This is a genomic window from Mesorhizobium sp. M8A.F.Ca.ET.181.01.1.1 (genome assembly GCF_004792025.1).
GTDB lineage: Bacteria > Pseudomonadota > Alphaproteobacteria > Rhizobiales > Rhizobiaceae > Mesorhizobium.
Window position 1 is genome coordinate 1 of the sequence record NZ_SRTV01000013.1, and the last position, 57,671, is coordinate 57,671.

At 62.2% G+C, this 57,671-nt stretch carries 49 protein-coding genes and 1 pseudogene (1 of these 50 running past the window's edge); 38 read left to right on the forward strand and 12 right to left on the reverse strand.

Annotated elements, in window-relative coordinates; genetic code table 11:
• The 4 genes from hemA to EN824_RS30420 all read left to right on the forward strand — a co-directional run.
• Positions 1 to 1,055, forward strand: a 1,055-nt coding sequence (gene hemA, locus EN824_RS30405) for a 5-aminolevulinate synthase (RefSeq protein ID WP_127280178.1), incomplete at its 5' end; no start/stop codon positions are given.
• A gap of 184 nt (positions 1,056 to 1,239) precedes the next feature.
• Positions 1,240 to 1,674 carry a DUF2267 domain-containing protein gene (locus tag EN824_RS30410; protein WP_127280177.1) on the forward strand — a complete coding sequence of 145 codons (435 nt, stop codon included), beginning with the start codon at positions 1,240 to 1,242 and terminating at the stop codon, positions 1,672 to 1,674.
• A gap of 3 nt (positions 1,675 to 1,677) precedes the next feature.
• Complete coding sequence (locus EN824_RS30415; RefSeq protein WP_127280176.1) at positions 1,678 to 2,376, forward strand: phosphoribosyltransferase; 699 nt, start codon at positions 1,678 to 1,680, stop codon at positions 2,374 to 2,376.
• On the forward strand, positions 2,376 to 2,822 hold the full coding sequence (locus EN824_RS30420) for a pyridoxamine 5'-phosphate oxidase family protein (RefSeq protein ID WP_127280175.1): 447 nt from the start codon (positions 2,376 to 2,378) through the stop codon (positions 2,820 to 2,822). The genes EN824_RS30415 and EN824_RS30420 overlap by 1 nt, the downstream gene beginning before the upstream one ends.
• A 74-nt stretch (positions 2,823 to 2,896) precedes the next feature.
• Here the strand turns inward: EN824_RS30420 and EN824_RS30425 are convergent, their stop codons facing one another.
• On the reverse strand, positions 2,897 to 3,733 hold the full coding sequence (locus EN824_RS30425) for a universal stress protein (protein WP_127280174.1): 837 nt from the start codon (positions 3,731 to 3,733) through the stop codon (positions 2,897 to 2,899).
• Positions 3,734 to 3,908: 175 nt separating this feature from the next.
• Between EN824_RS30425 and EN824_RS30430 the strand changes: the two genes are divergently transcribed.
• Together EN824_RS30430 and EN824_RS30435 are read left to right on the forward strand one after the other, a co-directional pair.
• The gene (locus tag EN824_RS30430; RefSeq protein ID WP_127280173.1) at positions 3,909 to 4,307 is read left to right on the forward strand and encodes a cytochrome c; all 399 of its coding nucleotides are present in this window, start codon (positions 3,909 to 3,911) and stop codon (positions 4,305 to 4,307) included.
• Between the two features lie 113 nt (positions 4,308 to 4,420).
• The gene (locus tag EN824_RS30435) at positions 4,421 to 5,914 is read left to right on the forward strand and encodes a bifunctional aminoglycoside phosphotransferase/ATP-binding protein (protein ID WP_245521051.1); all 1,494 of its coding nucleotides are present in this window, start codon (positions 4,421 to 4,423) and stop codon (positions 5,912 to 5,914) included.
• Between the two features lie 19 nt (positions 5,915 to 5,933).
• Here the strand turns inward: EN824_RS30435 and EN824_RS30440 are convergent, their stop codons facing one another.
• Positions 5,934 to 8,615, reverse strand: coding sequence for a bifunctional acetate--CoA ligase family protein/GNAT family N-acetyltransferase (locus EN824_RS30440; protein WP_135933040.1), 2,682 nt, complete (start codon positions 8,613 to 8,615; stop codon positions 5,934 to 5,936).
• Positions 8,616 to 8,780: 165 nt separating this feature from the next.
• On the opposite strand from EN824_RS30440, the gene EN824_RS30445 reads away from it, so the two are divergent.
• The 5 genes from EN824_RS30445 (at position 8,781) to EN824_RS30465 (ending at position 13,474) form a co-directional block, all read left to right on the forward strand.
• Positions 8,781 to 10,634 carry a heavy metal translocating P-type ATPase gene (locus tag EN824_RS30445; protein WP_127277205.1) on the forward strand — a complete coding sequence of 618 codons (1,854 nt, stop codon included), beginning with the start codon at positions 8,781 to 8,783 and terminating at the stop codon, positions 10,632 to 10,634.
• 28 nt (positions 10,635 to 10,662) lie between these two features.
• On the forward strand, positions 10,663 to 11,112 hold the full coding sequence (trxC, locus tag EN824_RS30450) for a thioredoxin TrxC (protein ID WP_135861773.1): 450 nt from the start codon (positions 10,663 to 10,665) through the stop codon (positions 11,110 to 11,112).
• Positions 11,113 to 11,125: 13 nt separating this feature from the next.
• On the forward strand, positions 11,126 to 12,379 hold the full coding sequence (locus EN824_RS30455; protein WP_127277175.1) for an MgtC/SapB family protein: 1,254 nt from the start codon (positions 11,126 to 11,128) through the stop codon (positions 12,377 to 12,379).
• A gap of 85 nt (positions 12,380 to 12,464) precedes the next feature.
• The gene (locus EN824_RS30460; RefSeq protein WP_127277177.1) at positions 12,465 to 12,851 is read left to right on the forward strand and encodes a hypothetical protein; all 387 of its coding nucleotides are present in this window, start codon (positions 12,465 to 12,467) and stop codon (positions 12,849 to 12,851) included.
• A 32-nt stretch (positions 12,852 to 12,883) separates the two neighbouring features.
• The gene (locus tag EN824_RS30465) at positions 12,884 to 13,474 is read left to right on the forward strand and encodes an NAD(P)H-dependent oxidoreductase (protein ID WP_127277180.1); all 591 of its coding nucleotides are present in this window, start codon (positions 12,884 to 12,886) and stop codon (positions 13,472 to 13,474) included.
• A gap of 30 nt (positions 13,475 to 13,504) precedes the next feature.
• Here EN824_RS30465 and EN824_RS30470 read toward each other — a convergent pair whose 3' ends face one another.
• Positions 13,505 to 14,488, reverse strand: coding sequence for a zinc-dependent alcohol dehydrogenase family protein (locus tag EN824_RS30470; protein ID WP_127277182.1), 984 nt, complete (start codon positions 14,486 to 14,488; stop codon positions 13,505 to 13,507).
• Between the two features lie 151 nt (positions 14,489 to 14,639).
• Complete coding sequence (locus tag EN824_RS30475) at positions 14,640 to 15,086, reverse strand: sulfocyanin-like copper-binding protein (protein ID WP_245464306.1); 447 nt, start codon at positions 15,084 to 15,086, stop codon at positions 14,640 to 14,642.
• Between the two features lie 306 nt (positions 15,087 to 15,392).
• Here EN824_RS30475 and EN824_RS30480 point away from each other — a divergent pair, with 306 nt between their 5' ends.
• Positions 15,393 to 15,671, forward strand: coding sequence for a PepSY domain-containing protein (locus EN824_RS30480; protein WP_189343527.1), 279 nt, complete (start codon positions 15,393 to 15,395; stop codon positions 15,669 to 15,671).
• Positions 15,649 to 16,245 carry a cytochrome b/b6 domain-containing protein gene (locus tag EN824_RS30485; RefSeq protein WP_335930847.1) on the forward strand — a complete coding sequence of 199 codons (597 nt, stop codon included), beginning with the start codon at positions 15,649 to 15,651 and terminating at the stop codon, positions 16,243 to 16,245. Before EN824_RS30480 ends, EN824_RS30485 begins: the two co-directional genes overlap by 23 nt.
• Positions 16,246 to 16,368: 123 nt before the next feature.
• Here EN824_RS30485 and EN824_RS30490 read toward each other — a convergent pair whose 3' ends face one another.
• Positions 16,369 to 16,797 (reverse strand): plastocyanin/azurin family copper-binding protein, encoded by a 429-nt coding sequence (locus EN824_RS30490; protein ID WP_245464307.1) that lies wholly within the window; start codon positions 16,795 to 16,797, stop codon positions 16,369 to 16,371.
• Positions 16,798 to 17,128: 331 nt separating this feature from the next.
• On the opposite strand from EN824_RS30490, the gene EN824_RS30495 reads away from it, so the two are divergent.
• Positions 17,129 to 17,776 (forward strand): helix-turn-helix domain-containing protein, encoded by a 648-nt coding sequence (locus EN824_RS30495; RefSeq protein ID WP_127277193.1) that lies wholly within the window; start codon positions 17,129 to 17,131, stop codon positions 17,774 to 17,776.
• 52 nt (positions 17,777 to 17,828) lie between these two features.
• Positions 17,829 to 18,344: a GNAT family N-acetyltransferase gene (locus tag EN824_RS30500; protein ID WP_127277196.1), complete on the forward strand. Its 516-nt coding sequence runs from the start codon at positions 17,829 to 17,831 to the stop codon at positions 18,342 to 18,344.
• A 39-nt stretch (positions 18,345 to 18,383) separates the two neighbouring features.
• Here EN824_RS30500 and EN824_RS30505 read toward each other — a convergent pair whose 3' ends face one another.
• The 3 genes from EN824_RS30505 to EN824_RS36585 form a co-directional block, all read right to left on the reverse strand.
• Positions 18,384 to 19,550 carry an acetate/propionate family kinase gene (locus EN824_RS30505; protein ID WP_127277198.1) on the reverse strand — a complete coding sequence of 389 codons (1,167 nt, stop codon included), beginning with the start codon at positions 19,548 to 19,550 and terminating at the stop codon, positions 18,384 to 18,386.
• 51 nt (positions 19,551 to 19,601) lie between these two features.
• Positions 19,602 to 22,025: a phosphoketolase family protein gene (locus EN824_RS30510; RefSeq protein WP_127277201.1), complete on the reverse strand. Its 2,424-nt coding sequence runs from the start codon at positions 22,023 to 22,025 to the stop codon at positions 19,602 to 19,604.
• A gap of 462 nt (positions 22,026 to 22,487) precedes the next feature.
• Positions 22,488 to 22,613, reverse strand: a complete 126-nt coding sequence (locus EN824_RS36585) for a hypothetical protein (protein WP_272483031.1) — start codon at positions 22,611 to 22,613, stop codon at positions 22,488 to 22,490.
• A 250-nt stretch (positions 22,614 to 22,863) separates the two neighbouring features.
• On the opposite strand from EN824_RS36585, the pseudogene EN824_RS36255 reads away from it, so the two are divergent.
• From EN824_RS36255 to EN824_RS30525, 3 genes and pseudogenes are all read left to right on the forward strand, one after another.
• Positions 22,864 to 23,304: pseudogene (locus tag EN824_RS36255) on the forward strand (oligopeptide/dipeptide ABC transporter ATP-binding protein); the annotation flags it as partial.
• On the forward strand, positions 23,301 to 24,272 hold the full coding sequence (locus EN824_RS30520) for an oligopeptide/dipeptide ABC transporter ATP-binding protein (RefSeq protein ID WP_135933042.1): 972 nt from the start codon (positions 23,301 to 23,303) through the stop codon (positions 24,270 to 24,272). The pseudogene EN824_RS36255 and the gene EN824_RS30520, both read left to right, overlap by 4 nt.
• Positions 24,273 to 24,337: 65 nt before the next feature.
• A complete protein-coding gene (locus tag EN824_RS30525) occupies positions 24,338 to 25,144 on the forward strand; it encodes an aspartate/glutamate racemase family protein (RefSeq protein ID WP_135933043.1) in 807 nt (268 codons plus the stop codon).
• Between the two features lie 1,565 nt (positions 25,145 to 26,709).
• Here EN824_RS30525 and tssH read toward each other — a convergent pair.
• Entirely contained in the window at positions 26,710 to 29,514 is a 2,805-nt protein-coding gene (tssH, locus tag EN824_RS30535) for a type VI secretion system ATPase TssH (protein WP_135917246.1), read from the reverse strand.
• Positions 29,515 to 29,834: 320 nt separating this feature from the next.
• Here tssH and tssA point away from each other — a divergent pair, with 320 nt between their 5' ends.
• Genes tssA through EN824_RS30620 form a run of 17 tightly spaced genes read left to right on the forward strand, consistent with a single transcriptional unit; the run spans position 29,835 to position 49,975 of the window.
• A complete protein-coding gene (tssA, locus tag EN824_RS30540) occupies positions 29,835 to 31,007 on the forward strand; it encodes a type VI secretion system protein TssA (protein WP_135907066.1) in 1,173 nt (390 codons plus the stop codon).
• A gap of 6 nt (positions 31,008 to 31,013) precedes the next feature.
• Positions 31,014 to 31,553 (forward strand): type VI secretion system contractile sheath small subunit, encoded by a 540-nt coding sequence (gene tssB, locus EN824_RS30545; protein WP_027033816.1) that lies wholly within the window; start codon positions 31,014 to 31,016, stop codon positions 31,551 to 31,553.
• A gap of 3 nt (positions 31,554 to 31,556) precedes the next feature.
• Positions 31,557 to 33,062: a type VI secretion system contractile sheath large subunit gene (gene tssC / locus EN824_RS30550; RefSeq protein ID WP_027033815.1), complete on the forward strand. Its 1,506-nt coding sequence runs from the start codon at positions 31,557 to 31,559 to the stop codon at positions 33,060 to 33,062.
• A 46-nt stretch (positions 33,063 to 33,108) separates the two neighbouring features.
• Entirely contained in the window at positions 33,109 to 33,570 is a 462-nt protein-coding gene (locus EN824_RS30555) for an Hcp family type VI secretion system effector (RefSeq protein ID WP_032926026.1), read from the forward strand.
• On the forward strand, positions 33,557 to 34,312 hold the full coding sequence (gene tssE, locus EN824_RS30560; protein ID WP_135881127.1) for a type VI secretion system baseplate subunit TssE: 756 nt from the start codon (positions 33,557 to 33,559) through the stop codon (positions 34,310 to 34,312). The genes EN824_RS30555 and tssE overlap by 14 nt, the downstream gene beginning before the upstream one ends.
• A 1-nt stretch (position 34,313) precedes the next feature.
• A complete protein-coding gene (gene tssF, locus EN824_RS30565) occupies positions 34,314 to 36,188 on the forward strand; it encodes a type VI secretion system baseplate subunit TssF (protein WP_135917247.1) in 1,875 nt (624 codons plus the stop codon).
• A complete protein-coding gene (gene tssG / locus EN824_RS30570) occupies positions 36,152 to 37,219 on the forward strand; it encodes a type VI secretion system baseplate subunit TssG (protein ID WP_135880683.1) in 1,068 nt (355 codons plus the stop codon). The genes tssF and tssG overlap by 37 nt, the downstream gene beginning before the upstream one ends.
• Positions 37,216 to 38,682, forward strand: a complete 1,467-nt coding sequence (tagH, locus tag EN824_RS30575; protein WP_135933044.1) for a type VI secretion system-associated FHA domain protein TagH — start codon at positions 37,216 to 37,218, stop codon at positions 38,680 to 38,682. The genes tssG and tagH (EN824_RS30575) overlap by 4 nt, the downstream gene beginning before the upstream one ends.
• Before the next feature lie 3 nt (positions 38,683 to 38,685).
• A complete protein-coding gene (gene tssJ / locus EN824_RS30580) occupies positions 38,686 to 39,138 on the forward strand; it encodes a type VI secretion system lipoprotein TssJ (RefSeq protein WP_027059521.1) in 453 nt (150 codons plus the stop codon).
• Positions 39,139 to 39,177: 39 nt separating this feature from the next.
• Positions 39,178 to 40,512 (forward strand): type VI secretion system baseplate subunit TssK, encoded by a 1,335-nt coding sequence (tssK, locus tag EN824_RS30585; protein WP_135880685.1) that lies wholly within the window; start codon positions 39,178 to 39,180, stop codon positions 40,510 to 40,512.
• Positions 40,513 to 40,516: 4 nt separating this feature from the next.
• Entirely contained in the window at positions 40,517 to 41,839 is a 1,323-nt protein-coding gene (gene icmH / locus EN824_RS30590; RefSeq protein WP_135880686.1) for a type IVB secretion system protein IcmH/DotU, read from the forward strand.
• 1 nt (position 41,840) lies between these two features.
• On the forward strand, positions 41,841 to 45,377 hold the full coding sequence (tssM, locus tag EN824_RS30595) for a type VI secretion system membrane subunit TssM (protein ID WP_135880687.1): 3,537 nt from the start codon (positions 41,841 to 41,843) through the stop codon (positions 45,375 to 45,377).
• Positions 45,374 to 45,901, forward strand: coding sequence for a type VI secretion system-associated protein TagF (tagF, locus tag EN824_RS30600; RefSeq protein WP_135907063.1), 528 nt, complete (start codon positions 45,374 to 45,376; stop codon positions 45,899 to 45,901). The genes tssM (EN824_RS30595) and tagF overlap by 4 nt, the downstream gene beginning before the upstream one ends.
• Entirely contained in the window at positions 45,901 to 47,004 is a 1,104-nt protein-coding gene (locus tag EN824_RS30605; protein WP_135917249.1) for a DUF2169 domain-containing protein, read from the forward strand. Before tagF ends, EN824_RS30605 begins: the two co-directional genes overlap by 1 nt.
• On the forward strand, positions 47,001 to 48,026 hold the full coding sequence (locus EN824_RS30610; RefSeq protein WP_135880690.1) for a beta-ketoacyl synthase N-terminal-like domain-containing protein: 1,026 nt from the start codon (positions 47,001 to 47,003) through the stop codon (positions 48,024 to 48,026). Before EN824_RS30605 ends, EN824_RS30610 begins: the two co-directional genes overlap by 4 nt.
• Positions 48,027 to 49,001, forward strand: a complete 975-nt coding sequence (locus EN824_RS30615; RefSeq protein WP_135880691.1) for a DUF4150 domain-containing protein — start codon at positions 48,027 to 48,029, stop codon at positions 48,999 to 49,001.
• 23 nt (positions 49,002 to 49,024) lie between these two features.
• Positions 49,025 to 49,975, forward strand: coding sequence for a hypothetical protein (locus EN824_RS30620; RefSeq protein WP_135917250.1), 951 nt, complete (start codon positions 49,025 to 49,027; stop codon positions 49,973 to 49,975).
• 34 nt (positions 49,976 to 50,009) lie between these two features.
• Here EN824_RS30620 and EN824_RS30625 read toward each other — a convergent pair whose 3' ends face one another.
• Genes EN824_RS30625 through tssI form a run of 3 tightly spaced genes read right to left on the reverse strand, consistent with a single transcriptional unit; the run spans position 50,010 to position 53,112 of the window.
• Positions 50,010 to 50,351, reverse strand: coding sequence for a hypothetical protein (locus tag EN824_RS30625; RefSeq protein ID WP_135880693.1), 342 nt, complete (start codon positions 50,349 to 50,351; stop codon positions 50,010 to 50,012).
• A complete protein-coding gene (locus tag EN824_RS30630; RefSeq protein ID WP_135907062.1) occupies positions 50,351 to 50,776 on the reverse strand; it encodes a DUF6484 domain-containing protein in 426 nt (141 codons plus the stop codon). Before EN824_RS30630 ends, EN824_RS30625 begins: the two co-directional genes overlap by 1 nt.
• 11 nt (positions 50,777 to 50,787) lie before the next feature.
• Positions 50,788 to 53,112 (reverse strand): type VI secretion system tip protein TssI/VgrG, encoded by a 2,325-nt coding sequence (gene tssI / locus EN824_RS30635; RefSeq protein ID WP_135917251.1) that lies wholly within the window; start codon positions 53,110 to 53,112, stop codon positions 50,788 to 50,790.
• Positions 53,113 to 53,361: 249 nt separating this feature from the next.
• On the opposite strand from tssI, the gene tagH (EN824_RS30640) reads away from it, so the two are divergent.
• The 3 genes from tagH (EN824_RS30640) to tssM (EN824_RS30650) all read left to right on the forward strand — a co-directional run.
• Positions 53,362 to 54,414: a type VI secretion system-associated FHA domain protein TagH gene (tagH, locus tag EN824_RS30640; RefSeq protein WP_135917252.1), complete on the forward strand. Its 1,053-nt coding sequence runs from the start codon at positions 53,362 to 53,364 to the stop codon at positions 54,412 to 54,414.
• A 299-nt stretch (positions 54,415 to 54,713) separates the two neighbouring features.
• Positions 54,714 to 56,201, forward strand: a complete 1,488-nt coding sequence (gene tssL, locus EN824_RS30645) for a type VI secretion system protein TssL, long form (RefSeq protein WP_135880697.1) — start codon at positions 54,714 to 54,716, stop codon at positions 56,199 to 56,201.
• A gap of 22 nt (positions 56,202 to 56,223) precedes the next feature.
• Positions 56,224 to 57,671, forward strand: partial view of a type VI secretion system membrane subunit TssM gene (gene tssM / locus EN824_RS30650; RefSeq protein WP_135917253.1) — the 5' portion only. The gene runs 2,101 nt beyond the window's last position; 1,448 of the gene's 3,549 nt are visible here — the first part of the coding sequence; its start codon is at positions 56,224 to 56,226; its stop codon lies beyond the right edge, outside the window.

A 57,671-nucleotide genomic window follows, 5' to 3' on the forward strand; every position in this document is an offset into this window, starting at 1 on the left:
TGGGCTCTGGCGCCGGCGGCACCCGCAACATTTCCGGCACGTCCAACCCGTTGGTCGAACTCGAGCATGAGCTGGCCGACCTGCACGGCAAGGAAGCCGCCCTGGTCTTCACCTCCGGTTTCGTCTCGAACGAAGCCTCGATCTCGACCATCGCACGGCTTTTGCCCAATTGCCTGATCATCTCGGACGAGTTGAACCATGCCTCGATGATCGAAGGCGTGCGGCGCTCGGGCGCCGAGAAGAAGATATTCCGGCACAATGACGTCGCGCATCTGGAAAGCCTTTTGCAGACGGCCGGGCGCGAACGCGCCAAGCTGATCGTCTTCGAAAGCGTCTATTCGATGGATGGCGACATCGCGCCGATCAAGGAGATCGTCGAGCTCGCCGAGCGCTACAACGCCATGACCTATATCGACGAGGTCCATGCGGTGGGCATGTACGGGCCGCGCGGCGGCGGCATCACCGAGCGCGAGGGCCTCGCCGACCGCATCGACATCATCGAGGGCACGCTGGCCAAGGCGTTCGGCACGCTGGGCGGCTACATCACCGGCACCAGTGCCGTCATCGACGCGGTGCGCTCCTATGCGCCGGGCTTCATCTTCACCACCGCGCTGCCGCCGGCCATCGCCGCCGCGGCCACCACGTCGATCCGTCACCTGAAGCGCTCGCAGGCCGAACGCGACGCCCAGCAGCAGCAGGCGAGCCGAACCAAGCAGATCCTGTCCGCCGCCGGCCTGCCGGTGATGGAATCGCCGACCCACATCGTGCCGGTTCTGGTCGGCGACCCGGAGCTGTGCAAGATGGCCAGCGACCGGCTGCTTGGCGTGCACGGCCTCTATATCCAGCCGATCAACTACCCGACCGTGCCGCGCGGCACCGAGCGGCTGCGCATCACGCCGACGCCATTCCATTCGGATGCGCTGATCGCCGAACTGCAGGACGCGCTGGTCGAAACCTGGGACGCGCTCGGCATCCCCTACGGTTCGGCGGGACGGCCGGCCGTCGCGAAAAGCGACCGGATCATTCCGCTGCTGGTGCAAAAATCCGGCGGCTGAAACCCGCCGCTTGCGCAAACGGTGTTCGTCCCCTTTGCCAGCGGGTGCGCGGCCTCCTCGAACTGGTCGAGGCGGCTGTAGAAAACAATCGGGGCGACGCACTTTTGAACGATTTGATCCTGCTCAATGCTCAAAGCCTTTCGATGCCTGAGAATGGAGTTCAAATCTTCGAGGAGCATCCGCCATGGGTCATATTTCCCACACGTCCTTTGCTGACTTCACGCACGCTGGCCAGCAGGCGCAACAATGGGTCAAGGAGCTCGCCAAGGACCTCTGCTGGAGCGAACCGAGCGCGTGCCGTCTCCTGAGATCCGTTCTACACACGGTGCGGGATTGGCTTTCGCCAGCAGAAATGGCCGATCTCTCGGCGCAACTGCCTGTTTTGGTCCGCGGCATCTATTTCGAAGGCTGGAACCCCGCGGTGCCTGCGCATGAGCGCACCAAGCGCGACTTTATTATCAGCGTTAGAAACAGTTTCGGCTACGATGAGGAGATCGATTTCGATGTCGCGATCAGTGCCGTTTTCAAGCTTCTCGACCGTCACATTTCGCATGGCGAGATCGTACAGGTCAGAAACTCGATGAAGAAGTCGCTGCGAAAACTGTGGCCGGTGGATTGACCGATGTTCCGCGACCGGGAAGACGCTGGAGTCAAGCTTGGCCTGGAACTGAGCAGGCTTCAATTGCATCACCCGATCGTACTGGCATTACCGCGCGGCGGCGTGCCCGTCGCAGTGGAAGTGGCCAAAGCCCTCCACGCTCCTCTTGATCTGCTTATCATCCGCAAGGTGGGCGCCCCGGGCAATCCCGAGCTGGCTGTTGCCGCAATCGTCGATGGCGACCCTGGGGAGGTCGTGCTGAACCGTGAGATTGTCGAGACCTATGCACTCGACGAATGCGAGCTACGTGTCTTGATTGCAAATGAGCGACCAGAACTCGAGCGCCGGCGCGCTGCCTATCGCTGGAAGACCAGACCGATCTCGATTGCGGGAAAGACCGCGATCATCGTCGATGACGGGGCCGCGACCGGTACGACCATGAAAATCGCGATCCGCGCCCTCAAGCGCCGGTCACCGAGGGAAATCGTCGTGGCAATTCCTGTTTCACCGCAAGAGACGGTCGTTGAACTGGAACAGGAAGCGGACCGTGTGGTTTGCCTTAGTCAGCCAGGACAGTTCCGGGCCTTGGGCCACCACTATCTGCGGTTCCCGCGGCTCTCTGACAACGACGTTGTCTTCGCTATGGACGAGGCTGCCCAACTGTACAAAACTGGCCAGCGGCACGTTTCCGGCCTAGCCGTAAAGAACAGGAGATCGCACTAATGCAGATCAGCACGCTTTCGGCTTTGGAATGTACCAAATTGCTGACGGCCAATCGTGTTGGCCATCTGGCATGCGCTAAGGATGGGCAGCCCTATGTCGTGCCCTTCCACTACGCCCATTCGGACGCTCATCTTTACGCGTTTTCCATGCCGGGCAAAAAGATCGAATGGATGCGGTCCAATCCGCTGGTGTCCGTCCAGGTGGACGAACATGGCCAGGGCCGAGGATGGAGAAGTGTCATTGTCGATGGCCGATATGAAGAGCTGCCCGACCGGATCGGCCACAAGCTTCAAAGGGACCATGCCTGGTCGGTGTTGAGCAAGCACACCGACTGGTGGGAGCCCGGCGCACTCAAGCCGATCACTCCTCCCGCGGCCGACAATGCACCGCATGTCTTCTTCCGGATTCTGATCGAGCAGGTGTCCGGTCGAGAGGCGAGCGAGTAAGTCCGCAACCCTTCGCTACAGGAACGAGAGCGGGCCGGCGCAAGCTGCGCCGGCCCGCTCTTCCCTGTGAATTGCTATCGCGCCATGAAGACCGGCAACGATTGACCTTCAAGCATCGACTTGGTGACCCCACCGAAAATCCGTTCGCGCAACCGGGAATGACCGTAGGCGCCCATGACCATCAGCTCAGCCGCAACGTCGCCGGCATGCTGGCGAAGCACATCGGCAACCGAATGGTTCGCGCTCGGCAGCCGGTCGACCGTAACCTTCACGCCATGCCGGGCAAGATAGGCCGCGGCATCTGCACCCGGCTCCTCGCCATGATGGAACTCATCTTCAATAGGATCGACGATGACAAGGCGCACATCTTCGGCGCCCTTCAGCATATCGAGGGACTCGCGGACGGCGCGCGATGACTCAAGGCGGGCGTCCCATGCAACGAGGACGCGTTTCGGCTTCAGCGTCGGCCGCGTGCCCTCGGGAACGAGCAGAATAGGCTTTCCCGACGAGAACAGCGTGCCCTCGATGACTTTATCCTTCAGCGTATGGCTTGCCAGCAAATCTGGCCCGAGAATGGTCAGATCGGCGTAGCGGGCACGCCTTCCGATGACGTCGTCCGCCCACCCCGTGTCGGGATAGTCGTCGCTCAGATCGGCCGATACGGCGCTCTGGGAGAGAAAGCCGGCGACATCCGAAATTCTCTTCTCGAGCCTTTTCAGCTCGGCCTGGCGTTCCTCCAGCCAGGCAGGCGAAACGACAGCGGCATACTCGCCGCCTGAGGGCGGCGCGGCAAGCTCGAGAACGAGCACGGAGAGATGGGCGCCGACCTGTTCGCACAGCGAGGCGGCTAGCTTGAGATCACCTTCACCCTGGTTCGGCCCGGTAACCGTAAGCAAGGTCCTGAAAGTCACGGCGGCAACTCCTGATTTCGATTGAAGGATCAGTCGTGGTTTCAGTCATTAGCGAGGCTGCCCGATGCGTTCATTGCGCTGAATCAAATACCGTGACCGCGGCGGCATTTGATCCGCATCAACGCACTAGCAAACCAGGGCTGTAGGTTTCAGTCGATCAGTCGGGGAAACGCAGATGAAATTCCTGATCGCGGCGATTTTGGCGGGATTGGCCCTCAACGCAGCTGGCGCCCAGGAACTCGGCAACGGCAAGGCGGAATACATGAACTCATGCGCCGTCTGCCATGGCCTTGAAGGCAAGGGGGACGGCCCGTTGGGCGACGAGTTGTTGAAGCGGCCAAGCGACCTGACGCGCCTCTCCAGGCGCAATGGCGGCGAATTCCCTTATTGGCGCGTCTTTGCCGTCATCGACGGCCGCGGCATGGTGCCGGCGCATGGCAATCGCGACATGCCGGTCTGGGGTCGGCAATTCCTTCCGGGTGACGTGAAGAAATATGGCCCGAATGCCGGGGAAATCGTCACCAGGGAACGGATCCATGATCTGGCCGGTTATGTCGAGACGTTGCAGCAATGAAAACAGAGGGCGCAAACAGTCTCCGCACGACACAGGCATCGATGAGGCCGGACATGGTCGTTGACGAGCAGCAATCCGCTACGGCGTTCCTGCTTGATCCCGCCTCCTATGGCATGGCCGGACAGGTCGAAGCGATCGAGACTCATATCTCGCGAATTTTCTTGATCGATGGACGTGCCTTTAAGATGAAACGGGCGGTCAAGCTGCCCTATGTCGATTTCTCGACGCCAGCACTAAGGCTGGCCGCTTGCGAAAAAGAGGTGGAACTCAACGCCAGGACCGCACCCGGCCTCTATCTGGGCGTGCGGCGCATTACCCGCGAAGTCGACGGCAAACTCGTTTTCGATGGCGCTGGCCAAATGGTCGATGCGGTGATCGAGATGGTCCGGTTTGATCAGTCGAGGCTCCTTGATCGGATGGCGACCGCGGGAGAACTGACGCCAGCGCTGATGACGGCGGTCGCACGCATGATCGTGGGACATCACCGTGCGGCGCCGAAGATCCACAACGGAACCGGCTCATTCAATTTGATGGGCGTGCTCGACATCAACGAGGCCGGCTTTGGCACCAGTCACATTTTTACAAAACGAGAGATCGAGACGTTTGCCCGGGCTTTCCGCACCGCACTCGCGCGCCATTCCGGATTGCTGGATCGCCGGGAGGCCGCGGGCAAGATCCGCCAGTGTCATGGCGATCTGCACCTGCGCAACATCTGCCTTTTCGATGGCGAGCCTCGCCTCTTCGATTGCATCGAATTCAATGACCAGATCGCCAGCATCGATGTTCTGTACGACCTTGCCTTCTTGCTGATGGACCTTTGGCATCGCCGTTTCCCAGAGCTCGCCAATCTCGTGATGAACCGCTACCTCGACGAGGCCGATGACGAGGATGGCTTTGTCCTGCTGCCTTTCTTCATGGCGGTGCGGGCGGCTGTGCGCGCGCATGTCACCGCCACCCAGGTCGAGGAAGGCAGCGCCGATTCCGGCAAATTGACTGCCGAGGCCCGATCCTATTTCGAACTGGCCCGAACATTTCTGCAGCAAACGCCGCCCAGGCTCGTTGCCATCGGCGGTCTCAGTGGTTCAGGCAAGACGACCATTGCCGAGGCGCTCGCCGCCCATATCGGTGCGCCGCCCGGTGCGCGCATAGTCGAAAGCGACCGCATCCGCAAAGCGATGCACGGCGTGCCCGCCGAGGCCAGGCTGCCGGACAAGGCCTATCGTCCTGATGTGTCCGATCGCGTCTACAACGAAATGGCATGGCGCGCCGGCTTGATTCTCTCCGAGGGTGGCTCGGTTGTAGCTGATGCGGTTTTCGACAGACCGGCCGATCGTGAGCGGATCGAGAAGGCGGCGCGAGACCGGGGTATTCCATTCTTCGGTTTCTGGCTGGAGGCGGATCCACTCGTCCTTTGGCGACGGGTCAGCGAACGCAAGGGCGGTCCCTCGGATGCAACGGTCGATATCCTTTCGCGTCAATTGCAGCGAAAAGCCGGCCAGGCCAGCTGGCGCAGGACCGATTCCGATCGAAAGCCCGTCGACATTGCCGCGGAACTGAGGAGATGTTGGCAGCGCGATGCTTCCGAAACCCTGTGCACGGCCTCCTGACTGTTGCGGATGATTGACCTCAACCGAGTTCGAGCTTGGCCTCGATAAGCCCTGGCTCGTTCGGAAGATGCATCAAGGAGAAGCCGAATTCACGGCACATTGCCAGCATCTTGCTGTTTTCACCGAGCACGATACCTTCGATGCGGCGGATCCCATCGGCCTTTGCATAATCGACGATCTGGCTGAGCAACTCCCAACCTAGGCCATGACCCTGCAAGTCCGTCCGCACCAGCAATGCGTATTCGGCGCTGACGTGGTCGGGATCGCAGGACAACCGGCTGATGCCCGCCAGCGCGCCAGTGCTCTTGTCCAATGCTACGAAAGCCATATTGCGGTCGTAGTCGAGCTGGGTGAGCCGCTTCAACACCTGATCGGAGAAGCTTTTTCGCGGCGAAAGGAAACGCAGGCGCAAATCGTCAGACGAAATTTTGGCCAGGAATTCGGGATAGAGCGCGATGTCGGTCGGCTTGATCGGCCGGACGTGATAATGCGCGCCACCTGCCGACGTTTCCTTCTCCCAACCTGACGGGTAGGGCCGGATGCACAGTGCAGGATTCGGCCCAGGTTCCTCCACCCGCTTCGGTTCGATCTCGATGCGTGCATCGAGCGCGATCACGCCGGCGGTGTCCGCGAGCAACGGATTGATGTCCATTGATAGGAGGCACGGAAAGTCGACAACCATCTGCGATAGGCCGTTGAGCGCCGCAACGATCGCCTGCTGATCCGCAGGTTTGCGATCGCGGAATCCGTCGAGCAGCCGACCGATCCGCGTTTGCCCGATCAGGTCACCGGCAAGAACTTCGTCGAGCGGAGGCAACGCGATCGCGGTATCGTCCATCACCTCAACGGCGACGCCACCCGCCCCGAACAGGAGAACCGGACCGAAAATCGAATCATGGCTGACACCAAGGATCAGTTCCTGAGCCTGTTTTCGCACCACCATCGGCTGTACGGCATAACCCTCGATATCGGCCTGAGGATCGTGCTTATGCAACCGGGCCTCGATTGCGCGTGCTGCCTCCTCGGCTGCCGCCGCGGCTGCAATGCCGAGCACCACCCCGCCAATGTCCGACTTGTGCGAGATCGCCTTTGACAGCAGCTTGACGACGACCTGCTCGGATGTCTTGAGAAGCCGGCCGGCCGCCTGCCCCACTTTGGCAGGGGATCTGGCGATGATCGTTTCGGGCACCGGGATGCCGTAGGCGGAAATCGCCGCCTTGGCCTCGGGCTCGGTCAGCATGCGCCGGCCTTCCCTGGCGACCTGCCTGAATAGGGCAAGCACCGCTTCTCGACCGCTCGTGGCGGCCTCGCCGTGGCTCGACGGCGTACGTAGCAGGGCCCGCTGGGCTCGCGACCAGTCGGCGAGGTAGGATACGGCCGTCGCGGCATCGGCGGGTGTCTCGAGGCTGGCAATCCCCGCGTCCTGAAGGATACGTCGCCCTTCGCGCGCCGTGTGTTCGCCAAGCCAGCAGGTCAGGACCGGTTTGCCGCCGATCTTACCGTCCTGCGCGAGCGTTGCCACCGCGCTTGCCGCGGCGAGCGGCGAGCCGAGCCCGGTCGGGCAGTTCATGACCAGGACAACGTCGGTCCCGGCATCGGCCGCGATGGCCTCGACCGCGACCCGGTAGCGCTCAGGCGGAGCGTCGCCGATGATGTCGACCGGATTGGCATGCGACCATGTGGCCGGCAGGACGGCATCCAGGCGGGCAATCGTTCCCGGCGCGAGTTCGGCCAACTCCCCGTTGCAGTCGATAAGTTGGTCGACGGCAAGCACGCCGGCGCCACCGCCATTGGTGACGATGCCGACGCGGGCTCGCTCCAGCGGAGCAAAGCGGGCGGTCGTTTCAACCGCGTCGAACAACTCGGCCAGGCCTTCGACGCGCAGGATGCCCGCGCGCCGCAATGCGGCATCGACGACACGATCCGCGCCCGACAGCGCGCCGGTATGGGTCGCGGCCGCTTTGGCCGCCTGCTCGTGCCGGCCCGACTTGATGACGATCACCGGCTTGAGGCGCGCGGCGGCGCGCGCCGCCGACATGAACTTGCGCGGATTGGGAATGGTTTCGAGATACATCACGATGGCGTGGGTGTGCATGTCGCCCGCCAGCATGTCGAGGCAGTCCCCCACATCGACATCGGCCATGTCGCCAAGGGAGACGATCTGCGAGAAGCCGACATTGTTGTCGGCCGCCCAGTCGATCAGCGATGTGGCAATGGCGCCGGATTGCGACAGCAGTGCGATGTTGCCGGACTTCGCGGCCATATGCGCAAATCCGGCATTTAGCTTCATCGGCGGGATCATCAGCCCGACGGTGTTCGGCCCGATGATGCGGAAGAGCGTGGGCTTGGCAGCGTCCAGCATCGCCTGACGCAGGCCATTCTCGCGCGTAAGCCCGGCAGTGATCACGACCGCCGTCCGCGTGCCCTTTTCAGCAAGGTCGCGCACGATGCCGGGAACTGTCTCAGGCGGCGTAACGATGACACCAAGGTCTGGGACGTCAGGCAGATCCGCCGCTTCAGCATAGCATTGCCGATCGGCGATCTGCGAATATTTCGGGTTGACCGGCCAGATGTCGCCCTCGAAGCCACCGCTGACGATGTTGTCGAAAACGACATGGCCGACGGAGCCTTCGCGCACCGACGCACCGAAGACAGCAACGGACTTCGGGGCGAACGCATGTTCGAGATTTCGGATCGTCACCCCTTGTGTCTCCTGTTAGCGGCGATAATCGCCGGTCGATCTTGCCCGTTCGTTGCGTTGGATCAAAGCGTTCTGTGGTTCTCGCGACTAGCTGTTGCCCGAGTTCGACGCGCTCGTCAGCGCTGACGAAAATTGGCGAGCATCGATCAGATCGGAAGGCATCGCATGAACGAGTCCATCCTGCGACGCGCATTGCTGGTGATTGCCATCCTGGGTCTCGCCGTTGGGATCGGAGCGTGGCGAACCGGGCTCGGGCCCCTTGAGGCCGACACGATCTGGACGGTGGCGACGTTGCCCGTGGTAGCGGCTCTCGCCATCTCCATCCTGCGCGATTTCTGGATCGGCCGCTTCGGTGTCGATGCTATTGCGCTGGTGTCGATGTCCGCCGCGCTGTTTCTTGGCCAACCCTTGGCGGCAGTGGTGGTCGCGATTATGTATGCCGGCGGCACGGTGCTTGAGGATTTCGCTCGCGGCCGCGCGGAACGGAACCTCAAGGCATTGACCGACCGATCGCCGCGTGTCGCCCACCGAACGTCAACGCTGGGGACAGAAACCATCTCCGTCGAGGACGTTGATGTCGGCGACGAGATTCTGGTCCGGGCCGGCGAACTGCTCCCCGTCGATGGCATCCTGCTTGATGCTTCGGCCTCTCTCGACGAGTCCGCAGTGAGCGGAGAACCCCTGCCGGAACGGCGCAGCGCGGGGGATGTGCTGCGCAGCGGCACCGTCAATGCGGGCGAGACCTTCAGCATGCGGGCTTCTGCCCTCGCGGAACAGAGCACTTATGCCGCGATCGTACGCATGGTCGCTGCAGCGCAGACCGCGAAATCTCCATTCATTCGCATGGCCGACCGCTTTGCCCTGTTCCTTCTGCCAGCCACACTGCTGGTTTCCGGCGCCGCCTGGTATGTTTCCGGCGACCCAATCAGAGCGCTTGCGGTGCTGGTCGTCGCAACGCCCTGCCCGCTCATCCTTGCTGCCCCCGTTGCATTCATCGGCGGCGTCTCGCGTGCCGCGCGTGCCGGCATCCTTATGAAAGGCAGCACGGCGCTGGAGGCTCTAGCGCAAGTCCGAACCGCGATCTTCGACAAGACGGGGACCTTGACCATCGGTGGCGCCGAGCTCATCGAAATCGAAGCCGCACCCGGCAGTGACGCGAACCATCTGCTGCAGCTGTTGGCATCCCTGGAACAGGCCTCACACCATGTGCTCGCCGACTCGATCATCCGGGAGGCGCGCGGCAGACAGCTGATGCTTTCGCATCCGCGTGATGTCCGCGAGCATCGCGGCGCAGGCCTGAAGGGCCGGGTCGAGAACATTGCGATCGCCTCCGGATCGCGGGCTCTTGTGCTCGCCGACAGTCCCCTGCCCAACTGGGCGAAAGGGGGCGAAGAAAAATACCGGGACGAGGCGGTGCTCAGGGTCTTTGTAGCACTCGGCGGGCAGCTTGCCGGTGTTTTCACGTTCGGCGACGCCCTGCGTGTTGATGCGCATGACGCACTCGGCAAGCTGCGCTCCGCTGGCATTGATCGCATGATCATGCTCACAGGCGACGACGGCGTGGCGGCCAAGCGCATCTCCGCCCGGCTCGACCTCGACGCCCTGGTCGCCGATGCGACCCCTGCCGAAAAAGTCGCGACGGTCACAGCCGAGAAAGCCTTGGCGCCGACGATGATGGTCGGCGACGGCATCAACGATGCACCCGCTCTTGCCGCCGCGACGGTCGGCGTCGCCATGGGCGCGCGTGGGGCGACGGCCTCTTCCGAGGCGGCGGACGTCATCGTGCTGACCGACAGGCTGCTGCCTGTCGCCGATGCCGTCCGGATTGCACGGCGAACGCGATCGATCGCCTTGCAAAGCATCATTGCCGGACTGGCGCTGTCGGGGCTGGCAATGATCGCAGCGGCCATGGGGCAGATCACGCCGGTTGCCGGAGCGCTACTTCAGGAAGGGATTGACGTGGCGGTTATCCTGAACGCTTTGCGGACCCTTGGCGATGGACATCTGTGGCGCGCATAGTGGTCGAGAACAAGTTCGGTGAATGGCCATGGCACAGCAAAATCTGGTGGTTTGCAGCAAATGCGGCGGAGTCAATCGCCTGCCGCCGTCACGAAATGCCAGTGAGGCAAAATGTGGAAAGTGCGGGACCAGACTGTTTTCAGGTCACCCCCCGGACGTCGACGCCAAGACGTTCGATCACCAGATTACGCGAAGCAGTATTCCCGTTGTCGTCGACATCTGGGCACCTTGGTGCGGCCCCTGCAAGATGATGGCGCCGGCCTATGAAGCGGCGGCAATCGAACTGGAGCCACATGTTCGCCTGATCAAACTCAATTCCGAAAATGAGCAATCTGTCGCGGCAAGGCTCGGCATTCGCGGCATCCCGACCATGATTCTGTTCCATGGCGGACGCGAACTCGCGCGCACATCTGGCGCAATGACGGCAGGCCAGATCGTCAGGTGGGTTCGCGACCGCCTGCCGACGGTGACCGCCTGAAGTCGTCGCGCCAATGGATCCGCTCATCGCCCGGCTTGGACTGGCCCTCGCAATAGGTCTCCTTGTAGGCTTGGAGCGTGGTTGGCAAGAGCGGGATGCGCCCGACCGCAGTCGCACAGCTGGCATCCGGACATTCGGCATATCCGGGCTGCTTGGTGGCGTGCTCGCGGCGCTGGCCAGTGCACTAGGCTCCGTATCGGTGCTCGTCGGAGGCTTCATCGCCTTTGCGGCAATCTTTGCCTGGTACAAGGCGCGTGAGGCTGCCCATGACGAGGATTTCAGCGTCACGAGCGTGATCGCAGGCCTGGGCGTTTTCGCCCTTGGCGCGCTTTCCGTAGCCGGCGATTATCGGGCTGCTGCTGCGGGCGGGGCGGCACTGGCGGCAATCCTGGCCAGCCGAGAAGTCCTGCACGGTCTTTTGAAGCGACTGACCTGGGTCGAACTGCGTTCGGCGCTGATCCTGGCAGTGATGACGGCGATCGTCTTACCCCTGTTGCCAAACCGGACGATGGACCCGTGGGGCGGTTTCAATCCTTGGGAAGTTTGGTTCCTGACGGTGCTGATGGCCTCGATATCGTTCGCCGGCTACGTGGCTGTTCGCATTCTGGGAAATACGCGTGGGCTGCTGGTCAGTTCGCTCGTCGGTGCGATCGTCTCTTCCACAGCGGTGACCTTGGCGCTTGCCCGCAATGCCGCGTCGGGCGGCAATCCACTGCCGCTCGCCGGGGCGGCATCCCTGGCTGCAATGGTTTCGGTGCTCCGCGTCTGCGCCGTGATTCTGATCATAGAGCCAGGCGTGTTCGCTTCGGTCGCTATAGCGGCGATGGCAGCCGCGCTCGCCTTCGCTGTCTGCGGCGCATTGCTGATGACTCGCGACAGCGGGAATGAGGAACGCAGCGCTATTGCGCGCAATCCATTCGAGCTGGGTCCGCTGTTGCTGTTCGCGCTGCTCTTCGCGCTTGTCGCGACCGCAAGCGCTGGATTGGCAGCTCAATTCGGCAGCCGCGGCTTGCTGGTTACCTCAGCGCTGGCAGGCACGTTCGATGTCGACGTCTCGGTGCTCAGTGCCTTGCGGCTGGTCAAGTATTCGGTCCCCGTCGAGACTGTCGGTCAGGCTGTGCTGGCGGCACTGGCGGCAAATGCGATCGGCCGCCTGTCACTGGCGGTATTTGCCGGTCCGATCAGGTTCTGGGTGCCGCTGGCCGGCGCAACCCTGACCGCTGCGACCGCCGGCTATGGCGCCATGTTGTCGCCTGGCCCGGGATAGAAGCGCGGTTCTTGAGCCATCTTTGATGCGGATCAAGGGGCAGGCCCAGCTACGGCTCTATGGGACTCCTTAAAAGGAGTTCGCCATGACCAGTTTGAAGGACCTTACCCCGAAATTCCGCCATGTCCGGCTGCTGCTAGCCCGCGAGAAGGATCACCCGGGAGGAGATCGTGAAGAGGGTTACGACGTGCTGGCTCCGCTGAACGGCGAAGGGCGTATCGATGCCGAAGAATGGAAATCGCACAGGGCCTCATGTCGAGTTCGCCGCTTTCGGACTGGCGAGGAGGATCTGATCGGCCGGCTGAGACGCAAGCCCGGCGGGCAGTGGTATTTCGACTACGCCGAAGGCGACCGCGATGACGAAATCGGCTTTCATCTCGGCGACGAACGGTTCGTGACCGGTGAATATGTGTCGATCGAGCGCAACGGCACCATGCACACCTACCAGGTGGCAAGGGTCGAGCGGCCATGACGCGGCAACGCCTGGCTCCCGGGGAGTAGACCATGTCGCGACGCATCCTGATAGTGGTCGGCCATCCAGACTCGTCCCCGGATCGGCTCTGCCGCGGTCTTGCCGACGCCTATGGCGAGGGCGCGGGAAAGGCAGGGCATGGTGTCCGCCGGGTCGATCTGGGGGCAATCGATTTTCCGATGCTTCGGACGATGCAGGAGTTCGAGCATGGTGCGGTTCCCGATGAGTTGAAAGAAGCAGCCGAGGCGATCGTGTGGGCTGAGCATGTCGTCTTTGTCTTTCCGCTGTGGCTTGGAACCATGCCGGCCATACTCAAGGCATTTCTGGAACAGGTCATGCGGCCGGGAACGGCCTTTGCCTATCCGGACAAGGGCGGCGGCTTCACCAAGACATTGCTTCGTGGCCGCTCGGCGCGCGTCGTGGTGACGATGGGCATGCCTTCCGTCGTGTATCGGCTATGGTTCCTCGGACACGGCATCGCCGGCCTGAAGCGAAGCATTCTGCAATTTGTCGGCATCAGTCCGGTACGCGAGACCTTGTTCGGCATGGTCGCTGGAGCCAGCGATGCGACCCGTGCGAAGTGGATCCGGCATATGCGCGAACTGGGTGGACGGGCCAGATAACGCTCCCACATAACGCTCGTTGAATGCCGATCACGGCACCAGGACGGCGGCGCCGCTCAATCTGCCTTGCCTCACATCGTCCAATGCCTGATTGGCCTGTTCCAGCGGGTAGACCTTGGTGTACGTGTGCACCCGAGCGCGCCTGGCAATGGGAAAGAACTCTTCGGCGTCGCGGCGCGTCAGGTTTGCAACCGACACCAGTTCACGCTCTTCCCAGAGCAACTCGTAGGCCATCGCCGGAATGTCGCTCATGTGGATGCCGCCGCAAACCACCCGGCCGCCCTTGCGCACGGCACCAAGTGCGATCGGCACCAGGTCACCCACAGGAGCGAAGATGATCGCGGCATCGAGCTGCCTGGGCGGAAGCTCCTCCGACCCGCCCGCCCACGTCGCGCCGAGCGAGCGGGCGAATTCCCGTGCTTCACTGTCGCCGGGCCGGGTGAAAGCGAAGATGTCACGACCCTGCCAGATTGCGATCTGCGCAACGATATGTGCAGCGGCACCGAAGCCGTAGATCCCGAGCCGCTTGCCGTCACCGGCCTTCTTCAGGCATCGCCAGCCGATCAGGCCAGCGCAAAGCAACGGCGCCTGCGATACGGGGTCGGCATCCGTGTCCAGATCGAAGGCGAATTGCGCGTCGGCAATGACATGGCTGGCGAAGCCGCCATCGCGTGTATAACCCGTGAAATCTGGCTGATCGCAGAGATTTTCATTCTCCGCGACACAGTAGGGACAATGCCCGCAAGTGTGCCCAAGCCAAGGCACGCCAACCCTGCGCCCGATCCTGGAACGCGCCACGCCTTTGCCGACGGAATCGATAGTGCCGACGATTTCGTGACCCGGAATGAGCGGCAGTTTTGGATGACGCAGATCGCCATCAATGACATGCAGATCGGTCCGGCAGACAGCGCATGCCTCGATCCTCAACCTGATCTCACCGGGTCTCGCTATGGGATCAGGCCTGTCGACCAGCTTCAATGGCACGCCGATGTTTTCGAGCACCATCGCTCTCATGACGTGCTCCATGTTGCCCCGGAAAAACAAATGCCGTGACTGCCCAGCCTCCGCCGTGGCGCGGCCAAACCGACAAGGCCGGCGATCCCGGCAGGCTTTCGAAAACTGCGGCAGTCACAGGTTCCGGCCAGGCGGCTGCCTGCTTCATTATCTATGGCTCGACGGTGAATTCGGCCCACATGCCGGCTCCATAGTGACCTGGCACGTTGCAGATAAGCAGGTATTTTCCAGCCTTCAGCTCGACGGTCAACGTGCCTGATTTTCCCGGATCAAGCTCCGAAACTTCGCCCTTGTCGCCAGCCTTGTCTTCGTCGACGCGGTTCTCGGCTTCAAGGTAAGGAAGCGGCTTGCCGGGATCGGCAAGGTGCATCACGATCATTTCGTGGACGGTGTCCTTGGAGTCATTCTTCACATTGAATGTGACCTCTCCGGCCTTTGCCACACTTGGCAAAGCCTTGATGCCCATGGTCGCCTTGGCGAGATCGAGGCCCGGCGCTGCATACGCAAGACCCATCGGCATCTCCGTGCTCGCGCCCTTGTCCCAGAGCGAAACCTGGACGAGCGCGTCAGCCTGGGCGGCGCCGGCATGGCTAGCCATGAGCATTGCAGCAGCAAGCCCAAATGTTGCTTTCCTCAATACGGTTTTCATGGCGATCCTCTTTCCGGGTGGGCAGCAGAAGTGCTCTACATCCGGCCGTCATCCTGCTCACGACGTCACCCGCCGTCCTTGCGCCAGATCAAATTGATCGGCGCGGCCCCGATCGGTACCGATGATACAATTGTCAGCCAGTTGTCAGCTTGAATTGATTATTTCGCTCCAATGGCGGTGAGAATCGCCGTCTGGACGATCGAAGATTCACCTGCGGGCGCAACATCGGCGCCCAACCTTCCGAATGGAGTCATCATGTATCGCACACTCGTTTTCGCCGCTTTGGCAGGCATGATCGCGGGACCGGCGCTCGCCGCCGGCGGCAGCTGCAGCACCGCCCCAAAATCGCAATTCAAGCCCAAGGCAACACTGGAAGCACAATTGACTGGCGAAGGCCTCACCGTGCGGCAGATCAAGGTCGAGAAGGGCTGCTATGAGGTCTACGCGGTCGACAAGGCGGGCAAAAAGGTCAATCTGGCCTACAATGCCGAGACCCTTGAAAAGCTCGACAATGCCGAAGCCGGCGAAAATTGATCAGAACGTTCCGGCAGCAGCAGGCGCGCACCCATTGCCGCCGATGGTGCGCGTCTGGGATCGGGCCGTGAGGAGTTTCCATTGGGCATTGGTGCTCAGCTTCGTCACGGCCTGGCTCACCTCCCATTCCTCGGAGGGTATCCACCACTGGGCCGGATACGCCGCCGCCGCCCTCATCGGCATAAGGCTTCTGTGGGGTGTTCTTGGTACCCGCTATGCGCGGTTCTCCCAATTCGTGCGTGATCCGGCGACTGTCGCGCGTTATCTCTCGGCAATACTGAGCGGCCGCGAGGCCCGATATATCGGCCACAATCCGGCTGGCGGCGCGATGGTGATCGTCTTGATCGCGGCGATGGCTTCAACCGCTCTTACCGGCTGGCTGATGACGACCGACGCCTATTTCGGTGTGCCCTGGGTCGAAGCCGCACATAGCCTGGCGGCGCACGGCCTGTTGCTCCTCGTCTTGCTTCATATTGGCGGTGTCGCCCTGGCAAGCTTTCGCCACCGCGAAAACCTGGTCCGAGCCATGATCACCGGACGAAAACGCAGCGCCGAACCGGCGGACATCGCTTGACGATCGGCCAATCATCAACCCGGCGCCGTATCGGGCGCAAGCGGTAGCGGTCTCGATCGGGGAAGCAATGAACAGCAACCCGCCGCGCCTTTTGGCGGGCGGGTTGCAGCGTTGGATCACCGTCTACTTGACCAGGATCGTTGCCCACATTCCATTCATGAAATGACCGGGGATATTGCAAAAAACGGCATAGCTGCCCGGCTTGAGGTCCAGGGTCAGCGATCCGGTTTTGCCTGGATCGAGTTCGGAAACCTCGCCGAGATGGCCGGCCGCATCCTCGTTGACGCGATTTTCATTTTTCACATACGGCAATGCGGTCTTTTTCGCATCCGCGGCCGGCACGACGATCATTTCGTGAACCGTGTCCTTGGACGTATTGCTGACTTTGAAGGTAACCTCGCCCGCGGGTACGACGGTCTTGTCCAGCTTGATGGCCATCGTCGCCATGCTCATGTTTGCCGGCATGCCCATCCCCATCTTGGCGTCCGGGTTCACGGCACCGTCCTTGTCCCAAAGCTTTACGTTGACGGTCGTGTTGGCGAAGGCTGGCACCGACGCCGTCAAGAGGACCAAGACCAGTCCGGACTTGAAAAACTGCATGTTAGAATTGCTCCTGATCGCGTGCGGCGACCCCGCAGCCGATGGTTTTGAAGAATCATTTCCGGTCGCAGCGCCGGGCTAGCGCGGCCAAGCTGACAACAGGCTGACAATGGAGACAGGGCCGGAAGAGGCGACACCCTCGCGCCAAGCCGGCGCATCGAATCTGCTCTGGACATGAGCGGGCCGGCGCGTGCCTAGGTAGTTTCCCGTAGGGACAAAACCGAATTTCGCGACCCGCGGATTCGCGCGATTGCTGTGTCGCGAAACAACCTGGACAACAGCCATGCACGCTTACACCGCCTCCAGAATTTCATTGCCGTCGCATTCTGCTCAGCCAAGCCTGCCAGTGGCCCTCGACTCGGAAACGCAACAGCCGGTCAGCTTCTTTCCCGCCGGTTCGGAGATTTATGCTCAAGGCGAGAAGGCTGGCGCTTTCTACCAGGTCGAATTCGGCGCCGTACGCATCTATCGCCTGCTCGCGGACGGCCGCCGGCAGATTAGCGCCTTCCACCTCGCCGGAGAGACGTTCGGCTTCGAAGGCGACACGACGCATCATTTCTTCGCCGAAGCGATCAATGCCACCGGGGTACGCGCCTTCCGCTTCAGCGCTGGAGCGGACATGTCCCATCAGTTGCTTCCCCTGGCACTCAAGGGCCTGACGAGGGCGCAGGAGCACCTCCTTGTCCTCGGTCGTCAGAACGCCATCGAACGTGTCGCCGCCTTCCTGGTCGACATGATGGAGCGGCAAGGTGGATTGCGGCAGGTGGAGCTGCCGATGTCGCGCATGGACATCGGCGACTATCTCGGACTCACTATCGAGACCGTGTCGCGGGTTTTCACCCGGCTGAAGGATAAGGGCGTGATCCGCCTGCTCAACCTGCGCAGCGTCGAAATCCTCAAGCAGGATGTGTTGCAGACCATGGGCGTATGAGCCCTCCCAAGCAGACAGCGTAACGTCAGCCTCAGATCAGGACCCTGTTGTCATGCACCATACACTTACCACCCACACCGGATTTCGCTTCGAAGTGCGCCGCGCGTACCCTGAGGATGAGCCAACGCTGGCCGAGTTCTTCACCCATGTGACCCCGGACGACCTGCGCTTTCGCTTTCTCGGCGCTGTGAAGGAGGTCTCGCATGAACGGCTGGTCGCGATGACGCGTTCAGACGACGCCCACATCCATAATTTTCTAGCCTTCTCCACCGACGGAATGCTGATCGCGGTTGCAACGCTGGCAAGCGATGCCGCCGATCGAAACGGTGAGGTCGCGATCTGCATTCGTGCGGATCGCAAGCATCTGGGCGTTGGTTGGGAGTTGCTCGCTTATATCGCGAACTATGCCGAAGACCTCGGCCTGGAAGCGATCGAGTCGATCGAGAGCCGCGAGAACCGTGCCGCGATCGAGGTCGAGCGCGACATGGGCTTCACCGTCACGACCGATCCCGACGATGCGACGCTGGTCCTGGTTCGACGGGAGCTGGGGGCGCGATCAGCCGCTTAGCTGCCTTGGCCCCTTCCGGGCCGTTGTGGGCGCGGCAGGTCAAAAGACGAGCATGTCCGCGGCCACAGCGCATTCTTCATCCGCAGGAATGACAAGGACATCGACGCGGGAAGTCGCGTTGCTGGCCAGTTCCTCGCCCTCTCGGTTTCGCTTCTCGTCGAGATCGACTCCAAGCCAGGCAGCGGCACCGCAAATCCTCTCCCGGACCAACGGCGCGTTTTCGCCGATGCCAGCCGTGAACACCAGCGTGTCCAGTCCTCCCATGGCAGCGGCCAGCGATCCAATCTCACGTCCGATCCGATAAACGAAGAGCGCGACAGCCTCGGCGGCGGCGGGATCGTCCGAGGCGATCAACGTCCGCATATCACCCGATATTCCAGACACTCCGAGCAGGCCCGATTGCTCGTAGAGAAGCGTGACCATTTCGTCTCCAGACAGTCGCCGTTCCTGCAGCAAGTGAAGGATAATCCCCGGGTCGAGCGCGCCACAGCGCGTGCTCATCACCAGGCCGTCGAGCGTCGAAAACCCCATCGTCGTGGCGATGCTTCGTCCGGCGGCCATCGCGCACAGGCTGGCGCCACTGCCGAGATGGGCAACGATCGCCCGACCGCCGGCGTGCGCGCCGTATCGGTCACGCAGCTTCGCAGCGATGTGACTGTAGGACAGCCCATGAAAGCCGTAGGAAACGATGCCCGCGTCAGTCATCGCGCACGGCAGCCCGTAGATTTTGGCGAGCTCCGGTCTGGTCGAATGAAACGCCGTGTCAAAGCAACCGACCTGGAGGGCCTGCGGCAAGATTTCAGCGGCCAGCGCGACAATCTCGAGATTGATCCGCTGGTGGATGGGCGCCAGCGGCTCCAGCAGGCGCAGTGCTTTGAGCGTGCGTTCGTCGAGCAGCGTCGCTTCGGTGAAGTCACGCCCACCGTGAACGATCCTGTGTCCTACCCTGTCGATGCGGCGCAGGAGATCGTTTTCGGCGAGCACGGATGCAACCGCCGCGAACGCCTTGCCCATACCGATCGGTGCTTCGCCCAAGCTCTTGTCGAACTTTGACCTGCCGGCCGCAGCCTCGACTCGCAGCCGCGGTTGTTGACCGAGAGAGGAGACATTGCCGCGCAGCAGCAGCGGGAGCTCACCGCGTCGCTCGAAAACGGCGAACTTCAGGCTCGAAGAACCGCCGTTCAGGACAAGGATCGCATCGGTCATGAAGCCATCCTATATGTTGCCGTTTCCTTGCGCTTGCGAACGGGCATCCGCTCAATCTGGACGCCTCGGCCCCGCATCGGCATCCTGTTCCCACTTCCACTCAAGGATTTCCGGCATATCCTGCCCTTGGGCGCGAATATAGGCTCGATGTTCAAGCAGCTTGCTGTCCATCGCCTGCTTAACCCCGACCCGCATGCTCTTCAGTCGTGGAACCCAATCTACGACGCTTTGGACGATATGAAAGCGGTCAAGGCCGTTCAGCACCGTCATGTCGAAGGGCGTCGTGGTCGTGCCCTCCTCATTGTAGCCGCGCACATGGATGTTGTCGTGGTTGGTGCGTCGATAGGTCAGGCGATGGATGGTCCAGGGATAGCCGTGATAGGCGAAGATCACCGGCTTGTCGGCGGTGAACAGCGAATCGAACTCGCGGTCCGACAGGCCGTGCGGATGATATTCCTTAGGCTGAAGGGTCATCAGGTCGACAACATTGACCACCCTGATCCTGAGATCAGGAGCCTGTTGCCTAAGGATCTGCACTGCGGCCAGCGTTTCGAGGGTCGGGACGTCGCCAGCGCAAGCCATCACGACGTCGGGCTCAGCTCCATCGTCCGTTGACGCCCAGTCCCAGACGCCGATCCCCGCCCTGCAGTGAACGATTGCCTTGTCCATCGACAGCCACTGCCAAGATGGCGGCTTGCCGGCGACGATGATGTTGATGCGGTTCCAGGTCTGCAGCACATGGTCGGTCACGCACAGCAAAGTGTTGGCGTCCGGTGGCAGGTAGACGCGCACGATGCCGGCCTTCTTGTTGAGGGCGACGTCGATGAATCCGGGGTCCTGATGGCTGAAGCCGTTGTGTTCCTGATGCCAGACATGGCTCGACAACAGGTAGTTCAGCGACGCGATGGGCCGCCGCCATGGGATGTCACGGCAGGCGTCAAGCCATTTCGCATGCTGGTTGAACATGGAATCGACGATGTGGATAAACGCCTCGTAGCAGGAAAACAGGCCATGGCGCCCGGTAAGCAGGTAGCCTTCCAGCCAGCCCTGGCAGGTGTGCTCAGAGAGGATTTCGAGAACCCGGCCATCGCGTCCCAGATGAACGTCTTCGCGCAGGATCTTTTCCATCCAGCCACGTTCGGTCACCTCAAACACGTCCTGAAGGCGGTTCGAGGCAGTCTCGTCAGGGCCGACGATCCGGAAGTTCTTCGAAGCCTCGTTCAACTGCATGACATCTCGCAAGAAACTGCCCATGGCCCGCGTCGACTCGGCCTTGATGGCGCCGGGGCGCTCGAGCGCAATGGCGTGGTCATGCAACCCGGGCAGTTCGAGAGACCTGCGCAGCAGGCCGCCATTGGCGTGCGGGTTTGCACTCATTCGTTTCGTTGCCTGGGGTGCCGTGGCACGGATCGCGGCGACAGGAGCGCCGGCAGCGTCGAACAGCTCCTCGGGCCGGTAGCTTTTCAGCCATTCCTCGAGCAGCTTGAGATGCGCGGGGTTTTCCGCAAGGCCTGACAAGGGAACCTGATGCGAGCGCCAGAAGCCCTCGGTCTTCAGGCCGTCGACCTCTTTCGGGCCGGTCCAGCCCTTGGGGCTGCGCAACACGATCATCGGCCATTTTGGTCGTGACGCGGTCGCCGCAGGTCCGTTGCGTGCGGCATGCTGGATAGCCTGGATCTGATCAAACGCATCGTCGAGAACGCTCGCCATCCGCTCATGCATCAGAGCCGGCTCGTCGCCTTCCACGAACAGCGGCTCATAGCCGTAGCCAGCAAACAGCGCGCGCAATTCGTCTTCGGGAATGCGAGCCAGAATGGTTGGATTGGCGATCTTGTAGCCGTTCAGATGCAGGATCGGCAGCACCGCCCCGTCGCGCGCAGGGTTGAGGAATTTGTTGGAATGCCACGCGGCTGCCAGTGGTCCGGTTTCAGCCTCGCCGTCACCGACGACGCAGGCGACCACAAGATCCGGATTGTCGAAAGCCGCGCCATAGGCATGCGAGAGCGAATAGCCCAACTCGCCGCCCTCATGGATCGAGCCGGGCACATCTGGTGCTGCATGGCTCGGGATACCGCCGGGAAACGAAAACTGCCGGAACAGCTTGCGCATCCCCTGCTCGTCCATTGCGATGTCGGGATTGAGCTCGCTGTAGGTGCCCTCCAGATAGGTATTCGCCACCATTGCCGGGCCGCCATGGCCGGGGCCGCAGACATAGATCACATTCGCGTCCCTGAGCCGGATCGCGCGATTGAGGTGCGCATAGATGAAGCTTAAGCCGGGCGACGTTCCCCAGTGGCCGAGGAGACGCGGCTTGACGTGCTCCAGCCGCAACGGCTCGCGCAGCAGCGGATTGTCGAGCAGGTAGATCTGGCCAATCGTCAGATAGTTGGCAGCGCGCCAATAGGCATCGATGTCCTGCAATTCATGCTCGGAAGGCTGGCTCGATTGGGCAAGTAGAGAGGTGTGTTGGGTCATGTCTGGCTCCATTGCCTCTTGGTGCATCTCGCCGTACCGCGACATGCGCCTGTGCCATCGATCTGCAGTGAATGGACACAAACGCTTCCCGCGCTGTTTGGTTCACAGTCAACCGGCCACCGGCACCTAAGGACTTGCGATAACTGCTGTTCGTGACATCAGTAGTAGCGCTGGATCGCGCACGCTTTGATCCACCGCAAAAAAGGCGAGAGAGCGGGGTCGGCCGGTTCGACGCAACCCACAGCCAAAATCTGCGCTGTCACGACATCTGCCTAAGATTGTCCAGGTGTCTGTTGGCGGCCCAGCATCGAACGGCGTCCAGCCCCGCGGCGCGATGCCGCCAATCTTCATTCTGCGGCCTGGATCGGCGGCTCTCGGCCGGGTTATGCCAGAACGATTGATCGCGTCGCCCGCTCGGCTGTGGACGAGACCCGCGACCTTTACGACAATGCCTGCGTGCTATTAGCGCTCGCCGCCCTTTTCACAGCCACGGACCGCATCGCCTATCGCAAGCAGATCGAAATTTTGCTCACGGCCATCGACACGACTCTCGCCGATCCGGCGGGCGGCTGGGCCGAGGACGAGCATGGGACGTTGCCTCGGCGGCAAAATCCACATATGCATCTGTTCGAAGCCTGCCTGGTGCTTGCAACGAAAACGCGGGACGCTTCGCATCGCCGCCGCCTGGACGGGCTCTATACGCTGTTCCTCGAACAGTTTTACATTCGGGGCGCGGGTCCCTTGTGTGAATTCTTCGGGCCGGCTTGGGAAAGAGGCCCGAAATTCCAATCCGAAAGGCTGGATCCCGGCCATATGTGCGAGTGGACCTGGCTATTGCATCGATATTCCGACGCTCTCGATCCAGGCACAGATCACCGCGCTGCTGAAACGCATCTGCCGCGACAGGGGAACCGCCGTGATGCTGGTTACCCACGACATGGGCGTGATCGCGGAAACCGCCGACCGCGTGGCGGTAATGTATGCCGGGCGCTTCGTCGAAATCGGGCCGGTCGATGACATCATCCGCCGGCCGCAACATCCCTACACGCGCGGATTGATCGGCTCGATCCCGAGCCTGGTGACGCGTCACGAGCGTCTCGTCCAGATTGACGGCGCGATGCCGCGTTTGAATTCCATGCCGCCCGGCTGTGCTTTCCATCCGCGCTGCGTTCTGGCGGATACGCGCTGCCGCAGCGCTCTGCCGCCCTTGCTGGCGAATGGCCCGGGCATGGCAGCCTGCTGGAACCTTGCCGCCGGCGATGCCGTGGAGGCAGCATGACAAACTTGCTCGCCAAACCGACGCTGCGCGTCGACGATGTCGCCTGTTTCTTCGACGTTTCGCCGTCGTGGTTCGACCGTACGGTGATGCGCAAACCGCAACGCACGCTCAAGGCGGTCGACGGCCTGAGTTTTGTGATCCCGCGCGGCACCACGTTTTCGATCGTCGGCGAATCCGGCTGTGGGAAATCGACATTGGCGCGCCTGGTGGTCGGACTGTATCAGCCGACGCGCGGCACGCTTTCGTTTGCGAACGGCAGCGGTCGCGATGGTTTGGTGCGCACCCAGATGATCTTCCAGGATCCCTTCGCCAGCCTCAATCCGCGTTGGCGCGTCGGCGCCATCATCGCCGAGCCAATCAAACAAATGGGTTTGCGCCCCTCGGGCGCGGAGACGCAGACACGCGTCAGACAATTGCTGGAGACGGTCGGCCTTTCCGGTCGGGATTCCAACCGCTATCCGCACGAATTCTCCGGTGGCCAGCGCCAGCGCATCTCTATCGCCCGGGCATTGGCTGCCGAACCGGAGTTTCTGGTCTGTGACGAGCCGACCTCGGCTCTCGATGTGTCGGTGCAGGCGCAGATCCTCAATCTGCTCAAAGACCTGCAGCGTGAACTCGGCCTCACCTATTTGTTCATCAGCCACAATCTGGCGGCCGTGAGGCACGTGTCGGATCGTGTCGCCGTCATGTATCTCGGCCGGATCGTGGAGGAAGCCGCAACCGATGAAATCTTCGAACGGCCGCAACATCCCTATACGCGCTTCCTGCTCGATACCGTGCCCAATCTAGATCGCCCAAACCGCGATCGCGTGCCGGCGACAGTCGACCTGCCGAGCCCGATCGATCCGCCGCCTGGCTGCGCCTACAATCCGCGCTGTCCGCTGGCCACCGATACCTGCCGGACTGACGTACCCGAATCCCGCCCTGTCGGCGGCACGTTGGTGCGCTGCCATCATGCGACCCTCTAGCGCGATGCGCGTTGAGCAGGATCAAAGCAGTCGGGATCATCGCCGCATGGAAGTGAGGTAACGCCTTGCGCATTCTCATCGTCAATCCCAACACAACCGCCAGCATGACCGCGACGATCGCCAGGGCTGCATCCGCGGTCGCGGCGAGCTCGACTGAGATACTCGCCGCCACATCCGGCATGGGCCCAGCTTCGATCGAAGGTTATTACGACGAGGCACTGGCGGTACCGGGTCTGGTTGATGAAATCGCAGGCGGCGAGCGCAATGGGGCTGACGCTGCGGTGATCGCCTGTTTCGACGATACCGGCCTTGATGCTGCACGAGCACTCGCCACCATTCCCGTTATCGGCATCTGCGAAGCAGCCTTGGTGACCGCAGCTTTCATCGCCCAGCGTTTTACCGTGGTGACAACCATGGATCGCTCCCGGGTACCGCTAGAAGCGCTGGTGCAGCGCTACGGGATGCAAAGCAAGGCGAAGGTGCGCGCGGCCGACATTCCGGTACTGTCGCTTGAGGATCCAGCATCGGACGCAAAATCAAAACTCAGGAGCGAGATCGCCCGCGCACTCTCTGAGGATCGCGCTGAGGCGATCGTACTCGGCTGCGCCGGCATGGCCGACCTTATGGATGAGCTGCGCCGCGAATACGGCGTGCCCGTGATCGACGGCGTGGCGGCTGCGGTGAAACAGGCCGAGGCGCTAGTGGCGCAAGGGTTAAGCACGTCAAAACGGGGGGCATATGCCTATCCCTTGGCGAAACCCTATGCTGGCGCGCTTGCATCCTTTGCTCCGGCAGTTTTGGCACCTGCGAACACTGACCACGTCCTCAACAGTGTGACGGGCTTTTACCCCAAGGGAAACGCTTCCGGTTGATTCAGAATCGGTTTGCCGTCGACCAACCGTGCAACCATTCGGTGGCATAAAGCAGGCGATACATTGCCGCCTCGATACTCTTGACCGGCCCTGGACATATCGTGCGATACGGACTGCCAGCGCTCCCATGTTACCTGGCATCATCCCGTCGAATGCGGCCTCGCCGAGCTCAAGCGGTTCCACGGGTGACGACCCGCTTCGAGAAATAGGTCAAGCCGCGTCGATAGACGCGGGATGCCTGAACGTCCGTTTCTGACATTCCGAGCCTCGAAGCCGCAAGTCTGCAGACGTGAAGAGTTTCGGGCGCCGGCAGGCGTACGAAAGTCCCCGAGGAAGGAACCCGCGGGCCACAAGTCGATGGCTATGGGGATTTCGATCTGCGGCTGATGTCGGCGATGGCGCGACCGCCGCTTGGAAGCGCAGGGGTGGATGCGGACAGGCCGCTTCGTTGCGCCTCCGCGCGGTATTGCCGACCCGAGATGCGGTTGGGTGTGGCCCTGTCGACATCGATAGTCACCATGGGCGCGCGCGGGTCCGTTGCCGGAGGCGAAGCGCCTGCGGCTGAAGGCTCGACCATTCCATGCCGGGTCATGGCGTGCTGCTCCCGCTCGACCGGGAACCGTGTCAATTTTTTGAAGTGTCCGCGATAATTTCCAGCTTGAGATCAAGCAAATGAAGGACGCTCGCCGTTGCCAGTCTGAATGGTCGTTCTCGCTTGGAAGGACCGCGCTGCATTACAGTCACAGACACGAACCAATGAAGGGCGCACGGCGAACGCCGGCTGACTGAAACCGCCAGAAATACGTCAGCCGAAGCAGCCATCCGCGTGATCATTTGCAAGAAGGACGAGCGTGCGAAATCCGGAGGCGGATCGAGCCACATAATGCTGATGGAACAGGATCAAGGCCAAGCGTAGAGGGTGACGATTTTGGTCAGCCTAACCAAGTGCCCAGGGACTAAGCTGCCCTTGAACGACGGTCTCTGAGCGCAAAGGAACCCGCCTATTTGCACGCCGTTGCACGCCGCAACTCTCCGACGCGCCGACTGCACTTACAACCGTTCCCAACTTCGTTCAGATCAATCCTGTGTTTTGCCAGGAGATCGAAAGAGGTCTATCTAAACCAAACAGCGAAAGAGGCGATCGCGCCGGAAATGGTTCGGCAAACCACGCTATTCCGCCTAACCCCTACTCCCACTCGATTGTTCCCAACCCAGCTAGGTCATTGATCTAGCTGGGTTTTTTCTTACCTGCGGCACCGAAAGCCGACGCACAGTCCGTCAAAAAGTTACGCTCTTGATTTTAAAGGGAAAATCGCGACAAAAAATATTCTGAGGTTTCACCAACTATCGGGAACAATCGCTCGATTTTTGCACACAGAAGCGTCTCGACGTGATGACATTGCCCTGCGAAAAGTACCGTCAGTAGGTCAATCACGCCACACAAACTCGCCCTTTGGCCCGAGATGGAACGGCAGGCAGGTACTTCCATGCCTTCAAAAATCGTCGAGCTGACCGGCTCAGCCTGCTTATGCGCGAGACGCCGAAGCAAATCGTCATCAACATTCCTACTCGAAGGAATAGGTGAACCCTTCCTTGGAGGCGCCGACGGTGACTTTAGTCATCTTTTCGCCCTCGAGCGAGCGGTTCAGCACGCCGCGGCTCAGTTCCGGCAGCAGCGTGTTGGTCAGGATGGCATCGATCATCCTGCCGCCGGATTCAATCTCGGTGCAGCGGGCCTTGATCAGATCCATGACACCGTCGCCGATTACCAGTTCCGCATCATTGGTTGCCCGCAGCCGGCGGGCGATTTTGGCGAACTGGTGACGGGTGATTGCTTCGATCATCGAATCCGAGAGCGGATAATAAGGAATGGTCACCACCCGGCCGAGGAAGGCCGCCGGGAAGACTTTCAGCAATGGGCTGCGCAAGGCGGTGTCCAGATCGTCGAGCCCGGCCCGCAGCGTGCCATTTTTGGTGCGGTCCATGATGACCTCCGAGCCGACATTGGAGGTGAGCAGGATCAGCGTGTTCTTGAAGTCGATCCGGCGGCCCTCGCTGTCGTCCATCATCCCCTTGTCGAAAACCTGGAAGAAGATTTCGTGCACGTCGGGATGCGCCTTCTCCACCTCGTCGAGCAGGATCACCGAATAGGGTTTTCTGCGCACCGCTTCGGTCAGGATGCCGCCCTTGCCGTAGCCGACATAGCCCGGCGGCGCGCCTTTGAGCGTCGAGACGGTGTGCGCCTCCTGGAACTCGGACATGTTGATCGAGATCAGGTTCTGCTCGCCACCATAGAGCGTTTCGGCCAGCGCCAATGCCGTTTCGGTCTTGCCGACGCCCGAAGGGCCGCAGAGCAGGAAGACGCCTACCGGCTTTTCGGGCGCGCCGAGCCCGGCGCGGCTGGTCTGCACCCGCCTGGCGATCATCTCCATGGCGTGATCCTGTCCGACCACGCGTTCGGACAGGCTGCCGGCGAGCCGCAGCGCCTTTTCGGTCTGGCTCGATAGCATCCGCCCAGTCGGGATGCCCGTCCAGTCCTGAACGACCGCCGCCACGGCATTGCGATCGACCGACGGCAGGATCAGCGGTGTCTCGCCTTGCGCCTCGGCCAGTTCGGCCATCAGTTCGCGCAGCCGGCCGAGATCGGCGGCAGGATCAGATGGAGGGGCAGCGGCCGGTCCTTCTACATCAGTCTTGGCTGTTTTGGCTTTCGTCGTTTTAGTCTTGGGCACTTCGGCCTTAGGCGCTTCGGTCTTCGGCGGCTGAGCCTCAACTGTGTCGGAGCCCGCCGTTGCGGTATTGCTTTCCGGCGTCTCCACCGGATCGAGCGGAACACCCTCGCCGCGCAGTCTGGCGCGCAGTTCGAGTATTTCGGCGACGAATGCCTTTTCCCGATCCCAGCGTTGCTGAGCCGCGGCCAACGTGATTTCGGTTTCGGCAAGTCCGGTGTCGACCCGGGCCTGCCGGTCAGTCACCTCGATGCCTATCGCAGCCTCGCGACCGATGATGCCGCTTTCGACCTCCAGCGCTTGGCGACGGCGCATGATGTCCTCGACCTCGGCGGGCGTGGCGTGCTGCGATATGGCGACGCGGGCGCAGGCGGTGTCGAGAAGGCTCACTGCCTTGTCCGGCAATTGTCGCGCCGGGATATAGCGATGTGAAAGGCCGACCGCGGCCTCGATCGCCTCGTCCAGTATCTGCACCTTGTGGTGCTGCTCCAGGACACCGGCCACACCGCGCAACATGAGGACGGCCACCGCCTCCGACGGCTCGTCGATTTTGACCACCTGGAAACGGCGGGTCAGCGCCGGGTCCTTCTCGATGTACTGCTTGTATTCGGCCCAGGTCGTCGCGGCGATGGTGCGAAGTTCGCCCCGCGCCAGCGCCGGTTTCAAGAGATTGGCCGCGTCACCGGTTCCGGCCGCGCCACCGGCGCCGATCAAGGTGTGGGCTTCATCGATGAACAGGATGACCGGCGTTTCGGATGATTGAACCTCATCGATAATGGCCTTCAGCCGTTTTTCGAATTCGCCCTTCACGCTGGCGCCCGCCTGCATCAATCCGACGTCGAGCATGCGCACGCTGACATTCTGCAAGGAGGGCGGCACGTCGCCCTCGGCGATACGCAAGGCAAAGCCTTCGACGACCGCCGTCTTGCCGACCCCGGCCTCGCCGGTCAGGATCGGGTTGTTTTGCCGGCGCCGCATCAGGATATCGACGATCTGCCGGATTTCTGGTTCGCGGCCGACGACCGGATCGATCTTGCCGTCGCGGGCGCGCTGGGTCAGGTCGGTGGCATAATTCGCCAGCGCCGAATCCCCGCCCGGAGCCCGCTTCGGCGCCTCCGCGACGGAGAGCGTGGTCGAGGTGCCGGCTTCGAGTGAACCCTCCACGACATCGGCGAACCGCGCGATGACCGCGTCGGCATCGATCTTGTTAAACTCGCCGCTGATCTTCGACAGCAGGCCTTCCAGCACCGGCGTCTTCAGGCAGGCAAGCAGAATATGGGCGCTGCGGACTTCCTCCACGCCGAACTCAAGCGTAGCCAGGTTCCAGGCTTCCTGAATGGCATGAAAGATATGGTCGGAGAACTCCTCGATCGATGTGGCGCCATAGGGGAGCTTGTCGACGGCGCGGGTCATATCGGCGGTGATCCGGCTCGCATCCACGCCCGCATCGGCGATGATCATCTGCACGTCCGAGCGGTCGGAAAGCACCAGCTGCTCGACGAAATGGACGAGTTCGACGTATGGGTTGCCGCGCAGTTTGGCGGTGTCCGCAGCCGCCTTGAAGGCGCGGACACCGACAGGATTGAGCTTGCCGACCAGTTCCTTGCGCTTGAAAGTCTGCGATGACCGGCGCTGTTCCATCGAACGTGCTCCTGCAGTCTGCCAGCCGATAAATTGCCACATAAGCCATCACTTGACAAAGCGCCTGATGTACCGCTGTCGCAATGCCCGGTTTAGCCGGCTCGTTTCCATTTGTGGAAAGTCCCGCACCACTGACTGTAAACGGCCTCCGCGATGCGGTTCGCCTGCAGCTTCGGCCACCACACCAAGGATTCCGGCACTCTGGAGGCGGTGGCGTTTAGCTTCTGTTAATTTTTGAGCCGTCGTTTAATTGTGGTAAAGTGCAACCCTGTGATAACGTTGCGTCACTTACGGTATGAGGTCGGTCGCTGGGGGTTTGAGTGATTGATGCCGCGCTCTGGCTTAGTCCGCTCGACGGTGGAAACCCGTCAGGTGAGGATTTGCGCAACGACCCGGCTTTTCATGAGCTGGAGCGCCTGACGGAGCCCGAGGTCAAGGTCGTCCACGACGGCAACAACAAGCCCACGTCGCAAAGCACCATTCCGGTCGACTGGTCCGCAGTGCTGGCAAAGGCGGTGGACTTGCGCGCGCATGGCCGCGACCTGCGCCTGCTGGTCATCGTCACGCGTGCGCTGGCCAATGAAGACGGACTGGCCGGGCTCGCGCAGGGTCTGACCCTCATCGCGCAGACCTTCGATCAGCATTGGGAAACCATGCATCCGGCCCTGCGGCCCAACGCTACGCCTCGCGATGCTGCCTTGCGCCGTATCAACGCACTGCTCGACCTCCAGAATGGTCAGGACGGGTTGCTGGCGAACCTGCGGCAAATGATTTTCTTTACGCCACGCGCGATCGGACCGATCAGCGGACGCGACCTGGAACAAAGCGCGCTCGACGACCGTATCATGCTCCAGGAAGCCGCCTCGGGATTGAACACGGCGGAAAAGGCCGCACTGGTCAGCGCCCACGGACAATTGTTGAACCGGGTGCGTGCCGGATGTGCGGCACAGATCGATCAGGCCGGCGCAGAGATGGTCGCGCTCGTCGCCGACACCAGGGCAGCGATCGCAGCTCTTGACGCGGTCGAAACCGCCCTAAACGCCCGCCTCGAAGGCGGCGGCGCTCCCGTTCCGGAATTAAAGCGGTTTCTCCAGCGTTTGCTGACGACCCTCGAACGGAACTCGGCAGCCGGCGCCGTGGCGAATGGCTCGGCCAAGACGCCCAACCCGGGAGAACTGGCAACGCCTGCTCGAAACGGTCGTGGAGCCGATACTATGACAAGTGCGGCAAGCTACTCGGACTCGAGCACGGGGCTTCCCGACCGGATCTCCTCGCGCGACGACGTGGTGAAGTGCCTCGACCTGGTCGTCGCCTTCTACGACCGCACCGAACCGTCGAGCCCTATACCGCACCTGGCACGGCGCGTGCGCCGCATGGTGCACATGGATTTCGTTGAACTGATGGAAGATCTCGCCCCGTCTGGGCTGAAGGAATTCCGGCTCCTTGCCGGCGTTCCCGATGTCAAGAAGACGGCCCAGAAGGATGAAAGGTAACAGCACATGCCAGCCGAAAGCAAAGCGAAGGTCATCGAACGAAATCGCGCGCCGCGGGTGCAGATCGCCTACGACGTGGAAACCTACGGTAGCCCGACCACGATCGAATTGCCGTTTGTGATGGCGGTGATGGCCGACCTTTCCGGCGCTTCGCAGACCAAGGAAGCGTCAAAATCGGTGCTGGACCGATCCTTCGTCGAGACCGACGCCAACCGCTTCCCCAAATTCATGGAGGCGCTCGGGCCGCGCGTCAAAGCCCGAGTGAAGAACACGCTGCCACAGGCCGAAGGCCAGGAGCGCGACGAGGAACTGGCGCTCGATCTCACCTTCACCAAGATGGGTGATTTCGCTCCCGACAAAATTGCCGCGCAGGTGCCGCAATTGGCCGAGATCCTCAAGATGCGCCGCCAGCTCGAGGAACTGCTCGGCTTCATGGACGGCCGTGTCGACGCCGAAAAACGCATCGCGCAGTTGCTGAACAACGAGCCGCTGCTTGGCAAGATCGCCGGCCAGGCGCTCGCCGACGACGACAAGGCAGGGGAGTAAACCATGGCCGAACAGCAAAAGACCGCCGCCGTCGCCGCCGAGGCCGAAGCCATAAACCTCGACGAATTCAGCGGCCTCCTCGAGAAGGACTTCAAGGTCAAGAAGGACGACAGCGAGAAGCTGCAGCAACTCGTGCGCAATCTGGCACTCGCGGCGCAGTCGCGTTCCGACACCACGACCATTTCGTCCAATGCGATCAAGTCGATCAAGTCGCTGATCGCGGGCATCGACAAGATGCTGACGGCACAGGTCAACGAGATCCTGCACGCACCGGAAGTGCGCGAGATGGAAGGCACTTGGCGCGGCCTCTGGTATCTCGTCAACAACACCGAGACGGACCAGAAGCTGAAGATCCGGGTGATGAACATCTCCAAGGAACAGCTGGGCGACACGCTCGAAGACTATGAAGGCCAGATGTGGGACCAGAGCCCGATCTTCAAGAAGGTCTATACGGACGAGTATTCGATGCTGGGTGGCGAGCCGATCGGCTGTGTGATCGGTGCCTACGAATTCTCCAACCACCCGCGCGACGTCGGCCTGCTGCGCAATATCTCCGGCATCTGCGCCTCGGCGCACACGCCGTTTATCGCAGCCGCCTCGCCGCGCCTGTTCCGCATGGACAGCTGGCAGGAACTGCCGAACCCGCAAGACCTGCAGCAGATCGTCTCCAACCCGGCCTATGCCTCTTGGCAGTCGCTGCGCGAGAGCGAGGACGCCCGCTACATCGGCCTGACCATGCCCCGCGTTCTGGCCAGGCTGCCCTATGGCACCGATACCGTTCCGGTGAAGGGCTTCACCTTCGAGGAGGAGGTGCAGGGCGACCACAACAAATACGTCTGGATGAACGCCGCCTTCCCGATGGGCGTCAACATCAACCGCAGCCACAAGCTTTTCGGCTGGGGCACGCAAATCCGCGGCGTCGAGAATGGCGGCACCGTGCTCAATCTGCCGGTGCACAGCTTCCCGACCGATGATGGCTCGATCGCGATGAAATGCCCGACCGAAGTCGCCATCGACGACCGGCGCGAGGCCGAGCTGGCCAAGCTCGGCCTGATGCCGATCCTGCACCGTAAGAACACGGATCTGGCGGCCTTCATCGGCGCCCATTCGCTGCAGGACGACGAAACGCGTGCCGGCCGGCTGGTCGATCCCGATGCACAGTCGAACGAGCGGCTGAGCGCCAACCTGCCCTATCTTTTCCCCGTCTCGCGCTTCGCGCACTACCTCAAGGCCATTGCGCGCGACAAGGTCGGCTCGTTCAAGGAGCGCTCCGACATGCAGATCTGGTTGACCGAGTGGATCAACCGCTACGTGCTGGCCAACCCGGCCTTTGCCGACGACAAGGCGCGCGCCAAGCGTCCGCTTGCCGCTGCCGAGGTCCAGGTGGACAGCGTGGAGGGGCGGCCAGGCTACTACAATGCCCGCTTCTATCTGCGCCCGCACTACCAGCTGGAGGGCATCAATGCCTCGCTCCGACTGGTGTCGGAACTGCCGTCCGTGAAGACTTGATTTGCAGCAACAACATCTTGGTTTTTAAAAGCGGTGGAGAGAGAAAATGCCCACGACCATGAAGATTGATGGCTTTCTGAAGGTCCCCGATATCAAGGGCCCCAGCACCCGCGACGGCCACTCGGACGAGATCGAAGTCCATGGCGTCGACTACAAGATGGTCGCACCCTATGATCCGAATTCGCTCTCACGCCGTGGCCGCGTGTCCATGGGCATGATCAAGTTCACCAAACACTATGACAAATCCTCGCCCTACCTGGCAAAGGCGTTGTTCGAGAACAAGGCCCTCAATGAGGTGGTGTTTTCGGCACGTCGGACCATCGATGGCGAAAGCAAGGATTACCTGGTCGTTACGCTGACCGACGCCTCGATCATGGAATACGACATGTCGCAAGCTGACGATGAGGCAGACCTGATCGAGGAAGCGGTCAGCTTCGCCTACAAGAAGATCAAGTTCGTCTATGACGGCAATGATGAAGCCGAAATGGATGTCTATGTCGGCAAGTGAGGTTCGGCGGCCCGGCGCGGGCAAGCAGCAGATCGCGGGCAGCCTGCGGGCGAAAAGCGAGGCCGTCCAGCCGTCGCTGTGGGATCGCCTCGTCAACGACCTGCCGGGCCTGACCTCGGAGATAGACGGGCTGCGCCATGTCCTACTGAACGAGCTTGGCGCGGACCGTCTCGACACCCTGGTTGCCGGCAGTGCGCGGAGCATCGACGCGGATGCGGAGTTGACGCCCGATCAGAAACGGCGTCTGCATCGCCTGGCCTTTCAGACCCAGCACCGCGTCGAGATCGAGAGCCGTGGTGTGGTGGTATCGGCCCGCGTGCTCAGGGAAGCGGTGCGGCGCGACATCGAGGCTCTGTTCAACACCGAGCGCTTCGAGGCCACACCGCTGCTTTCCGACCTGGAGAACGAGCAGATGGCGGACAACCCACCGTCGCTCGCCGATTTTCCGGAGGTCCGCCGAAGCGTGGTCAATTACGGCGTGCCTTCCTTCTCGGGACGTTCGTCCCGCGACTTTGACCGCGACGTGCTGGCGCGCGAAATCCGCTCGGTGCTCGCCACCTTCGAGCCCCGCCTCAAGGAAAGTGCGACGAAGGTTACCGTCACCCTTGGTGATAAGACCGTAGGGCTAAAGATCGAGATCGATGCCGTGCTGATCATGACGCCGACACCGGAACGCATGCGCCTGCGCACCACGATCAATCTCGACAACGGCTTGGCGCGGACCGAAATTAGGGACGCCTGAGATGGATCGGGTTTTCGTCGAATATTACGAGGAGGAACTGACCCATATCCGCGGCCTTGCGGCGGAATTTGCCGACATGCATCCGGCAGTGGCGCGCAACCTGTCCCTCGATACTGTGCCCTGCCCGGATCCCTATGTCGAACGGCTGCTGGACGGCGTCGCCTTCCTCGCCGCACGCACCCGGCTGAAAGTCGACGCCGAGCGCTCGCGATTTTCGCGCAGCGTGCTCGATGTTCTCTATCCCGATCTGGTCACGCCGGCGCCGGCGACAGCGATGGCCGTGCTGAAACCCGGCCAGCAGGTGCAGACCATGCCCGCCGGCCACGTCGTCAAGCGCAACACGCGGCTGGTCTCCAGCCTGCAGCCCGGCCTGTCGACGCGCTGCACCTTCTCCACAGCGCAAGACATGACGCTGTGGCCGATAGCAATCACTTCGGTCAGCTATTTTCAGGATCGCAGTGCGCTGGCGGCGGCCGGCATAGGGCCGATCGGCGACACCGGCGGCGAGGCGGCGCTGCGTCTGGCTCTGACGCGGACCGGAAAAGGCAAACTCGACGAATTGGCGCTCGACCAGCTTGACCTCTACTTTGCCGGACGCACCAAGGCGCCGCTTTTGTTCGATGCGATCTTCGGCGCCTGCGTGGCCATAGGCGCAAGGCCGGAAGGCAAGACCAACCGGCTGTCGCCCTTGCCGGCACCCGAAATGGTCGGCATCAGCGACGACGAGGCCCTGATGCCGCGCACCCGCCCGACATTCGAAGGGTACCGCCTGCTGCGCGAATACTTTGTCATGCCGGAACGCTTTCACTATGTGAGGGTCTCGGCGCTGCAGCCGGTGGTGCGCAAATGCGAGGGCGGACTCGAGATCATCTTCCTGTTCCGCCGCCCGGCGCCCGAACTCGCCGATCTGACGCCGGCGGATTTCGAACTTTTTGCGACGCCGATCATCAATCTGTTCGAGCGCGAGTGCAACGTCGTCGAACTCGACGCGCGCAAGACGCGGCAGGTGCTGCACGCCGACCGCACGCGGGCGCGCGACTTTGAGATCTATCGTGTCCTCCGCGTCGAAGATGCCGACAGTGAAGGCAGCGACGCCGAGATACCTGAGTTGTTCAGCCTCGGGCAGAACCGCGGCAGTGGCTGGGTCTATTCCACGGAACGGCGCCCACGCCGGGCGACTGAGGATGAACGGCGCGATGGGCTGACCCGCACGTCATACACCGGGGACGATGTCTTCCTGGCCGTATCCCGGCCACTTGGAACCGCCGCGAACCGGCCGTTGAAGCGTCTCGACATCATGGCGCTTTGCACCAACCGTGACCTGCCGATCCTCGACGACAATCCGACCTTGACGCTGGAGGCCGGTGATCCGGTCGAATCTGTTCGCCTGCTCGGTGCGTTGCGTCCGCCGCAGCCGGCCATCCCCGCGGCACTGCCCACCGGGGCCGAAGGCGATTCCCGGGCCGACGATCTCGCCTGGCGACTGGTGGCGCAGCTGGCGCTCAACTTTCTCAGCCTCGCCAAGGAAGGCCGCGGCGTCGACCCGCTGCATGCGCTGCTTGATCTTTATGCCGACCGGGGCGATCCGAGCCTTGCCCGCAACGTCCACTCGATCGTGCGCATCGACTCGCGGTCGGTGATCGAACGGCTGCAGATCGACGGGCCGATGTGCTTCGGGCGTGGCACTGAAGTGACGCTGCATGTCGATCAGTCGGTGCTGGCCGGGCAAAGCACCTTGCTGCTTTCGGCCTTGCTGGCGCGGCTGTTTGCCCGTCATGCCGGAATAAACGGCTTCGTGCGAACCCGCACGCGGCTGCTGCAGAAGCAGGAGGATGTGCCATGGCCGATGACGCCCGGCAATCGCTACCTGATCTAGACAGTAGCGGCCCGGACCGGGCCGAAGGTCTGTCTGAGGCGTTCGACTTTTTCGAACTGTTGCGCCGTCTCGAACAGCGGAGCGGTCTGTTCGGCCATTCAGGGCGCCCCGACCGCGAGCCGGCAAGGCTCGGCCAGCATGTGCGCCTCGCCTTTTCCGCGCGGGACCTGGCGCAATTCCGCGAGGCCACCGACAAGGCACCGGCCCGAGTCACCGTTTCAAATCTCGGTCTGTTGGGGCCCGAAGGGCCGATGCCGCTGCATCTGACGCGTTGGGTGCTTGACCGCCTGTCGCAGCGCTGGTTCGCCGGTGCCGACGCACAGCAGACCAGCGACACGACCTTCGTAGACTTCGTCAACATCCTCCAGCACCGTATGATTGCCCTTTATTACCGGGCCTGGGCGGATGCGCATCCGGCGGTCCAGGTCGAGCGCGCGGTCGGCGGCCGCGTTCGCGCCATGCTTGAAGCGATGGCGGGGATCGGACTTCCCGGCGCCAAAAATCCTGATCTCGACATTGTTAAGCTTCGTCAAGCCGCAGCGCTCGCCAGCCAGGTCGACGGTCCGGAACGGCTGACGTTGTTTCTGGCGGAAGCGTTCAGGGTGCCGGTTCAGATCAAGGAGTTCATCGCCGCCTGGATAACCATACCAACCGGGCTGCAGACCCGCCTCGCAAAAGCCTATGCGGGGCTCGGCCGGGGGGCGACGATCGGCCCGCGCGTTTTCAACCGCCAAAGCAGGATCGAGCTGCGCGTCGGCCCTCTCTCCTTTGAGGAGTTCAAGGCCTTCCTACCGGGAGGCGCGCGTCTCAAACTGTTCAAGCACGCCGTTCGCGACATGGTCGGGGAATCACTCGACGTCGACCTGCGCATCGTGCTGGCGCTTGAAGCGGTGCCTCCACCCCGTCTCGGAGCGGTCCAGCTTGGCCGGACCGCCTGGCTTGCGCGGCCCGCCGAAAGGGGCGATGCTGACGATCTGCGGCTGCGGACAATTGTCGGATGGCGGCCGGAAATGGCGGGGGTCGCGGCATGAGCTTGCTGCTGACGCTGGAGCAAGGGCCACGCACCCAGGCGGTACGGCAGACCCGGCTTGACGAAGGTGAGCTGGTGATCGGCCGCAGTGCGGACGCGGGCTGGCAGATCAACGATCCCGACATGTTCGTTTCCCGCGCCCATTGCAAGATCACTGGCGGGCGAGACGGCTATTTCGTCACAGACATGTCGAGCAGTGGACTTTTCATAAACGACTCCGACAGCCCGCTTGGTGCCGGCCAGTCGACGCGCCTTCAAAGCGGCATGCGGCTGAGACTTGGCGACTACGTCGTCCATGTCGACCTACAGACGCCAACTGCCCAGGCACCTGCCGCCAGCCAGCCGGTTGCGGAACGCTTGCCGCCGGCATCGCGGGCGCCGGTGAGCATCGGCCGTGACGACTTCTTTTCCGCCAAGGTCGAGGAGGAGCCGCGACGGCCACGTCCGGCTGATCTGCCGAATCCGTTCGAGCAGCCGGTTGCGGGCGCGTTCGAGCGTGCCGCCTCCAGCCGGCGCAGTTCGCCTGCTTTCGATGACCCGTTCAGCCTCGATCCGGTTTCGACGCCTGTGGCGAAAGACGCCACCCCTTACCTCGAACCGGGCGGCGCGGCGAGCCAAACGGATCCATTCAGCCTCGACCCCGTGCCGTCCCTCGGACGTGAAGCCCAACTCGCTCATGGAAAACCGTCCGATTTCAGCGATGATTTTGGTTTCGGACCCGCCGCCGCGACCGGTTCGGCAAACGGCGTCGGTTCGACTGGCCAGCGCGAGCGCGTCGCCCAGCGACCCGCCAATCCCTGGGATTTTCCCGGGCAGGCGGCTGATAGCCCCGTCCCGGCGCGGACAGGTGCTGCTGCTACGCCCGCCCGCCAGCCGGCAGTGGCCCGGCCGGGCGACAAGGCGCTTCGCTCCGCATTCCTGCACGGCATGGGCGTCGAGGAAGCCGATTTCCCTGGCCGCGACAGCATCGCGGAAATGGAGAAGTTCGGCCGCGAATACCGGCTGATGATGGAAGGCCTGATGCAGCTTCTGCGCAAGCGGGCCGAGGAAAAGGGCAATGCCCGTGTCGCCCAGACCATGGTAGGGGCTTCCGAAGTCAATCCACTGAAGTTCCTGCCGACGGTCGACGACGCCATCGTCACTCTTATTGCCGAACGCAGCCCCGGCTTTCTCGCCGGCGAAGCGGCAATCGCCGACGCGGTTCGCGATCTCGCGCAACATCACGTGCGCGCCTGGCGCGGCGTGCAGGCCGCCTTGCGGCGGATGGTCGACCGTTTTGAGCCGGCAGCGATCGAGCAGGAGCTCAAATCGAATTCCGCGATCGGCACCCTGCTTTCGGGCGGGCGCGGCGCCAAGCTGTGGGAGCTCTACCAGAAACGCCATCGTGAAATCGCCGAGAGTGCGGAAAAAAGCTTTCTTGGCGAAATCGGCGCCGATTTTCGGGATGCATATGAGGAGGAGTGAGACATGATCGACCGACGCGAATTCATCGTTGCCCTGGGCGCAACCGGACTGCTTGCGGCTTGCCAGAGCGGTCCGCCGAAACCTTCGGTAATCACCATCAATGTGACAGGTGGGGCAGGCATGAACCCTGGACCAGGCGGCGGCGACCGGCCGGTGACGGTTCTCGTCATGCGGCTGCGCAGCACCGGCAAATTCAATTCCGCCGACTACTTTGCCCTGCAGGGCGATGCCGGATCGGCGCTGGCAGGCGATCTCATCGGATCCGACCAGATCGCCGTCGGGCCGGGAAAATCCGCGTCCAAGACCATCACCGTCGAGCCGGATGCGACAGCGCTGGGCTTCGTCGCATTGATCCGCGAGCCCACCGGCAGGAACTGGCGCACAACCAAGTCGGTGTCGTCGGGATCAAAATTCACGATCAATGTCACGATTGGGAAGGGCGGTATCTCCGCCTAGCGGCCAGGGCAAGGGAAGCTCAATGCAGAGAGTAACGGCATGAGCGATGCAAACAGGGTGCTGTGGTCCGAGGGTCTTTTCCTGCGGACCCAGCATTTTCAGCAGCAGGATCGTTTCTTCGAGGCGACCGTGCGCGGCGCGTTGCAGGCCGGGCAGTTGCATACGTTCGGCTTTCAGCAGCTGACGTTGGACCAGGCGTTACTCGATGCAGGCCAGATCGCCATCCTGTCCGCTCGCGGCATCTTCCCGGACGGAACACCTTTCGCCATTCCGGAGATGATGGACGCGCCGCGGCCGTTGCCGGTGACGCCAGACACGGCTGCCGGACCGGTGCTGGTGGCCTTGCCGCTCGAACCGCCCGGCGGTGTCGGCTTCGATCCAGCACACGCCGCCACTTCGGGGGCACGCTATCATGGGCGGATCGTCTCGGTACGTGACGCCGTCCAAGGCGGTTCGGACCCTGAAGAAATCGAAATCGCCGTTCCGCAGGCGCTGCTGCTCGCACCAGGCAAGTCCGTCGGTGGCTACACCGCCCTGCCGATCGCCGACCTCAAGGGGGTTCGAGCCGATGGCGGCGTCGCGCTGGACGAGACCTTCCTGCCGCCGACACTGGTAACCGGCGCCGTGGCCTGGTACCGGCAATTGCTGCTGGAAGTCGTCACGGGGCTCGACCAGATCGCCGAGGCGCACGGCAAGATGGTGATGGGCGGGCCGGGGCGCAGCGTCGAAGACCTGCTGATGCTCAACCTCGCCAATGCGGCGCGCCCGCGGCTGGCCCACATGCTGGCGCAGGATGTCTTCCATCCTGCCGAGCTTTACCTGGAACTTGCCGGACTCGCCGGTTCGATGGCGACCTATGGATCGAGCGCGCGGCGGCTGGGCGAGTTGCCCGCCTACGACCACATGGCACCGGGGCCCGCGTACATGGCGCTGGCCGACGCGCTGCGCTCGCTTATCCTCAGCCTGCGCTACATCGAACCGAAATCGCGTGCGCTGCCGGTCATGCGGCATTCGACCAATGTCTGGAAAATCCGCATCGACAACCCGAAGCTGCTGGTGGCCAGCCGCATCGTCATCCGGGTCGGTTCGGAGCTGTCGGAGGACGCGCTACGCAAGATCTTCGTCAATCAGGCGACAGTCGGTTCGGCCGACCAGTTCGAAGGCCTGTGGAAATCGCGTTTGCCCGGCATTCCGCTGAAACCGCTTCATTCCCAGCCGCGCGAGATTCCCTACGATGGCGATCGGCTATGCCTTGAGCTGGACCAGAAAAGCGAGCACTGGGCGTCGCTGCTCGATGCTCCCGGCTTCGTCATCGGCGTTTCGGGCGTGTTGCCAAGCGAGCCGCAGGTGGACTGCTACTCGGTGAACAGGTGAGATCATGAGCCGCGATGATCCTTTCGGACTGTCGGAGGATCGCGAACGCACCCGCATACGGCTGACCGGCGCGCCGACGCCGAGGCCGATGGCGCCGCTGTTGCCGGGCGCGGCGGTAAAGCGGTCGCGCACCCACCCGAATGCGCTCGTCAACGCATTCGCGCCCTTGCTGGAATTCGCGCCGGAGCTTGAAAGCGCACTGGCGCCGGAGAACCCGGAAACGCTGCGCACCCGGCTGCTTGAGGAACTGGTTCGGGCACGCGACACGGCAATGTCGACAGGGTCCTCGATGGAGCGGGCCGATCAGGCAGCCTGGGTCGTGGCGGCGTTGCTTGATGATCTAGCTCTGAACACGCCATGGGGCGGAGCCAGCGCCTGGCCGCGCCAGCCGCTTGTGGTGATGCTGCGGGGCGATGTCGATGCCGGCACGCAGTTCTTCACGCGGCTCGACGAACTGGAGCGCCATCCCAATCGCGATCGCGAATTGCTGGAGCTGCAGTATGATTGCATGGCGCTCGGCTTCCGCGGAAAATATCGAGTGCCCGGCCGGTCAGGCGATCGCTCGCTCAATGCGGTTCGCCTGACCGCGGCACGCTTCCTGCGCGATGCCGATGCCGAAGGTGCGCCGCTGTCGCCAAACTGGAAGGGCGTCATCGCATCCGACGAGCCGCAGCGCTTCATCGTTCCGATCTGGGTCATGGCGCTCGGCGCGGCGGTTGTTGCCACAGCCATCCATATCGGGTTGTCGATGGGGCTGAGCGGCCAGGCAGTCGAGCTTTCCGCCCTTGTGCGCGCTCTGCCGCCGCCCACACGCGGCGATATCAGCCGTACGTCGCCCAAGGTCGATGCCCCGCCCCCTGAAAAAGTGGATTTTGCGCTGTTGCCAGAATTCCAGGCCGGGGCGCCGGCCGAGCTCAAATCCGCCCTCAGCGGCACCGAAAGCGTTTCGTTGGCCAAGCTGATCATCCAGGCCTCCAACCCCGAACTGTTCCAGTCGTCGCGGCCCCAACTGAGCGACGGCTTCGAGCCCCTGATCGGTTCGATCGCCAAGGTAATCCTCGCCAATCAGGAGCTGATCGGAAACATCACCGTGATCGGTCATACGGACGGTGTTCCCCTGCAAAAGACCAATCCGCTGTCGACCAACCAGCGACTGTCGGAGGCGCGCGCCCAGACGATCGCCGACATGCTGGTGCAGAACGGGGTGCCGCAGGACCGCGTTCATTCCGAAGGCCGCGCGGCCACCGACCCGGTGGCCAGCGACAGCACGCGCGAGGGGCGAGCCTTGAACCGCCGTGTCGAGGTGCTCGTCGAAAAGAGGCTGTGAGATGTTCATCCTGCGCTTCCTGTGGGCGGTCCTGACATCGCGCTGGCTGTGGACGCTGATCGGCATCACGCTGCTTTCGCTGGTGATCTGGGTGTTCGGTCCGATCGTCAGGATCGGTCCCTATTCGCCTTTCGATTCCGACAATGTGCGCATTGCCATGATCGCGGGGCTGATCATCCTGTGGTTGGTCTGGCTGATTATCGCGCAGCGCCGCGCCATCCGCGCCAATCGCATGTTCGTCGCCGAGATCGCCCCACCAGTTGCGGAGAAGCCCCTCGGGCCTGGCGAAGAAAACGTCGCGGCCGTGGGTGCCAAATTCGCCGAGGTGATGGCCGAACTGAAGCGCCGCAAGCTCGGCGGGCGCAAGTTCCTGCGCGAGATGCCATGGTATGTGATCGTTGGGCCGCCAGCCACCGGCAAGACCACGGCCCTGCGGCAGTCCGGACTGAACTTCCCGATCGACCTCACCGACGATTTGCAAGGGGTCGGCGGCACGCGCAACTGCGACTGGTTCTTTTCCGAGAACGCGGTTCTGATCGACACCGCCGGCCGTTATGTCCAACAGGAGAGCCAGCCCGATGTCGACGCGGCGGAATGGCTGGGCTTCCTCGACCTTCTGAAGAAGCATCGCGGCCGCCGCGCGCTCAACGGTGTGATCGTCGCGCTGTCGATCGACGTGCTTTCGGAGGGTGACGAAGCCATCAAGGCACATGGCCGCAAAATCCGCCGCCGGCTGGCCGAACTCAACGACCGGCTCGAAATCCGCCTCCCGGTCTATCTGATGCTGACCAAGGCCGATCTGATCAAGGGTTTCGAGGCTTTCTTCGGCAGCCTGTCCACCCCCGCGCGCGAGCAGGTCTGGGGAACGACCTTCGCGCTGGATGCGCGTGTGGACGCCAAGACCATCGAACGCGAAATTTCGACGCTCTCGACGGAACTCGAGCGGCGGCTGGTGCCGCGCCTGGAGGATGAGGACAAACTGGCCGCCCGTGCCGAGATCTTCAGGTTTCCCGCCCAACTGTCCAGCCTGTCCGAACCGATCCAGGTGCTGATCGAGGCGATGTTCGGCGAAAGCCGGTATGAAGAGGCCGCCTGGCTGCGTGGGCTCTATCTGACATCGGCGACGCAGGAAGGAGCGCCCATCGACCGACTGACCGCGGCGCTGTCGTCGTCGTTCGGCCTGCCGCCACGGCGGGCCCTGCCCGCACCGAGGGTCGAGAAACGCAGCTTCTTCCTGAAGAACCTGCTCACCGAGGTCATCTTCAAGGAAGCCGGCCTCGGCACGTTCGATCCGCTGGCGCAGCGCCGCCGCGCCTGGATCTGGCGCGGTGCGGCGGCTGCATGCGCGGGGGCGGCCTTGCTGGCCGGCGGGCTGTTCACCTGGTCCTATTTTGACAACCGCAACGCGATCACGGCACAGGCAGGCCAGTTCGAAGCGCTGCAAGCGCCCCTGACTTCCGCTGCTGCAAATCCGGCATCGGTGCAGCAACCCGCCATCGACGGCGCTCTCGAAGCGATGGACGCGGTCGCGAATGCCAAGACGGCACCGCCGGGCAGCGCCCAAGATCTGCTGGGCCCATCGGCCTCGGCGGAACTGGTGCGGGCCCAGGCCGACACGTACGACCACGCCCTGCGCAACGTGCTTGAACCACGCATGGTCGCATTGCTCGAGGCGACCATGTGGCGGCAGATCCGCGATCCGGATTTCATGCTCGGCGCGTTGAAGACCTATCGCATGATGACGGGCCTGTCGCAGATGGATACCGATTTCGCCCAGAACTGGTGGGTGAACAGCCTGCCGGAATTCGCCGCCGCGGCACCCTTTCCGACCGCCGATGCCGAAGAGCATCAGCTTGCCGCGATCCGCCGTATGGCGGTCGACGAAAGCTATGTCGCGCCCGACCAGGCGCTGGTTGCCGAAGCGTTGAAAACGGTGTGCACGATCTCGTTGCCGGCGCGGGCCTACAAGCAGTTGCTGGCCGATCCGGAGGTGGCCGGGCTCAAGGAGTGGATCCCTGCCAATTTTGCCGGCCCCAATGGTGGCAAGGTGTTTGCGAGGCGTTCCGACAAGACACTTCGCGTCGGCATTTACGGAGCCTTCACCTATGCCGGCTTCCACGACGCCATTCTCGACCGCATCGACGATGTCGCCGCCCAGGCGGCACTCGATCGCGCGGTTTTCGCCGGCGGCTGCTCGGAAAACTCCGAGACCTCGGTCTCGGCGCTGTCCGAGGATATTCTGAAACTCTACTATGACGACTACATCGCACAATGGGACAGCTTCCTGCGAGACATGCGGCTCGCGCCACTAACCGATCTCAATGTCGCCAGCGAAAATCTGAAGGATCTCTCAAGTGCCGATTCCGCGCTGAAACGGCTGCTGACGGCGGTCGTCCAGGAGACCGAACTGACGCGCTCCGATGAGGCCCCCGCCGACGATAAGTCGGCGGCCAAGGGCGCCTCGAAACTGCTCGGCAAGCTCGGCAAGCTCGGCAAGCTGGCGACGAGCGGTGCGAAGCTGCTGCCCCGCGCCGGGTCAGCCAGCGAGGTGGACCTGACCGGCAATCTGGTGGCCGAACATTTCAAACCGCTGAAGAGCACCATTGCCGAGGTCGACGGCCAGCCGCCGGCACTGGATGCCGCCGTTGTCGCGCTGACCGCGCTGTCGAACGTCCTGCAGACGGTCACCGCCAACCCCAATCCGCAGGATGCCATCAAGAAGCAAGGCGGCCTCGCCGAGCTGACCGGTGCCGTCGCGAGGCAAGCACAGATCCTGCCGGACCCCATCAATGTCTGGCTTAGCGGAATTGCCGGTGACACCAGCAATTTGACGCAAAAGGCGGTCACATCGGAGCTCAACGCCATCTGGCGCGCGGACATACTGCCTTTCTGCCAGGCGGCGTTGAACGACCGCTATCCGTTTAGCGCCGACAGCGCGGTGGATGTCAATGTGCATGATTTCGCCCGCCTGTTTGGACCGGCCGGATTGATCGACGGTTTCATCAACGACCACCTGATCAACTATGTCGACACCACCAGCCAGCCATGGAAATGGCGTGCCGATTTCGGCCTCGATCCTTCGGCGCTGGCGGCGTTCGAGCAGGCCAGGCATATCCGCGACGATCTCTTTCCCGGTGGTACTGGGCCAGTGATGAGCTTCACGCTCGAACCGAAGGACCTGTCTCCCAACGTTACGCGCGTCACGCTCAATCTCGATGGTCAGACCCTCGTCTATTTCAACAATGCGACGCGGCCGCAACCGATGACCTGGCCGGGCAAGGACGGCACCGGGGTCATCTCGCTCGCCTTCCAGCCGATCGACGGTTCGCCCGAAATCATGCTCAACGAGACTGGCAGCTGGGCGTGGCTGAGGATGCTGCGCAACGGCCGTTTCGCCGGCACATCGCTCTCCGATGTCTACAGCCTGCGCCTAGGCACGAAGGGAATGTGGGCCGATTTCGAACTCAAGGCCGCCAGCGTCGAGAACCCCTACAATTTGCAGATGTTCAAGAAATTCTCATGTCCGCCACAGATATGACCTTGCCCGGCTTCTACGGCAAAATGCCCGCCACCGGCGATTTCGTGACGCGGCGGCTGTCGGGCGACTTTGTCCGCGGCTGGGACCGCTGGCTGGCGCAGCATCTCGTCCCGCTGTTCGGCTCGGAAATTTGGCCAAGCACAACCGCGCTGCGCTTTCTGGCCGGCCCGGCGTCCTTCGGCGCATCGGCAGGCATCATTGTGCAAAGCGCCGACAGGGTCGGCAGGAAGTTTCCTCTGAGCGTCGTTGCGCAGCTTTCTGAAGCTCCGGTTTTGCTGGCCGACGCCGAGGCGTGGTTTTCCGCGATCGAAGAGGCGGCCATCGCCGCCCAGAACGGTGAGCTGACGCCAGACGAGCTGGATGCCACGCTGGCCGGACTGCCGGTGCCGCCTGTCGAGCCGGATGAAGAAGTCATCGGCGACATGGTGATGTGGACAGCCCGTTCGGACATTTTCGACATCGATCCGCAATCGCCGCAAACGACGCTAGAACAGATTCTCGCCGCCAGTTGGGAGACCAGCTGATGCGGATCTGGAACCAGATGGGTTACCGGCACGAGTTCAGCGTGAGCGCTGACACGACCGGGCGTGAGTGGGTCGTCGTGGTGGTCAAGGGCACGTTCGACTTTCCCGCAACGCCCGGCGGGCTGGTGCACAGATCGGCAGAACAGGTGCCGCTGGTTTTTGCCGACACGCAAACCGGTGAACCCGGCTACTCCGCCACGCTATGGGAAACCGATTTCGCCTTCCGCAAACCGCGCTGCGACGTGATCGCCAATGGCTGCGCCTATGCGCCGGGCGGGCGCCCGGCCGAGCGCGTGCCGGTCGGCATCAAGGTTGGCAATTGGTCAAAACTGTTCGAGGTCGTCGGCCACCGCGAATGGCGCGCCATCGGCCCGGTTTTTGGCGCCACATCGCCGCAACCCTTCCTGAAACTGCCCATCTCCTATGACGTCGCCTGGGGTGGCGTCGACAGGCTGGATCCGGAGGACAAGCTGCCGGCCAGCTACAAATACAACCCAGTCGGAACCGGGTGGTCGCGCATCAGGAACCAGCGCCTCATCCCCGGCCTGCGTCTGCCGAACACGCAAGCTGTCGGCGAAGAGATCCGCTCGCCCTTCGGCGACTACAAGCCGATGAGCTTTGGCCCGATGGGCCGCGGTTGGCCGGGCCGTATCGAATATGGCGGCACCTATGACGACAATTGGGCCAACAACATTTTCCCGTTTCTGCCGCCGGACTTCGACGAACGCTACTTCCAGGTGGCCCCGCCCGACCAGCAAATCGATCCGCCGCGCGGTGGCGAGGAAATGCAGCTGATCAATTTGACGCCAAGGGGGCGCGAACATTTCAGAATGCCAGCCACGGCCATCAAAGTTGCAATGTTCAAGGGCTACACCAAGGCATTCGAGGCCGATATTCATCCGGACACTGTTTTGTTCGACACCGAAAATCGGCGCTTTTCATTGGTCTGGCGTGTGTCGCAACGCCTCCAGCGCACGATCCTCGACTTTACCGAATGCTGGGTCGGGCCGCCGACACCAGGCATGCTCCACGCCAAAGCCGTCAAGAAGCCATATGTCCGGCCGATCGCGGAGCCGATCCAGCCGGAGGCAGAGGACGCATGACGGCTGCGCTCGACATCGTAGCGACCGGGATGGTGACGGCCGTCGGCCTTGATGCGCCGTCGTCTTGTGCGGCGCTCCGCGCCCGCCTGGACGGCTTCAAGGAGACGCAGTACGCCGACGATGAAGGCGAGTGGCTGCTTGGCTCCCCTGTCACCATGCCGCGAAAATGGATCGGCCAGAAGCGTATGACCCATATGCTGGCGGCCGCGATAAGCGAGATATGCACCACGGTGCCACAGGCACGCGAACGGACGCCGATGTTGTTGTGCCTTCCAGAGGCGTCGCGGCCTGGTTCACCCGTCCAGGATGCCTCCGCGCTCGTGCGAAATGTATGCGCGATCCTTGAGATGGCCGTCGACCCACGATCGCGCACCATATCGCATGGCCGGCCATCCGGACTGGTAGCACTTGAGCAGGCGCGCCGGCTGCTGGCCGAAGGGGGAACCTCAGCAGTCATTGTTGCAGGGGTGGACAGCTACCTCACTCCCGAGGCGATAGGGTTCTATCTGGCGAACCGTCGCTTGCTGGCCACCAACAATCCGAACGGCTTCATTCCAGGCGAGGCCGCGGCCGCTGTGCTGTGCACCCATGCTGGTCATGGATCCGGACTAAGGCTGCACGGTCTGGGCCTCGCCCGAGAGAATGCATACATCTACAACGAGGCTGACGAACCGCTGCGCGGGGACGGGTTGACGACCGCCTATCGGCACGCGCTGAAGGAGGCCGGCATCGAGATGAACCAGTTGGGGTTCCGTATTTCGGACCTTATCGGAGAGCAGTACTGGTTCAAGCAAACGGCCCTGGCAAGCCTTCGGCTCGTGCGGGGTGCGCATGACTTTCAAGACCTGTGGTCGCCGGGTGAATCGCTTGGAAATATCGGAGCGGCGGCGGTGCCTGTGATGATCGGCATGGCCTTCGCGGCGGCAAGGAAGGGCTACGCGGCCGGTAATCCGGTCCTGATCGAGGCGTCCGAAGACTCCGGCGCGTGCGGCGCAGCCATCTTTGCTGCGAGGGCTGCATAGATGACAGTCTACGCCAACAGTCTGGAAGTCGCCTGCAAGGCGCAGGGTAACAAGGTCATAGCGGCCTTTCCTGATGTCTGCTTCACGCCGCCGGAGAATCCGGCAACGCCCCCTGGCGTTCCGATTCCCTATCCTTCTTTCGGCTTCGACAGCGACACGGACAAAGGCACCAGCACCGTCAAGATCGGTGGCCAGACGATCACGCAGAAAAACAAATCCTACTACACCAAGACAAGTGGCACTGAAGCGGGCTGCGCGACCAAGAAGGGCATCATCACATCGAAGAATACCGGCAAGGAATACGCCGTCGCCTGGTCGAGCAATGTCAAGGCCGACGGCGAGCCCGTCAACCGGATGACGGACCTGTCCACCAACAATCATGCTTCACCGCAGGGAAATACGCTGACCTTTCCGAAACTGGCCACCGGCGCCGGAGTCATTTACAGCACGGAAAAATGCCTGATTGGCTCCTATGACGCGATCGCCGCGGTCTGCAACGACAATGGCGGCGAGGCACACCATATCGTACCGGACAAGTGTTTCCGAACGGGTAGTCGGGCGAACGCGGACGTTACATCGACGCGCATCGCCAATGCTCCGACGCTCGGAGAGGGGGTATGCATCTGTCTCAGTCCTGATGATCACGAACGGATTCATGAGGCTGACCGTGAGCAGATCGTAACGCTGGGCCGACCCGGCCTGGCCAAACTCAAGGGCAAAAAACTAGCGGATGCGAAAGCCAAGTTGAAAGCGCAGGGCAAACTCGGCGTTGCGCCGATGAGCAAGATTACCGAAGCAACCATTTCATGTCTCGACGACCTTCAGGATCTCAATGCGAATTGCATCAAGAAGGCAAAGGAAGCGGTGGAGGAGCAGCAAAGCGCATTCGGGGCCAGCCAGAAGGGTAGAACCTCCAACCCATTGCCCGGCAAGGAGGCCAAGAAGACGATGAAGCCGCCAAAGCCCAGAAAATAGACCGACACACCAGGAGTACGCAGATGAAGATACGAGCGTCGGGCTACATTGCTCCAGATCTTATCGCCGCGGTCCCAACCGAACTCGACGACGAGGATCCGTATTCGCGCTTCCTCATGTTTCAGGACACGACGGAGCAACAGGTCGCGGATGTCGACATCCCTCGAACAGTCGTTTCCGTTTGCGCCTACCCATTCGAGAGCGACAACGAGAATGTGTTCGTCGCTCTAACCAACGAGGGCGACCTCTACTTTCTGACCGAGGACGTGGACTACGAAAAGATCCCCGGTGCCGGCGTCCTCAGCGAGGATGCCGAGGATCTTGGTTCGACGCTTGGCATCACCCAGAAGGCGGGCATCCTCTATGTTTGCGGCGACGGTTCCCAAGTCTATTTCAGACCCAGGAAGGATGAATGGGTCCGGATTTGCGAGCGTGACGTCGATGGAATGGCAAACAATTTCCTGGAGGGCATCGCCGCGATCAGCCCGAACAAACTGGCGGTCTGCGGATACACCCACAGCCGCCCCAAGCATGCCGCACGAGGTTGCCTCTACTTCTACAACGATGGGGAATGGGGCCAGGCAGAACTCCCAAACAATCAGTCCTTGTATGATCTTGTCTTTGTGGACGCATCGCGTCTCGTTGCCGTGGGCGGCGGCGGTACCATTGTTACGGGAACAGGACCTGGCACGATGGAGGACGCCTCCGTCGAAGGTTTGCGCGAGAAGTTCCTCCGTATCCGCCTCGACAGCTCGAAACTCTATGTGTTGGGTAAGACAGCAATCTTCATATTCGACACCAAGCTGACCCTGTTGGACACCCTACCCCTGCCCGCCGAGTATCGCAGCCCGAAGAACATCGAGGTCAAGCAAGGCATCATCTGGTATTTCGATCGTGAAGGCTTGGCTCGTCACGACGGCATGGGCTGGACTCTCATGCCTGTGCCTCCCGAACTTCTCGAAAGATCGGAATAGTCTGCCTCGGAACGTTACCCTGTCGAGGGTCACCTCAGGCCTTTCCCAAATTGACTTCTATAAAGCGCTGCACCTTGGCAAGATCAAGGTCGATGATGCGGATCGGCTTTTGGGCGGAGAGCATCTGAACCACGAACAGTTCTCCCGCTTCCGGGAACTCTTCGAAGCGCTGTTGCGCAATCTTTCGGCCGGCCTCACCCGCGACCCTGGCTCCATCGAGAAAAGCTTCAAGGCGCTCTATCAACCTCGCAAGGCGCTCATCATCCATGTCCGGGTTTTCATCAGGATGCAGCAAATGGTAATGGTATACCGTCCACAGGAAGGCTGCCTGTTCCACATGCTGGCGCACGATTTCGTAGAGGATTGGCACCGGCATCAGTTCAGGTTCACGGAGCCGCCGCGGATTCGATTGGCCGCACTGGCGTGGCTGGTGACATAGGTTCCCCGGATGGTGATGTGGCCATCCTTCTCCATGATGATTACGGACTTGCCGCAACGCAGTTCGATGCGCTCATTGCCGACAATGTGGACCAATTCACCGTCACGCACGATCTGCTGCGCGTGAGCCCGACGCGAAGGCTCCACGAGTTTACCCACGATCAGCGGCTGCAAGGGATCACCCTCCCGAAAGAGCAGCGCAACTTCAGCGCCGATCATGCTGGCATCGAGTTTGATCAGGCTTCGCGCGGCGATCGCTGTCTCGACAGGGTTTCCAGGAAAGACGACCAGCGGCGATGTGTCGTCAAATCCCAGGAAAATGCCGATTACGACACCATCGATGCGATCACGAACTTCAGCCATGCTTCGTCCCTCTAATTCTGGTGGATCTTGCTGCCCTTGAATTGGATATCGCCGGATGCCTTGCCGCTGATCTTTCCGGAAGCATCAATGGAAATATCCTTGCCTTTGATGTTGATCGTCCCATCCTTCTTCATGATGATCTCCGCACTTCCGCACTTCAGCGTGATCGAGTCCTTCGCCTCGAGCGTATAATTCTTGCCTACGTTGAAGGCCGAGTCGTCGGCGATCTGGACCAGGCTCTTTTTTCCGACCTTCAGCTCATGTGCGCCCGCTACCTGTGTGCTGTCGTCGACGCCTATCTCTGTCTTGCGGGTTTTGGTGATCTCGGCCATCTGGGCGCCGCCAATTTTTATGCCCTGGTCCGCGCCGATCTCGATGCTCTGGCTGGCGGATATGTTCCAGCTGTCGCTGGCCCCGATCGTATGGCTCTGCGCCGCGCCGACCGTGACCGACCGTGTCGAACCGATTGTATTCTCTTGCGGCCCGCCAACGCTTCGTGTCTCAGACGCCCCGACCGTGTCGATGCGAGCAGCGCCAACAGTGACCGTCTGGACAATCCCCACCGTCTGCGAGTGGTTGGAGCCGATCGTCTCCGAAGAGTTCGAACCGATGCCTATCGTCTCGTTTGCACCCACTGTCAGCGAGCGGTTCTTGCCCACCGTCTCGGTGTCGTTCGAGCCGATATTCGTGGTCTGGTCGACGCCGACCTTGACCGTCTTGTTGTTGCCGACATCCTCGTCGAGGTTGTGGCCGACAGAATGCTTGGCGTCGTGGTCGATGCGGTCCGACTGGTCGTGCTGGACCAGCTTGGTGCGGTCATGCTTGATCAGAAGGTTGTGGTCTTTCTGCGCCTGGAAATTGACCAGTTCGGAGCCGGCCTTGTCCTCGAACATCAGCTCGTTGTAACCACCGCCGCCTTTCGAGGAGTTGGATTTCCACCCCGACTGCGTTGCATTGCCCGGCAAGCCGTAGGGCGGCATCTGCGAGGCATTGTAGACCCTGCCGGTGATGATCGGCAGGTCAGGGTCGCCTTCGAGGAAGTCGACGATCACCTCCTGGCCGATGCGCGGTATCTGGATGAAGCCCCAGCCGCTGCCGGCCCAGGTCTGCGAGACACGCACGAAGCAGGAACTGTTTTCGTTCTTCTTGCCCAGGCGGTCCCAGTGGAACTGCACCTTCACCCGGGCATATTTGTCGGTGAATATCTCCTCGCCTGAAGGGCCGACCACCGTCGCCGTCTGCGGTCCGCGCATGATCGGCCGCGCCGTGATCCGCGGCGCGCGATACGGCAAGGCAGTCGGCGCGACACCCAGCACGATCTTGTAATTCTCACTGTGGGCTTCGTTCTGGGTCCTGTAGCCCGGATCGAACAACCTGTATTCGGCGCTGACAACCAGATACTCCTGGTTCTGGTCATCGCGCGGAAAGCTTTCCAGCTTGAACGTACAGCCGGAATGGAGGCCGCGCACGGTTCCGACCGCGGTGATGCGCTGGTGCACGGCCTGGAGTTCCTCGCGCCGGATGCCGGCCAGGGTGTCGCCGCGCCCGACATCGAGATGCGCCCCAGGCTGGCGATAGTTCTCGCCGGAGGCTTCCTTGTGGCTGAACGGCTGGGCGGACTTCGCCATCAGATCGGCGCCAGGCTTCTGGAAATCATAGTCGGTATGGGCATAAGCCCCCGGCCGCACCGAACTGCCCGGAATCCATTCGGTGATGTATTCGACGTCGCGCCGCGAGCCCTGTCCCTCAAAGTTATAAGGTATCTTCTCGTAGCCCGGCGCCGGCTTCAGCTTGCTCATCGCATCGCACAGTACGAGCGTGTGCTTGCCCTCGTCATGCTCGAAGAAATAGAAGATGCCTTCGTGTTCGAGCAGGCGCTGCACGAAATCCAGGTCGCTCTCGTCGTACTGCACGCAGTATTCGCGCGAGGGGTACGACGCTTGCAGCCGCTTCTCGAATTTCGCCGTGCCGTATTTCGAGAAGATCTTTTCAACGATCTCGACAGCGGTCATGTTCTGAAAGATCCGGCAATCGGTGACGTTGCCGAGGAACCAGAGCCACGGCCTGACGACCGCTTCATAGTAGGCCAGCCGGTCCTCGATGCGAGTCAGGCGAAACTCGGACACCAGGCCGCAGAACCAGCGTTCCGGATCGGATTCCCCTTCGACCGAAACCATGCCTCCCAGCATCTTCAGCGGATCGATCTCGGAGCTGGGACTGACGAAGCCAACCGTATAGGCAAAGCAACGGCTAATCTCGTCGCGGCCGACAAGATGCGTGAAGGTCAGTTCGGCGCCGACCGGCGTCTGCACAACCGTGGCACGTTCGTTCGGCATGGGTCGAGCCCCTCCTGGACGCGGCCGCCGGCGCGGTGGATTTGAAGCTCCCGTCATCTGCCCAGGAACTTTTGAGAGCCCGCCGCACCAGGCCGTGTTGAGCCTACCACATGTTGTCCTGCCGACCAAAGAGGACGCACGGCGGAAAACCTTAACCTGTCGATGCATCGCCTCGAAACGCTGCTGTCCTGTTGTATGTGCAAACTGCTAGAATGTGGAGTATCGGTCAGTGTTCGGCGGCGATCCTGGATGTACATCAGTCTGCAAATCAACAATGTCGACGCCTTGCCTGCGGGCATCTCGGCCGGCTACGCGGCGCGGGATCGCAGCTTCGAGATCGGACGCGATGCTTGCGACTGGACCTTGTCGGACCCCGACAAGTTCATCTCCGGCCGGCATTGCGAGGTCCGCTACGAGGGAGGCGCGTTCTGGCTGCACGACGTCTCGCGCAACGGAACCTACATCAACGGATCAAACCAGCGCATGACCAGCCCGCAGCGGCTGGCCAATGGCGACCGGATGCTCATCGGCCGCTATGTCGTCTTTGTGTCGATCGATGAGGAGCGCGCTGCGACCGGTCACCCCAGCCACGGTTCGACGCAGCGCGAAATGCCGGTCGCTGCAGGCCGCTCGCTGGAATTCGGAGATGGGCCGTTTTTCGATCCCTCGGAGCAACAGTCCGGGCAGCGCGTTGCGGCGTCGACGTTCCCGTCGCAACCGCCCCTGCCCTCGACCAGGGATGAAGTGCTGAGGGAAATCGCCATCGGAGCCGGCATTTCGCCGGAATTGCTGCAATCGCGCGACCCGCATGAAGTTGCCGCCGAAATCGGTGCGGTGCTGCGAACGGTGGTCGAGGAACTGACATTGCTGCTGAAGGCACGCGCGGCGGCGAAGATGCTGGCCAAGAGCACACAGCGAACGATGATCAGTGCCGCCGACAACAACCCCCTGAAGTTCGTTCCGGGAACCGACGACATCCTCGAAATCATGTTCGCACGGCGCCGGGCCGGCTATCTCGATGCCAGGCGCAGCATCGAAGATGCATTCCGCGATCTCAAGACCCACGAATTCGCCACCTATGCCGCCATGCAGGCCGCGCTGTCGCGGCTGCTTGACGACCTGTCTCCGGAAGCGATCGGACGAAAGCTTCCGCCGACATCGTTCTCGTCGAAGAAGAGCCAGGCATGGGACGCTTTTGTCACGACCTGGCGAACCATGGAGGAAGCACACGAGAACGGCATGCTGGACATATTCCTGGCCTATTTCAGCGAAGCCTATGCAAAAGCCGACAAGCAGAAATAGGCGTTTCAGGGGAGCCGTGGCGCTGCAGCCAACGAAGACAACTCTTCGGTGCGTGGCATCCGGTTCCAATCGAGAGTTTCCGAGATTACGATCGCTTACGACAATTCGCCAAACGGGTAAGGCTGGTCGACCTGGGTGTCTGCGACAATGTCATCTTACGGCGGGATAGCAAAATATAGCCAACTTTCCTTAAGACAGAGCCCTGCCCTGCAGGGCCTGCCTTTGCTTTGCCTGACCGCGAGAAGCTTTGCGCCTGGCCGGCAAGAGCGCGGGCGTCAGGCGCGGACGGACGATTGGCCATGAGCTCGAAAGACGATCCTTTCGGCCCGGCCGGCAAGACCGTCATTCGCGCCACGCCACGACGCGAGCGAAAGCCGGCGCCGGTCCCCCAGGAGCCTGTCGCGGATGGCGGCCAACCCTCGCAGATCAGGGACTCGACAGTGTTCGATCCCGGCGTCGGCCGGCAGACACCGCCGGGCTGGACATCCGGGACCGTGATGTATCAGGGAACTCCTCTTGCGGCGGCGCCGGCGCCGGCCCTGCGGCAGGAGACCCTACTCAATATCACCGAAAGTGTCAGATATTCCGCGGCAAACCCGATCCTTGCCGCGGCCGCACCGTTGCTGATGCTGTTGGGCCAGCTCAGGCTTGTCCCGGTCGAGAGACAAGCGGAGCCATTGGCGGAGCATGTCGCCGAAGCGATAGACAAGTTCGACCGAACGATGGAGAAATCCGGGGTCGCGGAAGAGGATGCGCGGATCGCGAAATTTGTCCTGTGCGAAACAGCCGACGACCTCATCGGCAACCTGCCTTGGCCACGAAAAGACGCCTGGGTGCAGCACAGTATGCTGACGCAGTTCTTCCACGTCGAGCCCAACGGCACGGGCTTCTTCGAAGCGCTGAACAAAGTCCTAGCCAGCCCGGAGGCACATTACGATCTGCTCGAACTGATGCATGTCTGCCTGTCGCTGGGGTTTGAGGGCCAGTATCGCGGTCTGACACGCGAGGACACCAATCTCGAACGTGTTCGGCGCGACGTCTTCGAAACGCTTCGCTATTTCAAGCCCCGCGCGGACGAAGACATCTCGCCCCATTGGCGGGGCCTGTCGGCGACGGTGACGCAGTCGTCGACGCGCCTGCCGCTCTGGGTCGTTGCGGCAGCGGCATCAGCGCTGCTGACTGCCGCATTCTTCGCGTTGCGGGTCTTCATCACCAATGAAGGCGACGCCGCCGCGGATGAATTGCTGGCGCTCAACCCATCGACGCCGATCGCCATCGAACGGGCCAGCGTGGCGCCGTTAGCCGAGCCGGCGAAAGTCACCCCGCCTCCTGCCACAACCACGCAGATCGATCGCATCCGCTCGGCGCTGGCCAAGGAAGTCGGAGCCGGCGGGCTGACCGTGGACACCAAGGGCGACTTCATCGTGGTGGAAATTAACAATCTCCTGTTGTTCCAGTCCGGCAAGGCCGATGCGAAACCAGAGTTCCAGCCCATAGCCGCTGATATCGCTGCCGCCCTGGAACCCGAGCGCGGACCGATCAGGATCGTCGGCCACACCGACAATGTGAAGCCGCGAAAATCGAGCCCGTTCAAGTCCAACTTCGACCTTTCCGTGGCTCGGGCGAAGGCTGTCGAAACGATGATGGCGCCGAAGTTCAGCGATCCCTCGCGACTGACCGTCGACGGCAAGGGCGAGGACGAGCCGATCGCCGACAATGCAACGCCGGAAGGCCGCGCCGCTAACCGCCGTGTCGATGTGATGATCGCCAAGGAGGAAACATTGTGAGCACGGCCGTTTGGAAGCGCCGATGAAGCGTTGGCTGCTGTGGATATTCAGCATGATCGCGCTGGCCGGATTTGCGGCGGCGGTGTGGTTTGCGGGACCTTTGATCCGCTTCGCCGATAGCCGCCCCCTCGGACCTGTCTGGTTGCGCGCGGCAATCATCGGTGTGATCGTGGCGGCCGTGGCGCTCTTCTATGGATTGCGTTTCTGGCGGATGCGCAAGGCGCAAAAGGCGCTGGAGATCGCCGTTGCCCGCAACGACGGCAGGGATGACGACTCGCAAGTACTCGAGGCGCGCATGAACGAGGCGATCGCCGCGCTTAAACGGTCGAGCGGCAAGCGCAATTTCCTCTATGAGGTCCCCTGGTACATCATCATCGGCCCGCCCGGCGCAGGCAAGACAACGGCATTGGTCAATTCCGGCCTGAATTTCCCGCTGGCCGTTTCGGGTGATGCCCAGCCGGTCGCCGGCGTTGGCGGCACGCGCGCCTGCGACTGGTGGTTCACCGACCAGGCCGTGCTGATCGACACCGCCGGACGCTACACGACGCAGGAGTCCAATGCCCAGAGCGACAGCAAGAGCTGGCTCGCCTTCCTGTCGCTGCTCAAGAAATGCCGCACACGGCAACCGATAAACGGCGTCATCCTGGCGATCAGCCTTGCCGATCTCATCGGCCTCGACGACCGGCAGCTTGACGCTCACGTCGTCGAGATACGCAGCCGTCTGCGCGAAATCCACGAGACGCTGAAAATCCAGTTTCCGGTGTATCTGGTTTTCACCAAGGCCGATCTTGTTGTCGGGTTCATGGACTATTTCGGCGGTTTCGACGAGACGCGCCGGCGCAAGGTCTGGGGCGCGACATTCCAGACCAGCGATCGCACGAAGAACATGGCCGCGGAGGCCCCGGCCGAATTCGATGCGCTGGCGAGACGCCTGGTCGAGGAGATGCCCGACCGACTTCAAGAAGAGGCTGACCCGGTCGCGCGCATATCCGTCTTTGGCTTTCCGGCACAGTTCGGTGCGCTGAAGGGCCGAATTGCGAGTTTTATCGCCGGCCTGCTCGATCCGGGCCGCAGCCAGGTGAATGCCAGCCTGCGGGGACTCTATTTTTCGTCAGGCACGCAGGAGGGAACGCCCATCGATCAGGTGCTGGGCGCGATCAGCCGCAACTTCGGCAACAATTCCAGCGCCCATCTTTCCGGAAGCGGCAAGAGCTTCTTTTTGCATGATCTGCTGACAGGCGTCATTTTTGCCGAATCCGGATGGGTCTCGTACGACAAATCGGCGGCAAGGCGGGCGGCGATCGCCAGATTTGCCGGGCTTGGCGCTATCGCGTTGATCGCCGCGGTGGCCCTCGGCATCCTGGCCCTAAGCTTCATCGCCAACGGGTCGCTGATCGCCTCCACCAAGCAGGCCATGGGCCAGTATCGCACAACGGCGGACGCGCTGCTCAAGAGCACCGAGGTCAACGA

What these genes read in the sequence shown, in the direction of transcription:
- EN824_RS30410 (WP_127280177.1), top strand. Translation starts at nt 1,240, where the DNA reads ATGGGTCATATTTCCCACACGTCCTTTGCTGACTTCACGCACGCTGGC.
- EN824_RS30415 (WP_127280176.1), top strand. Translation starts at nt 1,678, where the DNA reads ATGTTCCGCGACCGGGAAGACGCTGGAGTCAAGCTTGGCCTGGAACTG.
- EN824_RS30420 (WP_127280175.1), top strand. Translation starts at nt 2,376, where the DNA reads ATGCAGATCAGCACGCTTTCGGCTTTGGAATGTACCAAATTGCTGACG.
- EN824_RS30430 (WP_127280173.1), top strand. Translation starts at nt 3,909, where the DNA reads ATGAAATTCCTGATCGCGGCGATTTTGGCGGGATTGGCCCTCAACGCA.
- EN824_RS30435 (WP_245521051.1), top strand. Translation starts at nt 4,421, where the DNA reads ATGGCCGGACAGGTCGAAGCGATCGAGACTCATATCTCGCGAATTTTC.
- EN824_RS30445 (WP_127277205.1), top strand. Translation starts at nt 8,781, where the DNA reads ATGAACGAGTCCATCCTGCGACGCGCATTGCTGGTGATTGCCATCCTG.
- trxC (WP_135861773.1), top strand. Translation starts at nt 10,663, where the DNA reads ATGGCACAGCAAAATCTGGTGGTTTGCAGCAAATGCGGCGGAGTCAAT.
- EN824_RS30455 (WP_127277175.1), top strand. Translation starts at nt 11,126, where the DNA reads ATGGATCCGCTCATCGCCCGGCTTGGACTGGCCCTCGCAATAGGTCTC.
- EN824_RS30460 (WP_127277177.1), top strand. Translation starts at nt 12,465, where the DNA reads ATGACCAGTTTGAAGGACCTTACCCCGAAATTCCGCCATGTCCGGCTG.
- EN824_RS30465 (WP_127277180.1), top strand. Translation starts at nt 12,884, where the DNA reads ATGTCGCGACGCATCCTGATAGTGGTCGGCCATCCAGACTCGTCCCCG.
- EN824_RS30470 (WP_127277182.1), bottom strand. Translation starts at nt 14,488, where the DNA reads ATGAGAGCGATGGTGCTCGAAAACATCGGCGTGCCATTGAAGCTGGTC.
- EN824_RS30475 (WP_245464306.1), bottom strand. Translation starts at nt 15,086, where the DNA reads ATGGCTAGCCATGCCGGCGCCGCCCAGGCTGACGCGCTCGTCCAGGTT.
- EN824_RS30480 (WP_189343527.1), top strand. Translation starts at nt 15,393, where the DNA reads ATGTATCGCACACTCGTTTTCGCCGCTTTGGCAGGCATGATCGCGGGA.
- EN824_RS30485 (WP_335930847.1), top strand. Translation starts at nt 15,649, where the DNA reads ATGCCGAAGCCGGCGAAAATTGATCAGAACGTTCCGGCAGCAGCAGGC.
- EN824_RS30495 (WP_127277193.1), top strand. Translation starts at nt 17,129, where the DNA reads ATGCACGCTTACACCGCCTCCAGAATTTCATTGCCGTCGCATTCTGCT.
- EN824_RS30500 (WP_127277196.1), top strand. Translation starts at nt 17,829, where the DNA reads ATGCACCATACACTTACCACCCACACCGGATTTCGCTTCGAAGTGCGC.
- EN824_RS30505 (WP_127277198.1), bottom strand. Translation starts at nt 19,550, where the DNA reads ATGACCGATGCGATCCTTGTCCTGAACGGCGGTTCTTCGAGCCTGAAG.
- EN824_RS30510 (WP_127277201.1), bottom strand. Translation starts at nt 22,025, where the DNA reads ATGACCCAACACACCTCTCTACTTGCCCAATCGAGCCAGCCTTCCGAG.
- EN824_RS36585 (WP_272483031.1), bottom strand. Translation starts at nt 22,613, where the DNA reads ATGCTCGTCCTCGGCCCAGCCGCCCGCCGGATCGGCGAGAGTCGTGTC.
- EN824_RS30520 (WP_135933042.1), top strand. Translation starts at nt 23,301, where the DNA reads ATGACAAACTTGCTCGCCAAACCGACGCTGCGCGTCGACGATGTCGCC.
- tssH (WP_135917246.1), bottom strand. Translation starts at nt 29,514, where the DNA reads ATGGAACAGCGCCGGTCATCGCAGACTTTCAAGCGCAAGGAACTGGTC.
- tssB (WP_027033816.1), top strand. Translation starts at nt 31,014, where the DNA reads ATGCCAGCCGAAAGCAAAGCGAAGGTCATCGAACGAAATCGCGCGCCG.
- tssC (WP_027033815.1), top strand. Translation starts at nt 31,557, where the DNA reads ATGGCCGAACAGCAAAAGACCGCCGCCGTCGCCGCCGAGGCCGAAGCC.
- EN824_RS30555 (WP_032926026.1), top strand. Translation starts at nt 33,109, where the DNA reads ATGCCCACGACCATGAAGATTGATGGCTTTCTGAAGGTCCCCGATATC.
- tssE (WP_135881127.1), top strand. Translation starts at nt 33,557, where the DNA reads ATGTCGGCAAGTGAGGTTCGGCGGCCCGGCGCGGGCAAGCAGCAGATC.
- tssF (WP_135917247.1), top strand. Translation starts at nt 34,314, where the DNA reads ATGGATCGGGTTTTCGTCGAATATTACGAGGAGGAACTGACCCATATC.
- tssG (WP_135880683.1), top strand. Translation starts at nt 36,152, where the DNA reads ATGGCCGATGACGCCCGGCAATCGCTACCTGATCTAGACAGTAGCGGC.
- tagH (WP_135933044.1), top strand. Translation starts at nt 37,216, where the DNA reads ATGAGCTTGCTGCTGACGCTGGAGCAAGGGCCACGCACCCAGGCGGTA.
- tssJ (WP_027059521.1), top strand. Translation starts at nt 38,686, where the DNA reads ATGATCGACCGACGCGAATTCATCGTTGCCCTGGGCGCAACCGGACTG.
- tssK (WP_135880685.1), top strand. Translation starts at nt 39,178, where the DNA reads ATGAGCGATGCAAACAGGGTGCTGTGGTCCGAGGGTCTTTTCCTGCGG.
- icmH (WP_135880686.1), top strand. Translation starts at nt 40,517, where the DNA reads ATGAGCCGCGATGATCCTTTCGGACTGTCGGAGGATCGCGAACGCACC.
- tssM (WP_135880687.1), top strand. Translation starts at nt 41,841, where the DNA reads ATGTTCATCCTGCGCTTCCTGTGGGCGGTCCTGACATCGCGCTGGCTG.
- tagF (WP_135907063.1), top strand. Translation starts at nt 45,374, where the DNA reads ATGACCTTGCCCGGCTTCTACGGCAAAATGCCCGCCACCGGCGATTTC.
- EN824_RS30605 (WP_135917249.1), top strand. Translation starts at nt 45,901, where the DNA reads ATGCGGATCTGGAACCAGATGGGTTACCGGCACGAGTTCAGCGTGAGC.
- EN824_RS30610 (WP_135880690.1), top strand. Translation starts at nt 47,001, where the DNA reads ATGACGGCTGCGCTCGACATCGTAGCGACCGGGATGGTGACGGCCGTC.
- EN824_RS30615 (WP_135880691.1), top strand. Translation starts at nt 48,027, where the DNA reads ATGACAGTCTACGCCAACAGTCTGGAAGTCGCCTGCAAGGCGCAGGGT.
- EN824_RS30620 (WP_135917250.1), top strand. Translation starts at nt 49,025, where the DNA reads ATGAAGATACGAGCGTCGGGCTACATTGCTCCAGATCTTATCGCCGCG.
- EN824_RS30625 (WP_135880693.1), bottom strand. Translation starts at nt 50,351, where the DNA reads ATGCCGGTGCCAATCCTCTACGAAATCGTGCGCCAGCATGTGGAACAG.
- EN824_RS30630 (WP_135907062.1), bottom strand. Translation starts at nt 50,776, where the DNA reads ATGGCTGAAGTTCGTGATCGCATCGATGGTGTCGTAATCGGCATTTTC.
- tssI (WP_135917251.1), bottom strand. Translation starts at nt 53,112, where the DNA reads ATGCCGAACGAACGTGCCACGGTTGTGCAGACGCCGGTCGGCGCCGAA.
- tagH (WP_135917252.1), top strand. Translation starts at nt 53,362, where the DNA reads ATGTACATCAGTCTGCAAATCAACAATGTCGACGCCTTGCCTGCGGGC.
- tssL (WP_135880697.1), top strand. Translation starts at nt 54,714, where the DNA reads ATGAGCTCGAAAGACGATCCTTTCGGCCCGGCCGGCAAGACCGTCATT.